At 61.4% G+C, this 56,768-nt stretch carries 51 protein-coding genes and 2 pseudogenes (1 of these 53 running past the window's edge); 35 read left to right on the top strand and 18 right to left on the bottom strand.

Features of this window, described 5'->3' with window-relative positions; genetic code table 11:
- The 11 genes and pseudogenes from ASF45_RS35080 to ASF45_RS07870 all read left to right on the top strand — a co-directional run.
- Positions 1–133 (top strand): annotated as a pseudogene (locus ASF45_RS35080) (IS3 family transposase); the annotation flags it as partial.
- A 355-nt stretch (positions 134–488) separates the two neighbouring features.
- Positions 489–2,363: an ATP-binding protein gene (locus ASF45_RS34295; protein ID WP_162243970.1), complete on the top strand. Its 1,875-nt coding sequence runs from the start codon at positions 489–491 to the stop codon at positions 2,361–2,363.
- Positions 2,356–3,708 carry a sigma-54 dependent transcriptional regulator gene (locus ASF45_RS07835; RefSeq protein ID WP_056659946.1) on the top strand — a complete coding sequence of 451 codons (1,353 nt, stop codon included), beginning with the start codon at positions 2,356–2,358 and terminating at the stop codon, positions 3,706–3,708. The genes ASF45_RS34295 and ASF45_RS07835 overlap by 8 nt, the downstream gene beginning before the upstream one ends.
- 296 nt (positions 3,709–4,004) lie before the next feature.
- Positions 4,005–4,976, top strand: coding sequence for a tripartite tricarboxylate transporter substrate binding protein (locus ASF45_RS34300; RefSeq protein ID WP_082550876.1), 972 nt, complete (start codon positions 4,005–4,007; stop codon positions 4,974–4,976).
- 704 nt (positions 4,977–5,680) lie between these two features.
- Positions 5,681–7,252 (top strand): methyl-accepting chemotaxis protein, encoded by a 1,572-nt coding sequence (locus ASF45_RS07840; RefSeq protein WP_056659634.1) that lies wholly within the window; start codon positions 5,681–5,683, stop codon positions 7,250–7,252.
- Positions 7,253–7,645 (top strand): ATP-binding cassette domain-containing protein, encoded by a 393-nt coding sequence (locus ASF45_RS07845; protein ID WP_056659636.1) that lies wholly within the window; start codon positions 7,253–7,255, stop codon positions 7,643–7,645.
- A gap of 699 nt (positions 7,646–8,344) precedes the next feature.
- Positions 8,345–9,460, top strand: a complete 1,116-nt coding sequence (locus ASF45_RS07850; RefSeq protein WP_056659638.1) for a thiolase family protein — start codon at positions 8,345–8,347, stop codon at positions 9,458–9,460.
- 4 nt (positions 9,461–9,464) lie between these two features.
- Positions 9,465–9,899: a Zn-ribbon domain-containing OB-fold protein gene (locus tag ASF45_RS07855; RefSeq protein WP_056659640.1), complete on the top strand. Its 435-nt coding sequence runs from the start codon at positions 9,465–9,467 to the stop codon at positions 9,897–9,899.
- Positions 9,896–10,660: an enoyl-CoA hydratase/isomerase family protein gene (locus ASF45_RS07860; RefSeq protein WP_082550877.1), complete on the top strand. Its 765-nt coding sequence runs from the start codon at positions 9,896–9,898 to the stop codon at positions 10,658–10,660. The genes ASF45_RS07855 and ASF45_RS07860 overlap by 4 nt, the downstream gene beginning before the upstream one ends.
- The gene (locus ASF45_RS07865; protein WP_082550878.1) at positions 10,657–11,763 is read left to right on the top strand and encodes a CoA transferase; all 1,107 of its coding nucleotides are present in this window, start codon (positions 10,657–10,659) and stop codon (positions 11,761–11,763) included. Before ASF45_RS07860 ends, ASF45_RS07865 begins: the two co-directional genes overlap by 4 nt.
- Entirely contained in the window at positions 11,760–12,896 is a 1,137-nt protein-coding gene (locus tag ASF45_RS07870; protein ID WP_056659646.1) for a CaiB/BaiF CoA-transferase family protein, read from the top strand. Before ASF45_RS07865 ends, ASF45_RS07870 begins: the two co-directional genes overlap by 4 nt.
- An 11-nt stretch (positions 12,897–12,907) precedes the next feature.
- On the opposite strand, the gene ASF45_RS07875 is transcribed toward ASF45_RS07870, so the two are convergent.
- A complete protein-coding gene (locus ASF45_RS07875) occupies positions 12,908–13,846 on the bottom strand; it encodes a LysR family transcriptional regulator (protein ID WP_056659648.1) in 939 nt (312 codons plus the stop codon).
- Positions 13,847–13,955: 109 nt separating this feature from the next.
- On the opposite strand from ASF45_RS07875, the gene ASF45_RS07880 reads away from it, so the two are divergent.
- From ASF45_RS07880 to ASF45_RS07935, 13 genes are all read left to right on the top strand, one after another.
- A complete protein-coding gene (locus tag ASF45_RS07880; protein ID WP_082550879.1) occupies positions 13,956–14,942 on the top strand; it encodes a tripartite tricarboxylate transporter substrate binding protein in 987 nt (328 codons plus the stop codon).
- A gap of 10 nt (positions 14,943–14,952) precedes the next feature.
- The gene (locus ASF45_RS07885; protein WP_056659652.1) at positions 14,953–16,158 is read left to right on the top strand and encodes a PrpF domain-containing protein; all 1,206 of its coding nucleotides are present in this window, start codon (positions 14,953–14,955) and stop codon (positions 16,156–16,158) included.
- 150 nt (positions 16,159–16,308) lie between these two features.
- The gene (locus ASF45_RS07890) at positions 16,309–16,632 is read left to right on the top strand and encodes a 2Fe-2S iron-sulfur cluster-binding protein (protein ID WP_056659654.1); all 324 of its coding nucleotides are present in this window, start codon (positions 16,309–16,311) and stop codon (positions 16,630–16,632) included.
- Complete coding sequence (locus tag ASF45_RS07895; RefSeq protein ID WP_063887604.1) at positions 16,629–17,936, top strand: NAD(P)/FAD-dependent oxidoreductase; 1,308 nt, start codon at positions 16,629–16,631, stop codon at positions 17,934–17,936. Before ASF45_RS07890 ends, ASF45_RS07895 begins: the two co-directional genes overlap by 4 nt.
- Positions 17,933–19,450 (top strand): aldehyde dehydrogenase, encoded by a 1,518-nt coding sequence (locus tag ASF45_RS07900; RefSeq protein ID WP_056659657.1) that lies wholly within the window; start codon positions 17,933–17,935, stop codon positions 19,448–19,450. Before ASF45_RS07895 ends, ASF45_RS07900 begins: the two co-directional genes overlap by 4 nt.
- Positions 19,451–19,480: 30 nt before the next feature.
- The gene (locus ASF45_RS07905) at positions 19,481–20,680 is read left to right on the top strand and encodes a cytochrome P450 (RefSeq protein WP_056659659.1); all 1,200 of its coding nucleotides are present in this window, start codon (positions 19,481–19,483) and stop codon (positions 20,678–20,680) included.
- A gap of 3 nt (positions 20,681–20,683) precedes the next feature.
- Positions 20,684–21,529: an SDR family NAD(P)-dependent oxidoreductase gene (locus ASF45_RS07910; protein ID WP_082550881.1), complete on the top strand. Its 846-nt coding sequence runs from the start codon at positions 20,684–20,686 to the stop codon at positions 21,527–21,529.
- A gap of 14 nt (positions 21,530–21,543) precedes the next feature.
- Positions 21,544–21,861, top strand: coding sequence for a hypothetical protein (locus ASF45_RS07915; protein WP_056659663.1), 318 nt, complete (start codon positions 21,544–21,546; stop codon positions 21,859–21,861).
- A gap of 17 nt (positions 21,862–21,878) precedes the next feature.
- On the top strand, positions 21,879–23,081 hold the full coding sequence (locus tag ASF45_RS07920) for an ABC transporter substrate-binding protein (protein WP_056659665.1): 1,203 nt from the start codon (positions 21,879–21,881) through the stop codon (positions 23,079–23,081).
- Between the two features lie 460 nt (positions 23,082–23,541).
- Positions 23,542–25,323: a methyl-accepting chemotaxis protein gene (locus tag ASF45_RS36905; RefSeq protein ID WP_056659667.1), complete on the top strand. Its 1,782-nt coding sequence runs from the start codon at positions 23,542–23,544 to the stop codon at positions 25,321–25,323.
- A 1,487-nt stretch (positions 25,324–26,810) separates the two neighbouring features.
- A complete protein-coding gene (locus ASF45_RS34050) occupies positions 26,811–27,794 on the top strand; it encodes a tripartite tricarboxylate transporter substrate binding protein (RefSeq protein WP_063887605.1) in 984 nt (327 codons plus the stop codon).
- The gene (locus ASF45_RS34305) at positions 27,791–28,963 is read left to right on the top strand and encodes a CaiB/BaiF CoA-transferase family protein (protein WP_082550882.1); all 1,173 of its coding nucleotides are present in this window, start codon (positions 27,791–27,793) and stop codon (positions 28,961–28,963) included. The genes ASF45_RS34050 and ASF45_RS34305 overlap by 4 nt, the downstream gene beginning before the upstream one ends.
- Before the next feature lie 471 nt (positions 28,964–29,434).
- A complete protein-coding gene (locus ASF45_RS07935; protein ID WP_056659671.1) occupies positions 29,435–30,403 on the top strand; it encodes a helix-turn-helix domain-containing protein in 969 nt (322 codons plus the stop codon).
- Positions 30,404–30,438: 35 nt separating this feature from the next.
- Here ASF45_RS07935 and gloA read toward each other — a convergent pair whose 3' ends face one another.
- The 4 genes from gloA to ASF45_RS36340 form a co-directional block, all read right to left on the bottom strand.
- A complete protein-coding gene (gene gloA / locus ASF45_RS07940) occupies positions 30,439–30,981 on the bottom strand; it encodes a lactoylglutathione lyase (protein ID WP_056659673.1) in 543 nt (180 codons plus the stop codon).
- Positions 30,982–31,343: 362 nt separating this feature from the next.
- On the bottom strand, positions 31,344–31,718 hold the full coding sequence (locus tag ASF45_RS07945) for a hypothetical protein (protein ID WP_056659675.1): 375 nt from the start codon (positions 31,716–31,718) through the stop codon (positions 31,344–31,346).
- Positions 31,719–32,094: 376 nt separating this feature from the next.
- Positions 32,095–32,904, bottom strand: a complete 810-nt coding sequence (locus ASF45_RS07950) for an SDR family NAD(P)-dependent oxidoreductase (RefSeq protein ID WP_056659677.1) — start codon at positions 32,902–32,904, stop codon at positions 32,095–32,097.
- A gap of 61 nt (positions 32,905–32,965) precedes the next feature.
- Positions 32,966–33,409, bottom strand: a complete 444-nt coding sequence (locus tag ASF45_RS36340) for an SDR family oxidoreductase (protein ID WP_235580850.1) — start codon at positions 33,407–33,409, stop codon at positions 32,966–32,968.
- Between ASF45_RS36340 and ASF45_RS36345 the strand changes: the two genes are divergently transcribed.
- Positions 33,393–33,665, top strand: coding sequence for a hypothetical protein (locus ASF45_RS36345; protein WP_235580851.1), 273 nt, complete (start codon positions 33,393–33,395; stop codon positions 33,663–33,665). The genes ASF45_RS36340 and ASF45_RS36345 overlap by 17 nt on opposite strands.
- A 146-nt stretch (positions 33,666–33,811) precedes the next feature.
- Here ASF45_RS36345 and ASF45_RS07960 read toward each other — a convergent pair whose 3' ends face one another.
- Together ASF45_RS07960 and ASF45_RS07965 are read right to left on the bottom strand one after the other, a co-directional pair.
- Positions 33,812–34,141, bottom strand: coding sequence for a nuclear transport factor 2 family protein (locus tag ASF45_RS07960; RefSeq protein ID WP_235580852.1), 330 nt, complete (start codon positions 34,139–34,141; stop codon positions 33,812–33,814).
- Positions 34,142–34,235: 94 nt separating this feature from the next.
- Entirely contained in the window at positions 34,236–34,670 is a 435-nt protein-coding gene (locus ASF45_RS07965; RefSeq protein ID WP_056659681.1) for a hypothetical protein, read from the bottom strand.
- Positions 34,671–35,005: 335 nt separating this feature from the next.
- Between ASF45_RS07965 and ASF45_RS35085 the strand changes: the two genes are divergently transcribed.
- Positions 35,006–35,257 (top strand): hypothetical protein, encoded by a 252-nt coding sequence (locus tag ASF45_RS35085; protein ID WP_156472892.1) that lies wholly within the window; start codon positions 35,006–35,008, stop codon positions 35,255–35,257.
- 725 nt (positions 35,258–35,982) lie between these two features.
- Here ASF45_RS35085 and ASF45_RS36815 read toward each other — a convergent pair.
- Positions 35,983–36,312, bottom strand: coding sequence for a cation:proton antiporter (locus tag ASF45_RS36815; RefSeq protein ID WP_369802108.1), 330 nt, complete (start codon positions 36,310–36,312; stop codon positions 35,983–35,985).
- Positions 36,228–36,905, bottom strand: a complete 678-nt coding sequence (locus ASF45_RS35090; protein WP_255357773.1) for a cation:proton antiporter — start codon at positions 36,903–36,905, stop codon at positions 36,228–36,230. Before ASF45_RS35090 ends, ASF45_RS36815 begins: the two co-directional genes overlap by 85 nt.
- Positions 36,906–37,147: 242 nt before the next feature.
- On the opposite strand from ASF45_RS35090, the gene ASF45_RS07980 reads away from it, so the two are divergent.
- The 5 genes from ASF45_RS07980 to ASF45_RS08000 all read left to right on the top strand — a co-directional run bounded on the left by ASF45_RS07980 (position 37,148) and on the right by ASF45_RS08000 (position 40,412).
- The gene (locus ASF45_RS07980) at positions 37,148–37,351 is read left to right on the top strand and encodes a hypothetical protein (RefSeq protein ID WP_056659688.1); all 204 of its coding nucleotides are present in this window, start codon (positions 37,148–37,150) and stop codon (positions 37,349–37,351) included.
- 274 nt (positions 37,352–37,625) lie between these two features.
- On the top strand, positions 37,626–37,988 hold the full coding sequence (locus ASF45_RS35095; RefSeq protein ID WP_156472893.1) for a hypothetical protein: 363 nt from the start codon (positions 37,626–37,628) through the stop codon (positions 37,986–37,988).
- Between the two features lie 179 nt (positions 37,989–38,167).
- A complete protein-coding gene (locus ASF45_RS07990) occupies positions 38,168–38,959 on the top strand; it encodes a HupE/UreJ family protein (protein WP_056659692.1) in 792 nt (263 codons plus the stop codon).
- Between the two features lie 46 nt (positions 38,960–39,005).
- Positions 39,006–39,356: a DUF6488 family protein gene (locus ASF45_RS07995; RefSeq protein WP_056659693.1), complete on the top strand. Its 351-nt coding sequence runs from the start codon at positions 39,006–39,008 to the stop codon at positions 39,354–39,356.
- Positions 39,357–39,359: 3 nt separating this feature from the next.
- Positions 39,360–40,412: a DMT family transporter gene (locus ASF45_RS08000; protein ID WP_056659696.1), complete on the top strand. Its 1,053-nt coding sequence runs from the start codon at positions 39,360–39,362 to the stop codon at positions 40,410–40,412.
- On the opposite strand, the pseudogene ASF45_RS34310 reads toward ASF45_RS08000, so the two are convergent.
- The 4 genes and pseudogenes from ASF45_RS34310 to ASF45_RS08010 form a co-directional block, all read right to left on the bottom strand.
- A pseudogene (locus tag ASF45_RS34310) lies at positions 40,360–40,779 on the bottom strand (transposase); the annotation flags it as partial. The gene ASF45_RS08000 and the pseudogene ASF45_RS34310 overlap by 53 nt on opposite strands.
- Before the next feature lie 95 nt (positions 40,780–40,874).
- Entirely contained in the window at positions 40,875–42,110 is a 1,236-nt protein-coding gene (locus ASF45_RS34315; RefSeq protein ID WP_082550883.1) for a CaiB/BaiF CoA-transferase family protein, read from the bottom strand.
- A 147-nt stretch (positions 42,111–42,257) separates the two neighbouring features.
- Entirely contained in the window at positions 42,258–43,235 is a 978-nt protein-coding gene (locus ASF45_RS08005) for a tripartite tricarboxylate transporter substrate binding protein (protein WP_063887606.1), read from the bottom strand.
- 29 nt (positions 43,236–43,264) lie between these two features.
- Positions 43,265–44,806, bottom strand: a complete 1,542-nt coding sequence (locus ASF45_RS08010; protein ID WP_056659700.1) for a carotenoid oxygenase family protein — start codon at positions 44,804–44,806, stop codon at positions 43,265–43,267.
- A gap of 378 nt (positions 44,807–45,184) precedes the next feature.
- Here ASF45_RS08010 and ASF45_RS08015 point away from each other — a divergent pair, with 378 nt between their 5' ends.
- Positions 45,185–45,937: a FadR/GntR family transcriptional regulator gene (locus tag ASF45_RS08015; RefSeq protein WP_056659702.1), complete on the top strand. Its 753-nt coding sequence runs from the start codon at positions 45,185–45,187 to the stop codon at positions 45,935–45,937.
- A 62-nt stretch (positions 45,938–45,999) separates the two neighbouring features.
- Here ASF45_RS08015 and ASF45_RS08020 read toward each other — a convergent pair whose 3' ends face one another.
- The 3 genes from ASF45_RS08020 to ASF45_RS34325 all read right to left on the bottom strand — a co-directional run bounded on the left by ASF45_RS08020 (position 46,000) and on the right by ASF45_RS34325 (position 49,312).
- A complete protein-coding gene (locus tag ASF45_RS08020) occupies positions 46,000–47,193 on the bottom strand; it encodes an acyl-CoA dehydrogenase family protein (protein ID WP_235580859.1) in 1,194 nt (397 codons plus the stop codon).
- 60 nt (positions 47,194–47,253) lie between these two features.
- Positions 47,254–47,688, bottom strand: a complete 435-nt coding sequence (locus tag ASF45_RS34320; protein WP_082550884.1) for a hotdog fold thioesterase — start codon at positions 47,686–47,688, stop codon at positions 47,254–47,256.
- 142 nt (positions 47,689–47,830) lie between these two features.
- Positions 47,831–49,312 carry an NAD-dependent succinate-semialdehyde dehydrogenase gene (locus ASF45_RS34325; protein WP_082550885.1) on the bottom strand — a complete coding sequence of 494 codons (1,482 nt, stop codon included), beginning with the start codon at positions 49,310–49,312 and terminating at the stop codon, positions 47,831–47,833.
- A 1,035-nt stretch (positions 49,313–50,347) separates the two neighbouring features.
- Between ASF45_RS34325 and ASF45_RS08025 the strand changes: the two genes are divergently transcribed.
- The 3 genes from ASF45_RS08025 to ASF45_RS08035 are packed head-to-tail and all read left to right on the top strand — an operon-like array spanning position 50,348 to position 54,136.
- Positions 50,348–51,349 carry a tripartite tricarboxylate transporter substrate binding protein gene (locus ASF45_RS08025; RefSeq protein WP_056659705.1) on the top strand — a complete coding sequence of 334 codons (1,002 nt, stop codon included), beginning with the start codon at positions 50,348–50,350 and terminating at the stop codon, positions 51,347–51,349.
- Positions 51,346–52,902 carry a long-chain fatty acid--CoA ligase gene (locus tag ASF45_RS08030; protein WP_235580853.1) on the top strand — a complete coding sequence of 519 codons (1,557 nt, stop codon included), beginning with the start codon at positions 51,346–51,348 and terminating at the stop codon, positions 52,900–52,902. The genes ASF45_RS08025 and ASF45_RS08030 overlap by 4 nt, the downstream gene beginning before the upstream one ends.
- A gap of 40 nt (positions 52,903–52,942) precedes the next feature.
- Positions 52,943–54,136 (top strand): lipid-transfer protein, encoded by a 1,194-nt coding sequence (locus tag ASF45_RS08035; protein ID WP_056659707.1) that lies wholly within the window; start codon positions 52,943–52,945, stop codon positions 54,134–54,136.
- A 1,075-nt stretch (positions 54,137–55,211) separates the two neighbouring features.
- Here ASF45_RS08035 and ASF45_RS08040 read toward each other — a convergent pair.
- On the bottom strand, positions 55,212–56,198 hold the full coding sequence (locus ASF45_RS08040; protein WP_056659708.1) for a tripartite tricarboxylate transporter substrate binding protein: 987 nt from the start codon (positions 56,196–56,198) through the stop codon (positions 55,212–55,214).
- 40 nt (positions 56,199–56,238) lie between these two features.
- Positions 56,239–56,768, bottom strand: partial view of a carbon monoxide dehydrogenase subunit G gene (locus ASF45_RS08045; protein WP_082550886.1) — the 3' portion only. Its footprint extends 154 nt past the window's final position; the window shows 530 of its 684 coding nt (coding positions 155–684); the start codon falls outside the window, past its right edge — the gene reads right to left on this strand; its stop codon occupies positions 56,239–56,241.

Genomic DNA, 56,768 nt, shown 5'->3' on the forward strand with positions numbered 1-56,768 from the left:
GGTGCTCGCGCAACTGCCAGCGGCCTTCGCGCACTTCAACGAAGTGCATCCGCACTCGTCGCTGAAAATGCGTTCGCCTCGGGAGTTCAGGCGGCAGCAAGCCGCAGGGTCTGCCCGGGCGCTTTATCGTGAATGGGGCGGGGCCGGGAATACGGGGGCAACATCAGTTGATCAATCCAATTCCGTTCGTTTGACACCCGCACTTAGCTTCATCGGCTGCCACAGCAAGGTACGGATGGCAGTTAACTCACCGACACTGAGCGCGCAAGCTGAAGCTAGGGAACACGACCGGAAGTTGGTGCTAGATGCCTCCGGTGCCGACTTCGCTGACTTGCTCAGCTAAGCACGGGTACACGTCTGCTTGTCGCACAATCACATTCGTAACGGTCACCTCGACGGGAGCCAGATTCTTCCATGGCCAAACTGCTACTAAGTCAAAGTTCAAGCCTCCGGGCGGCCGTCGCCGTCGGCCATCAACGACCCCGATCATGCTAGATCGGATCATATTTGCCGTGAGGAAGCTGGGACAAGCCATCCCGTGGGGCTACGCATTCAGGACGGTGCTGCCGTTCTTGTTATTCGTAGCCCTTGCCACCTCGGCAGCAGCGAAGTTCATGGGACAGCGAGCAATTGTAGAGATGGAATCGGTGGGTGAACAACGCATGGCGCTCTACGCGAGCAGTTTGCGCAACGCGGTTCGCCGTCACGACTATCTGCCCGTGATCCTTGCACGGCACCCTGACGTCATCGGATTGCTCGATAAGCCATCGGATCGGTCATTGCAAGACCGCGTCAATCGCCTTCTGGAGTGGATAAACCGCGAGGCAGGTTCTGCCGATCTGTACGTGCTTGACGCGTCTGGCACGACGATAGCGGCCAGCAACTGGCAGGATCGTGGGAGTTTTGTCGGGAACTCCTATGCGTTTCGTCCCTACTTTGATGACGCCTTAACCACCGGGGTCGGAAGATTCTACGGCGTGGGCGTTACTACCGGTATGGCCGGCTACTTCTTAGCGAGCAAAGCATTAAATCATGTCACTCGTCCCGGCGTCGTTGTTGCAAAACTTGACTTCACACGATTGGAAGCGGATTGGATTTTTGCTGCCGAAGGAGTCATGCTTACCGACGCCTTTGGCGTTGTATTTCTTTCGAGTCATGCGCAGTGGAAGTACCGTGCCATCAGGTCTCTGGCACCTGAAGTCCGCGAGCGGATGAACTCACACCGTCAGTACGGCGACTCTTCCATCGAACCTTTCGGGCCTGCTGACCTAGCTTCGGCGGACTCGGCGCGGCGGATTAGGATATTCAGCCAAGGCCGAGAGAAACCCATGATTCACCAGAGCCTTTCGATGCCAGAGTTCGGCTGGACGTTGCATTACTTGTCCGACTTTGCTCGTGTACGTCGTCACGAGTCGGCCGGGGCCATGGCTGCACTGGTGGCCGCACTGATGTGTGCGATCAGTGTGCTGGCCCTGCAACAGCGGCGACGGGCCTCCAGACTTCAAAAAGAGATTCATGCGAGTCTCGAAAAACTCGTCGCAGAGCGCACCGTCGAGTTGAACTCCTCCAACGTTCGGCTGGTGGAGGAAAGCGCCGAGCGACGTCGCGCCGCTTTGGAGCTAGAGCACAAGCAAGACGAATTGGTTCAGGCGGGTAAGCTCGCGGCTGTGGGCCAACTCTCAGCGGCCATCGCGCACGAGATCAATCAACCATTGGCCGCTCTGCAGACCTATGTGGCAAGCGCACGCGTGCTGCTAGATCGGGGGAAACTGGACGATGTGCGATCAAGTTTCGAACGCGTCGGTGAATTGGTCTCGCGTATTTCGGCCACCACGCATCACCTGAAGGTTTTTGCGCGCCGCAGCAATTTCAGCAGCGACCCGGTATCGTTGCAGGACGCCGTTTACCGCGTGCTTCGCCTCGTTGAAACCCGTATTCGCCGTGAACGTATCACTGTGCTCAACGACGTAAATGGAAGCGCAACAGTAGCTGCAGAAGCCATTCGACTCGAGCAAGTGGTCCTGAACTTGGTTGGCAATGCATTCGACGCGATGGCCGGGTGTCCGCGTCGGGAGTTGCTGATTCGCACCGAACGGCGCGGACAGTTTTGGGCCCTGCATGTCAACGACTCTGGCACAGGGATTGATCCCCGATTTACTCCCCAACTGTTCACACCTTTCGCGACGACCAAACCTGTCGGCAAAGGTCTCGGCTTGGGTCTGTCGCTGTCGCGGTCGATCATCACGGCGTTCGGTGGCACCATCGAGGTTGAGAGCAATCGCGAAAGCGGCACTACTTTCACAATTACCCTGCCCGCTTTGAATTTTAGCGCTGCGGAAAGTGACGGAGATCGTGATGTCTGAGCGCTCTGCCGTCTCGGTGCTCGTCGTAGACGACGACCCAGCTGTCCGCGAGTCATTGTCGCAATGGTTGCAACTTGCCAACTTTGATGTCGCCACGTTCGAGCATGCGACATCGGCCCTTTCACAGATCGATCATCGCTTCAGAGGTGTGCTGGTGTGCGATGTGAAAATGCCGGACATGGATGGAATGGACGTCCTTCGATTTGCGCTAGCACAGGATCCCGACCTCCCTGTGATCCTTATCACAGGCCACGGAGACATCTCCATGGCGGTTGATGCCATGCAGTGTGGCGCATATGATTTTGTCGAGAAGCCCTTCGATCCTGAACGCCTAGTGGACGCCATTACGCGGGCGTGCGAGAAACGGCGGCTTACCTTGGAGAACCGGCGGCTACAAGCACAGTATGAATCGCGAGGCATAGAGGGTTTGATTCTAGGCACCTCGCCGGCCGTTCAACGTCTTCGCGATTCGATCCTTGAGCTCGCTGGCACAAGCGTTAATGTGATCGTATACGGCGAAACTGGTTCTGGGAAGGAATTGGTGGCTCGATGCCTACATGACGTTTCCCCGCGGCGCGAGGCACGGCTCGTCGCGCTGAATTGCGCAGCAATACCCGAGACGATGTTCGAAAGCGAGCTGTTCGGCTACGAACTGGGTGCTTTCACGGGGGCGACGAAGCGCCGTTTGGGGCGGCTCGAGCACGCACATCGTGGCACGCTGTTTCTCGATGAGGTCGAGGCAATGCCACTGCACCTGCAGGCAAAGCTACTACGCGTTCTTGAAGATCGCTCGGTAGAAAGGCTCGGCAGCAACAGTGCATCGCCGGCCGACGTGCGCAGTGTGGCAGCCAGCAAAGTAGACCTCCAAACAGCAAGCAAGGAGGGAAGATTTCGGGCTGATCTCTACTACCGCCTAGGCGTCTCAGAGTTGAAAATTCCGCCGCTACGCGAACGAGGGGATGACGTGTTGTTGCTGTTTGAACACTTCGCGTCCAATGCAGCACGTGCCCATGAGCGCATTGTCCGGCCGCTAGATGGGGCGACCGAGCGGGCGCTTGCGGCTCACATGTGGCCAGGCAACGTAAGAGAACTGCGTAACGCGGCGGAGCGCTACGCGCTCGGAATATGCACATTGCCGGTGATGCAAAGTGTCCCAGTCGCAATCGAGGCGCAGTCCTTGGCAGATCAAGTCGAATCGTTCGAGCGGCGCTTGATCGAACAGGCACTAGAGAAAAGTGGCGGCAGCATTGCCGCGACCATGGCCCTGCTGCAGCTTCCGCGTCGGACACTGAATGAAAAGATGTCAAGGTACGGCATTGAGAGAGCCCGCTACCTGGATGTGTGAAGCTCTTGTTCGGCAGATCATCGCCTAGGAAGTCTCCGTCGTCGGCGGAGATCCGCTCATCGCTTTTCCTTTTCCCAACGGTCCCTAGGAAAATCAACCACTTACGGCCTGGGGCGGGCTGGTCCCGTTCTTGCGGAGGAGGAAGAAGACATTGCTTGATGGCCGGCAGAGAGGACCAGTCGCACATGACCGCCTCATCGCACCATCGGACTTTCGTCAAGACGAGCGCGCAGCCGTTGAACCCTGCGCGCGTTGAAGTTCACTAGCGGAAGACTCCGCAACACTAGGTCACGGCCATGAGACAAGTACTTTGCGCCACAGCACTCGTTGCTGCCTGTATGTTTGCCAGCGCGCCGGCGTTGGCTCAAGCTTGGCCAACTAAGCCGATCACAATCGTTGTACCCTGGCCCGCTGGTGGCCCATCTGACACGGTCGCTCGACCGATGGCGAAGGGGCTGAGCGATGCGGTAGGAAAGCCGACGATCGTGGACAACCGTGGAGGAGCGGGTGGGAACATTGGTTCGGCTCTTGTAGCCGCCGGGCCAGCTGACGGCCACACGTTGCTGATCACGTCTAGCGCGCCGATCGTGATCAACCCGTACATCTACAAGAAGATGCCCTTCGATCCGCAGAAGGATCTTGTCCCGGTGACCAACCTGCTGCGCGTCCCACTCGTGCTGGTTGTACACCCTTCTGTTATGGCTAGCAATTTGAAGGAGTTGGTCGCGCTTGTTCGATCCAAAAATGGCGATTTCCAGTATGCATCATCTGGTAATGGCACGCCCCAACATCTGACTGGACAACTGTTCAAAACAGCTGCCAAACTCGACTTGGTGCATATTCCTTACAAGGGTTCAGCGGGTGCTATTTCCGACGTAATAGCTGGGCATGCGCCAATGATGTTCGACAGCACTGTTGCCATACTGCCTCACATCCGATCCGGAAAAGTCAGAGCAATTGCGGTCACGGGCGCCAAGCGCTCACCGCAATTGCCAGATATTCCGACAGTGGCTGAAGCAGGCATGCCGGAGTTGGAAACGTATGCATGGTATGGGATGTTCGCGCCGGCAAAGACGCCCAATGATGTCGTGACCAGAATCAATGTTGAAGCTCTTAAGGTAATGAAGGGAGAGGAATACCAGCGGGTGTTGAAAGAGGCCGGCGCTGAGTTTGTCGGTGACACCCCCGAGAATTTTGCTAGCTTTGTAAAGGCGGAGCAAAGTAAGTGGAGCAGGGCAGCCAAAGCGTCTGGCGCGTCAATCGACTAGGTGCGGCCGTACAAGTTAACGCGTATGGGTGCATAGGGCAGTGCAGTGTTCGGCATTGAGCTGTAACGATTAAAACTCCGGATTGCGCCAACGCTCGACCGCGAGCGTCAGCGTGGTCGACGCGGCTGCGCTTGCGAATGTCGGGCACACCGACACAGTCCGGGCTTTGTTTTGCAAGGCGCCTCTGTGGTGGCGCGCATCAGGATTCTTTGCGGCCCCATTCGGCTCGATGATGTTGAGCAGGTCATCTCTTTACCCATCGAAGTGCAGGCGATGCATGATCCGTTTTGAATCTACCCTTCAAAAGCGAGGCGGCCAGCACTTCGGACACCCGCAAAGCGACGGACGATGCGTGCGCAGACGTTGACGGGGCAACAGGGAAGCCAGTTGAGCGGCGCAAAGGCGCGCCAACGACTGAGTGCAATGCTCCCCGACTACGCGCGTTTTTGCATCTTCCGCCGCATGGTGCCTGCAGCAGTAACGGGCCCTCCATGAGGGCTTATCCGGAGCTCAGCCGCAGAACGCAGGAGCACCATGGCGCTGATGGACGTCGCCACAGCGAAGCTCTGTGAGCCGATCACCCGATTCGGGGTTCCGCTTGTCCGAAGCCCGTTGCCGCACAGCGACAAATCGGCTCAATCGTTGGGGACTGCGAGCCGAACGCAGTACATATGTTCACTCTTTAAACACAGAAGGTTGTGCTTATGAACCGTGCATCACTCGGAATTGCGCAACGCCTTTATCTTGTCGCTGCTGTACTTTGCCTTGCGCTCATCGGCGTGGTGGTCTTCGCGAAGGTGGAACTTGACGGGATGTCCGGCTCTGCACGCAGCATGGAGCACATCCGCGTGCCGCAGATGCAGCGCATCGCCCAGACCGAGTTGAATGTCACCAGGGTATCACTGCAACTGCGGCATGCCATCCTCGCCCGAAGTGCGCAGGAGCAATCCGCCTCGATCGCAGACATCAGCGGCAAGCGCCAGGCCATGGACGAGGCCCTGGCGCAGTACGCTCGTAGCACGTCTGCAGAAGGACTGGCGCGGTTCTCCGTCATCGCGCCACTGGTGACGAAGTTTTGGCAAGTCGGCGAGCGCAACCTCGTCCTGATTCGAAACGACCAGAAAGCCGAGGCATTCGCTTACCTCGTGGACGAGGTGATCCCGGTGCGCAATCAGCTGCTGTCAGCGCTCGCGGACTCGGTGCGATTCCAAGAAGACGCCCTTCGCGCCGACTTGGCCACTGTCGGAGAGAACGCCCTCAGCACCTTCCGGGTTTTGGTCGCACTGGTGGTGACCACCATCGTTGGCCTCGCGCTGTTTGCCTGGTATATCTCACGCACGCTGCAGCGCCGAGTGAGCTTGTCGCGCGCGGTTGCAGAAAGCGTGCGCGACGGTGAGTTGGGGCTGCAGGTCCTTGACGTCGAGAGCGATGAGTTTTCGCCCCTCCTGGCGGCACTGCAGGACATGCAGCTTTCGCTCAGCCGCGTGGTGTCGGACGTGCGCAGCAGCGCAGAAAGCGTAGCAAGCGCCAGTGTGCAGATCTCGCAAGGCAATTCTGATCTCAGCCACCGGACCGAGCAGCAGGCCAGCACGCTGCAAACGACCGCCGCATCGATGGATGAATTGAGCGCTGCCGTGCGGCAGAACGCCGACAGTGCCGTGCAGGCCAACCAGCTCGCCCAGGGTGCTAGCGCCGTCGCGTCCCGGGGCGGCGACGTGGTGGGCCAGGTCGTCCAGACAATGAAGGGCATCAATGACAGCTCGCGCAAGATCGTCGACATCATCGGCGTTATCGATGGCATCGCTTTCCAGACCAACATCCTCGCGCTGAACGCGGCAGTTGAAGCGGCTCGAGCGGGGGAGCAAGGGCGTGGTTTTGCCGTGGTGGCCAGCGAAGTGCGCAACCTGGCGGGACGATCTGCCGAGGCGGCCAAGGAAATAAAGGCGCTCATCTCAGCGAGCGTGGAGCGCGTTGAGCAGGGCACTCTGCTTGTAGACCAAGCCGGCACGACCATGGCGCAGATCGTCGATGCGATCCAACGGGTCACGGACATCATCGGCGAGATCAGCTCGGCCAGCAGCGAGCAAAGCAACGGCGTCAGCCAAGTCGGCCAAGCCGTCACGGTGATGGACAACGCTACGCAACAGAACGCCGCTCTGGTTGAAGAGAGCGCTGCAGCTGCTGCAAGCCTGAGTACGCAGGCCCAGAACCTCGTTCAAGCAATGGCAGTGTTTCGGTTGACCGGTTCGCAGCCGAGGCGTTTGAGCGCCGTTTGAGTGTTGGTCGGAACGCGCCGGCGGGCGCGCGCCAGCGAGCAGCGCAACCTGGCGCGCGTGCTGGAGCTGTTCCCGCGCCTGCGCGAGCGCCTGCCGCAGAGCGTGCGCACCATGAGCGGCGGTGAGCAGCAGATGGTGGCCATCGGCCGCGCGCTGATGTCCAGCCCCGAGGTGCTGCTGCTGGACGAGCCTTCGCTGGGCCTGTCGCCGCTGATGGTGTCCGAGCTGTTCAAGTCGCTCGAACGCGTGCGCGACGCCCGGGTGGCCGTGCTGCTGGTGGAGCAGAACGCCAGGCGCAGCCTGCAGCTCTCGTCGCGCGGTTACATGCTGGAGCAGGGCCGCGTGGTCGGCACCGACAGCGCGGCCGTGCAGCGGGCCTACCTGGGGGCGTAGTCTGCTGCCTGGAAATGCAAACGGCCAGCGTCCGGCGTTGGTAGAAGGTGAGCGGCCAGCGACCACACACTGACAGCCGTTTGCCGATGCGATCGGCGACAGTGTGGTTGGTTCCGCGTCGGAGTACAAAACACGCTGACGGCGTCACATCCCAGGCTCATGTGTGTCGGGTCTGGCCAAGGGGCAGGTTTGGTCAAGGCATCTCGACGCCGTAGGATTGGTCAGACGAGCCGCTAGATTCCAGCCGGTCCGCGGTGCGGAGGATGATTGCACAGGCAGCCGGTGCAGCCGGTCGAACAGGTCCTTGAGCATCGTAGGGGTCAAGCTCCTGGCGCCGGGCGGGGTGCAGGGGCTTGCCTTGGCATCAGCCCGATAAGCGGCGCTAGCTGCCAGCGAACAGCCGGTTGTGCGGTCGCAAACACACTTCACGTCGACCGGGCTTCTGGAGGATGGCGGCCTTGCAGTGGTGCTTACGAGTAGCAACCTAAGTTTGCCCATGCACAGGACGAGTCGCTTTCTGCCGTTCGAACTGCCTCCTCATCCAGCGTGCGCTTGCCTACTGAGTGTGACGAATCAAGGTTGCGGAGCCCCTATTCCGTCCTGTTATGCCGCTCCTCAAACCTTTCTATTGGACTGCGAAAAGGCCTTAAGCCACGATTCTCCTGTACGCCATCCGGCGTCCAACCTGAGAGGAGTCAAATGTCAGACTGGTCGCTTCGCGATAGAGCCTGTGTCGTCGGTGTCGGAACGACGGCCTATGGATCCTTCCCCGAATCGGATGCTTATGGGCTGGGCGCGGATGCGCTCCAGCGTGCCGTCGATGACGCCGGCTTGAAGCCGGAACAGATCGACGGGCTGATCGTCAGCCGCATCCCATCGTTCGAGCGCTTCGCCGAAGTAGCAGGACTCAATCCGCGCTTCACCATGCAGACGCCTGTGCATGGCCGCTTTGCCTCGATCTCGCTAGAGTTGGCAGCCAACGCGCTCGCGTGCGGCGAGGCCAAGTACGTAGCTCTGGTGTATGGCAACAACGGACGCTCGCAACGCATGAACTATGGCGGCGGCGACGCTTCCTGGTCGCCCTGGGGCATGACCTCTCCGGGCGCGCTGCACGCAATGATGTGGCGCCATCACATGAACCGCTACGGCTCACGATCCGAAGACCTGGCCCATGTGGCGGTCGCGTTCCGCAAGCACGCCATGCTGAACCCGGACGCCGTCATGCGCGAGCCGCTGACCGTTGAGCAGCACCAATCAGGTCGCTTCATCGCGGATCCGCTGCGACTGAATGACTACTGCCTTATCAATGACGGCGGCGTGGCCTGGATCATGACAACGCCCGAGCGGGCGCGCGATCTGCGGCGTAGGCCAGTGTTCGTAAGCGGCTATGCCCGTCGCGACACCTACGACAACAGCTCCACCTTTCATCCAGACCTGTGGCACCCTGCCTTGCAGGAGGTTTCCCGCGAGGTGCATGCCAGGGCGGGGATCTCGAGGGACGAACTGAACGGTCTGATGATCTACGACAACTTCACGCCCACCGTGTTGTTCGCGCTCGAGGGCATGGGTTTCTGCGAGCGCGGCGAGGCAGGTGCATTTGTGCGCGACGGCATGCTTGAACTCGGGCGCGGCCGCTGGCCCACCAACACCAGCGGCGGCCACCTGTCGGAGTCGTACATGCAGGGCTGGGCATTGATCGCCGAAGCCGTACGCCAATTGCGCGGCAGCGCTGGCGAGCGTCAGATTCCGGACTGCAAGGCCTTGCAGTACATCTGCGCGACCAATTGCGCCACTTCCATCATCTTCAGGAATTGAGTCCATGAGCGAAACATCGACTCCCTACTCCAAGCCGCTTCCCGTCGTCGACGTCTGGAACAGGCCCTTTTGGAATGCGTGCCGCGACCATCGGCTGCTGATGCAGCGCGACAAGGCGAAGGGTGAATTTTGGTTTCCGCCTTCGCCCGTGGTGCCGCGCACCCTCTCCAGGGAATGGGAATGGGTGGAGCTCTCCGGCTTTGGAACCGTCACGTCATGGGTGGTTTTCCATCAAAAATACTACGCTGGCTTCGCTGACGACCTGCCGTACAACGTGGCGATGGTCCGTCTGGACGAAGGGCCGTTCATCTTCACCAACCTGGTCGGCATGGAAAACGATGACATCCGCATCGGCCAACGCGTTCGCGTGACGTTTCGCGACGCCAACGAGCAGGTTTCGATCCCGGTGTTCGAGCCTGTGCGGGAGGACGCTCGATGAACACTTCGCAGGAACCTGTCCTGCTGGAAGACCGTGGCGACTACGGACTCCTACGGCTGAACCGCCCGGCCCAGCGCAATGCCATGAACGGCGCGGCCCGTAGGGGTCTGCTCCAATGCCTCGAAAAGGCGCGCGGCGCGTACAAGGTCCTGGTCATCACAGGGCGGGACGGCAATTTCTGCAGCGGAGTGGACCTGAAGGAAGTCGCATCCGCCACACCACGCGAACGGGAGGTCGCTCCGCGGGAGTGGGTGGAGGTGTTGCTGGCGATCCGCCGGCACCCTGCTGTTTTCATTGCAGCCGTCGGAGGCTATGCGCTAGGCGGCGGGGTGTCGCTGATCAACGTGTGCGACCTCGCCATCGCGGCGGACGAAGCGCCGATTGGGATGCCTGAACTCGGCTTTGGCATGTATCCCGCGATGGCCGGGCCATCCACACAGATGATGCTGGCGCCGAAGCGCGCAGCCTGGATGGTGCTCACTGCCGATCGCATCGACGGCCGCACGGCTGCTCAGTGGGGGCTTGTGAACCAGAGCGTACCGTTGGCTGAACTTGAGGACTCTGCGGACGCTCTGGCGCGACGGATTGCCCGGCATGACGCCATTGCTCTTTCAGAGAGCAAGCGTGCGCTCGAGATGATCCCAAAGCGAATCGCCGAGATGGAACCGGCTTTCGAGTTTGCGATGGCTCTCAACGTCGGGATTCGGGCTCGCACGACCGTTCAGGCCGAAGGGATCGCAGCTTTCAAAGGCAAAGCATGATGAAGCCGCTCCAGGGCCGTGTTGTGCTTGAGGCCGTTTCGCCGCGCAGCAGTTGGGGGGTGCGGCTCGCTGCGGCTTTCGCGGGTCGAATCGCTGCAGATCTCGGAGCGCAGGTCATCTGCTTGCAAGCAACCGGTGAGGCCGCGCCGCCGGACACAAACGCTGCTGACCAAGAGATGTCGGCGCTTCACTCGTTTCTTTGTGCAGGAAAAAAAATTGCGACGGGCGTCTCGGTCGACGCGACCTCGACGCTCGCGCGTGAAACCGCTGGCGGCGCGAACGCTTTGCTCGGGGATGCTTGGCTGCGCAGCGCCGCGGCAGATGCGCTCGGCCAGAGGCTGGCTGCCGACGCCCCGCGCGCTGTCGTCCAAGTAGACATGCTGCCCCGCCAGCATGCACATGAGCCGGCGGTGAGCGAGTTCACCGTCGAAGCCGAGAGCGGCTTGCTGGATCTGGTTGGCGATGCAGGGCGCGAGCCCCTGCGTCTTGCCGGTCACCAAGTGGCGTATTCCGCCGGGCTGGCGGCCTACACCGGCATGGTGGCGGCGTTCTGCCGGCGGGGACACCCGGTGCCGGTCGTTCGGGTCAGCCTTCTGGAAGCAGCCCTATGGCTGAACTGGAAGAACCTGGCAACCGTCTTGATTGGTCAGACGGCTGCCACGCGCTCCGGCCAAGCGATGAGTTGGCCGGTTGTGCGATGTGCAGACGGCTGGGTGGCGGTGGTTTACCAGCCTCATGAGTGGGAGACCTTGCGCGACACACTGGGCGATCCGCGCCTGCAACACCCTCGGTTCGATACCCCTGCAGGCCGCGCTTCGCACGGGTCCGAACTCGCAGCGCTGTTCGACGCCTCACTAGCCACATTGACACGAAAAGAGGTGAACGCTCTTGCCGCGCGACACCGATTGCCGCTGGGAGTCGTGCAAAGCGCTGGGGAACTGGCGGACGATCCGCACTATCGCATGCGTCGGTTCGTGGGCTCCGTCGCGTCGGATGCAGGTAGCGTGTCCCTGCCACGCCTTCCGGTTCTCTGGAACGGCGAGCTGTTCGCGCCGGGGAGAGTTCCGGCGCGCAGCGCACAGGAAGAGGAGACTACGGCATGACCGGTCCTCTATCAGGTTGCAGGGTCCTGGACCTGGGCATCATCACCGCAGGCGCGGCGACCTCAGCCATGCTTGCCGACCTCGGTGCGGAAGTGATCAAGGTGGAATCACCGGGCTACCACGATCCGTTCCGTCGCTGGAGCGGGCCAGGCGGCGGCGACGATTCACCATTCTTCCGTTTCACCAATCGCAACAAGGCGGGAATCGGCATCGACATCAAGCGGCCCGAGGGCAGGGCGGTATTCATGCGCCTGGTTGCCGGTTCGGACGTGGTCGTAGAAAACTTCCGACGGGGCGTGCTGGCCACGCTAGGCATCGACTACCCGCAACTGCGCGCGGTGCGGCCGTCCATCATCCTGGCCTCGCTGTCCAGCCATGGCGAGTTCGGTCCCGACGCCAACCGCGTATCGTTCGGCACGACGCTCGAAGCAATGTCGGGTCTTGCGGCAGAAACAGGGTACCCGGGCGGAAAGCCGACGGTGAGCGGTCGCGACTTGAACTATCCCGACCAAGTCGTTGCGATCTTCGCAACCGGCATGGTCGTTACGGCCTGGCACGCAGCCCAGCACGGCGCAGGAGTGCATCTGGACTTGTCCCAGCGGGAGCTGACGAGCTTCCTGCTCGGTGAGCGCTTCGTGCAGGGCGCTTCTGGCCAGCCCCGGGGTAACGCGGATCCGCTCTACGCGCTTCAGAACTGCTATGTTTCCAGTGACCAGGCATGGGTTGCGGTCAGCGTGGAGCAGCGGCAGCTTCCTTTACTGGCCGGACTAGTAGCCGAATCGGAGGTCGGGCGAGTCGAGGAGGGCTTAGCGCGGTGGATGGTCACTCGCACGGCCGCTGAGGCCGTCAAAGCACTGGCTGCGCTGTGCATTGCCGCTGCGCGCGTGCGGGACGGGAGCGCGGCCGCCCAGGGGCGGGGCATCTCCTGGTGTGATGCCATCGGGAACCTGCCTGATGGCTCTCTTGCCAAGGGCTTTCCGTTCCAGTTCGAGGATGAGCCGATGCAACTGACGCGGCCCGCGCCTTCGATCGGACAGGACACCGCGCGAGTCTTGCAGGAGCTCGGCGGTTACACGCAGCAGGAGATCGCGGCTCTACGCAAGGACGGCGTGATCGAATGCGCAAGCGCCTGATCCTGGCGGAGTCAGCCTTCACCTATCCAGGTGGCACCCACCCAGCGGCCATCTTGGATCAGGGTGTGGGCGAGCGTGTTCAGCTGATTAGCAACCGCGCGAACAGCCAAGGAATTGCGGCGCATCATCGACACCGCGATTCCAGTGCGACGCTGCAACTCCTCGCTGGCAAGCGGCGTCAACTTCAGTTGCCCGCTCGCCGCCTCCGCGGCAACGATGTTGATGGGGAGCACTGCGTAGCCGAGGTTCAAGTGCAACATCTCCTTCTGCACCCGTGTGTCGTTCGTTTCGGCGACGACGTTGAGCTTGACGCCTTGGGCCTCGCTCGCGTGGTCGAGGATCAGGCGCAGCCCACGGTAGAAGGTCGGCAGGATCAAGGGCAGGCTCACCAGGCGTTGCAGCCCAATGGGCGCGCGCCCATGGTCATGCAAAGCAGGGCCACCAACCAGGCACAGCTGCTCCGCAAAGAGCGGTTGCATGTCCAACTGGCTCGACTGCTTGTAGTTGGTCAACATGGCGAGGCCGACGTCGCCCGATTCCAGCCACTCGCGCAGCCGGTCCGAATAGCCCGTGAATATGCGCAACAACAGGTCCGGGTGGCTGGCCCGCAGGGCGGCTACCAGCGGGGCAGCGATCATCTCGCTGTGGCTCGTAAGGAGTCCCAACTCCACCGTGCCGCGGAGCGCACCCGGACTGGCCGCGAGGATGTCCGTGCGTGCGCCATCGATCTCCCGCAGAGCGCGCCGCGCCCGGTCGATCAGGCGCGCACCGGCATCAGTGACGTCCATGCCGCGCGGAGTGCGCTCGAACAGCGTGGTGCCCAGTTCGTCCTCGAGCATGCGCAGCTGACGCGACAGCGCGGGCTGGACCAGATGCAACGTTTCGGAGGCGCGGGTGATGCTTCCGGTGTCGGCGATGGCCAGGAATGCGCGCAGCTGCTTGATGTCCACCTCGAGCCTCCTTGCGAAACTTGGTCGCGCTAGGCATGGATTCTAAGCAGCAAGTATCCGGTGAGCCTATCCAAATTGCGGCGCTTCACAACAGCGTCGAGTACTTGAAATGGAGACAAAGACCATGTGGAATCGACGCAAAATCCTCGTTGCTATGGGCGCCGCTGTGTTGGCGCGTGTCGCGCGAGCACAGTCCTACCCCGTCCGCCCGATCAAACTTGTGGTGCCCACGTCCGCGGGTGGCATCGCGGACTTCATCGGCCGGAGCGCGGGCGAGATCATGGCTCGGAGCCTTGGCCAGCCTTTCGTGCTGGAGAACCGCCCAGGCGGAGGCTCGACGCTCGCGGCCAATCTGGTTGCGCACGCACCGCCCGATGGGTACACGGTGCTCATGAGCACCGAGTTCAACATGGCCACGGCGGCCTTGCTGCGCAAGGACCTCAGCTACGACCCACGCAAGGATCTCGCACCCGTCGGCGTACTGGCCCGGTTCCCACTCGGCTTGATCGTCAACGCTAAGTTGCCGGTGCGAACGGTGCGTGAACTCGTGGCCTATCTGAAAGCTCGGCCTGGCGTCGTGAACTACGCGTCGGCCGGCGCGGGAACCGCCTATCACCTAGCTGCTGAGATGTTCATGGCTCAGAACGATGCGCAGATGGTCCACGTCCCGTATGCCGGAGGTTCGCCTATGGCAACCTCGCTCGTGAGACGCGACACCGAGGTCGCGTTCGCCGCGCTCAGTACTTACCTGCCGCACATCCGCTCTGGCGACCTGCGGGTACTCGCGGTCGCCAACGACAAGCGCATTGCTGCTCTGCCCGACGTACCTACGTTTGCGGAAGCAGGGTTCGCCGCCTTCGACGCGGAGATGCACGTTGGACTGGCAGTGCCCAGCGGCGTGCCGCCGGACGTCATCCAAAAACTCCACACCGCCCTCGCCAAAGTGTGGGCGGATGACGCCCTTCGCGCGCGTATGGCTGCCACCGGTGTGGAGATCGCGTCGCAACACACGTCGCAAGACTATACCGAACGGCTAGATCGCGAGGGGCGCCGCTGGCAGGGGCTGATCGTCACGAACAAGCTGCGCATGGAATGAGAGGGGCGTGATGGAACAGCTCGCAACCGCATATGCCTACTACCGGGGCGGCACCAGCAAGGCAGTCCTCGTGAAGCGCTCAGATCTGCCGCCGATACGAAGCGACTCGGACCTAAACGCTTGGGTGCTCGCTGTAATGGGGTCTCCCGATCGTCGCCAAATTGACGGCGTCGGCGGCGCGGACCCGCTTACGAGCAAGTTCGCGATCGTGGGTCCGCCCACACGACCCGACGCGGACGTCGACTACACGTTCTTGCAAGTCGTACCCGATAGGGCCACTGTCACGCAAGACATCAACTGCGGCAACATCGCCGCGGCCATCGGGCCGTTCGCCATCGACGAGGGGATTGTCGCCCCCCGTGCACCGATAACCTCGGTGCGTATCCATGCCACCAACATGGGCCAGATCATCCACGCGGACGTGGAGGTCGACGAGACCGGCAAAGCACGCGTCCTGGGCTCGCAGCGCATCGACGGTGTACCTGGAACCGGTGCGCCCGTGCGTTTGGATTTCAGGGAGCTTGTGGGAGGTGCAACAGGGCGGCTGCTTCCGACGGGGCGAATCCGAGATCGACTGGTCGTGGATGGGAAAGAGATCCAGGTCTCGATCGTCGATCTCGCGAACCTCGTCTGCTATGTCCGCGCCGAGGCTCTGGGCATGGCGGGCACCGAAGACCCGCTCGCGATGCAGGCAAACCGTGAACTGATGCAGCTGTGCGAGCGAGTGCGGCTGGAAGCTGCACTACTCGCCGGCGTGGCGAAGAACATCGAGTCGGCCACCCGACAACCGCCTTCGGCGCCCTGGCTTGCCCTCGTCAGCGCCCCGCTTCCTTGGCGCGATCATGCAACGCGCGAACAACACGAGGCGCATGAGTGCGACATCGGCGCACGTCTCTACGCGAGAGGGGGCAATGTGCACAAGGCCTATCCTGGCACGGGAAGCGCCTGCCTGGGCGTTGCGGCCATGCTGGAAGGAAGCGTGGCACACGAGCTTGTCAGCGCGGATGCGCACGCGAGTGGCACGGTCCGGATCGGGCATCCCTGTGGGGTGATCGACATCGCTGCCATGATCGAAAACCAGGATGGAGCCGATCCCCTGGTGCGCCGTGCGGCGTTCATCCGAACGGCCCGCAGGATCGCAGACGGACAGGTCTACACAGCGATGGACCGGCTGCCCTGGTTGCCCGAACCGATGCTGCGCGATGAGCCTGCGTAGGGGTCATGCCGAACCAGTATCTGAGGCCTCGCATCTTTCTATTGGACGCTGTTGATGTGGGGCCTCAGCATCACGGTCATTCAATGTTGAACCGGCAGGAGACATATCCATGAACCACCAGGAACCCGCCAAGTACGCAGGATCGTCCGTATGGTTGCGATGACCTTCGTGCAAGCCTCGGGCGACCGCAAGACCGTGCAAGGCCTCGAAGGCGAATCGGTCATGCAGGTCGCACGCCGCCATGGCTTACCCGGCATCGTCGCAGACTGCGGTGGCGAGCTCTCGTGCGCCACCTGCCATGTGATGGTGGACGAGCAATGGCTAGCAACGATGCCCGTTCTCTCGCCCGACGAGGAGGAGATGCTTGAGTGCACGGCGGAGACGCCCTCGGCATCCAGTCGGCTCGCATGTCAGTTGCGCCTCACGCCGGCACACGATGGGCTCGTTGTCCACGTCCCTCGCTCGCAGAAATGAGTGCCTTGCAAGTTCCAGAGCACGGTGCCGTCGTGGTGATAGGCGCTGGCCATGCCGGCACCGAAGTCGCAACCGAACTGCGCGCCTGCGGATACGACGGCATGCTTACGCTCGTTCACGAAGAGAAGGGCTTGCCCTATGCGAGACCGCCGCTCTCGAAGGCCTTTCTTCTCGGCGCAACAACGGAAGTCGACTTGGCAATTCGCCCAGGCAATGTGTATCTCGAGCAGCGCATCGAAGTCCTCGCGGGCACGGTGGACGCCCTAGACTGCGGGAGGAGGAAAGTCCGACTGCGAGGCGGGCGTGAACTCTCGTACGACGCGGTTGTCCTCGCGACTGGTGGGCAGCCGCGGCGTCTTGCCGGCAGCGACATCGAGCGTGCACCGAACGTTCACTACCTCAAGACTCTGGCTGATGCGACAGCTCTCAAGAAGAACCTACGGACCAGCTCCAAGCTGGTGATCGTGGGCGGTGGCTACATCGGCCTAGAGGCCGCTGCGGCTGCGCGCCAGCTGGGGCTTCAGGTCACGGTGCTCGAAGCGCAGTCGCGCTTGCTCGCCCGCGTTACCTCCGAGCCGGTGTCGGACTTCTACCTCCGCCTGCATGAATCGCATGGCATCGAAATCCGACTGGCGGTTCAGATTGCATCGTTCGAGTTCGGAGCAGGCGGGCATGTGACGGCCGCCACGCTTGCCGATGGGGGGCGCGTCGCGTGCGACGTCCTTCTGGTGGGAATCGGACAGCAGCCGCGGACGGAGCTGGCCGAGAGGGCTGGTCTCGCCGTGGCAGAAGGCGTCCTCGTGGACGTTGCATGCCGCACCAGTGATGACCGCGTCCTGGCCATCGGGGACTGTGCACGGCAGCCGTATGGCGCGGACCAAGCGATGCGCCGAATCGAGTCAGTAGACAACGCCTTGCAGCAGGCACGTATCGCAGCAGCTGCGCTTACCGGAAAGCCACTACCGGTCCGTGCGGCGCCTTGGTTTTGGTCGAATCAGTTCGATGCGCGGCTGCAAAGCGTGGGCTTGTACACGCCGGATTGCGAACGAGTGGTGCGCGGCGACCCACAGACTGACAGCAGTTTCAGCGTGTGGTACCTCAAGGCCGGCACCCTGATTGCTGCCGACGTCGTGTCGAGCCCGCGGGATTTTGCTGCCGCTCGTAGGCTCGTCGGCGGTGCCGTTAGTGTCCCTGCGTGGAAGCTGGCCGACACTTCTGTGCCACTGAACCACTTAGTGACCAGCGCTACTTGTGCGAAATCGAAAGTCCTACCCAGTTCCAAGTCCACTCCGGTATCCGTATGAGCAAAAATTCCCAGGCCTCCACTCGATTCGACCCCAGCACGGATCGCGATTACCGAATGCTGATTGACGGCGAGTGGGTGTCTGCGCAAAGTGGCGAGACCTTCCGCTGTGTCGATCCCTACGAAAACCGAGAATGGGGCTGCGTCCCCTCGGCGCAAGCCGTGGACGTGGAACGGGCCGTGGGCGCGGCCCGTCGGGCGTTCGATACTGGGGGCTGGCCGATGACACCGCCAGGGCAACGGGCCGCGTTGCTGCGTCGCCTGGGTGACCTCATTGAACAGAACGCCGACGAGCTCGCAAGGATTCAGATCCAAGAAAACGGCAAGCTGCTCGGAGAGATGAGTCGTGGAACTTTCGCGCTGGGAGCCCATGCCCGCTATGTTGCCGGGCTGGTGGAGAACCTGCGCGGCGAGACCGTCGATACCGGCTTTCCGAACATGAGCACCAGCACCGTGCGAGAGCCGCTGGGCGTCGTTGCGGCTATCACGCCTTGGAATACGCCCTTGGGTCTGCTCGCCTGGAAGCTGTTCCCGGCATTGGGTGCCGGTTGCACATTGGTCATCAAGCCGTCCGAAGTCACGCCTACCTCGACTTTGCGTCTGGCAGAGCTCTGCATGCAGGCAGGTTTTCCAGCGGGAGTAGTGAACGTGGTCACCGGCTATGGTCGGACGGCCGGAGCCGCACTCGTGGCACACCCTGGCGTGGACAAGATTGCTTTCACGGGTTCGACCCAGGGCGGTCGTTCGATGCTGAGGGCTGCTGCGGATCGCATCGGACGCGTAACGCTAGAGCTTGGCGGGAAGTCGCCGAACATCGTATTTGCCGATGCCGACATCGACAACGCTGTGCACGGCGCTATGGCGGGGATCTTTGCGGCAACCGGCCAGACGTGCATGGGCGGCTCGCGGCTACTGGTGGAAGACGGCATCTACGAAGAGTTCACCCGCCGTCTCGCCACCGCTGCCGAGTCCCTGCGGCTCGGCGACCCCCTCGATCCGACGACCGAGGTCGGCCCCCTGGCTTGCAGTGCGCAACTGAACAAGGTGCTTGAGTACATCGGTATCGGCAAGTCCGAGGGCGCGCGGCTGCTGGCTGGTGGCGTACGCGACGAAGGCCCAACCACCCGGCGCGGGTTCTTCGTTCGTCCCACCGTGTTCTCCGACGTTGACAACAGCTCGTGCCTGGCACAGGAGGAGGTGTTTGGGCCCGTTGTGGCGGTGATGCGCTTCAAAGACGAGGCAGAAGCGCTGGCTCTTGCCAATGACGTGGACTTCGGGCTTGCGGCTGCAGTGTGGACGCGCGATTCGGCTCGGGCTCATCGGATGGCGCGCCGGCTGCGTGCCGGAACGGTGTGGGTCAACACGTACCGCATGGTCCACCACACGATGCCCTTCGGCGGCTTCAAGCAAAGCGGCCTGGGCCGCGAGCTGGGCTCCCATGCCCTTGACGAGTACACCGAGACCAAGTCGATCTGGGTCGACCTTGGCAATCGCCAGACCTTCGGCCGCCGTTGAGGCGCCTTCCACCGCAAAAAGGAGACAAGTATGAGCGCACTGGCCGCAACAGAGATCCCGGACCTGGCCAGCCAGGACACCTTCGTTGGCGGCGTTCCGCACGAAGCTTTCGACATGCTTCGGGGCATGCCCGGCCTCTATTGGCAGCCCGCCGAGCGTGGCACTCTCCGTGGCGGCTTCTGGGCCGTTACGAGGGCCAAAGACATCGCCGCGATCGAGAGCGATCCGGCAACCTTCACGTCCAATTACGGGCCCTACTTTCCGCTGCCGGGGAAGAATCCTGAGAACATTCTGTGGAACGATCCGCCCAAGCACGGCGAGCTGCGCAGGGGCGTGGCGAAGACCTTTGGGCCCCGGGTGGTTGCCAACTTCGACGGGTGGGTCAGGCCGATCGTGGCGGAGGCGCTGGACGCCTACATAGCCAAGGGCGGCGGTGACTTCGTATCGGAAGTGGCGGCGATGATTCCCTCCCGCGTCATGGCCAGGGTCATCGGCGTTCCGCGCGATGAGGAACTGCGAGTGGTGAAGTGGACGTTCGACATCTTTGCCGCAATGCAGGTGCCCGACGGCGGAAAGACATTCTGGACGGTGAACAACCCGATCCGCGACTACATGTGGGCATTGCGCGCCGCCAAGTTGCGCACACCGGCAGATGACATGGCCACGGCGCTCGCGCAATCGCACGAACGCGGAGAGTTGAGCGAGGGGGAGTACCGCTCGTTCACGAGCGTGCTCCTGCTGGCCGGTTTCGAGACCACGCATACCGCGATGGCGCAGGCGATGCGGATGATTTCGGAAGATGAGGCGATTGAGCGGATGGTCAATGATGCGGTAGCGTCCGGCACGACCGAAGCACTGATCGATGAGTTTCTGCGCTACATCACGCCGGCCATGAACATGGTGCGGGTTGCTACGCGGGACCTGGAGTTCGCCGGGACGAACATCCGCGAGGGCGACGTGATGCAGCTGTACTTCGTATCGGCGAATCGGGACTCTGAGGTTTTCGAGGAGCCGCACCGCTTCAACCCGGGGCGTCCGAAGAACAACCATGTAGCTTTTGGCGGCGGTTGCCATGCCTGCCTGGGCGCACCTCTCGCGAAGCTGGAACTGCGCATCCTGTTTGAGGAGATGCACCGGCGCGGCGTTCTCCTGCGGCCCGACGGCGAGCCTAAGCGTGGCCGCAACACCATGATCAACCAGTTGCTTTCGCTGCCGTTGGCGGTGGCCTGAGCCATGAAGAAACTGGACAACACGGTCGTCGTCGTTACCGGTGGAGCCACCGGAATCGGTCGTGCACTTGCGCTCGAAGCGGCGGCCCGTGGCGCAGCAGTGTTCATTGGCGATGTGCAGGATGCCCAAGCCACGGTGGATGCGATTGCCGCCGCGGGCGGCCAAGCCGAATGGCGACCTTGCGACATGACGCAGTATCCCGACGTCGCCGCCCTGGCAGCGCATGCCGTGGAGAGATTTGGCGGCATCAACGTGCTATGCAACAACGCCGGCCGGGGCGTCCCAGGGCCGATGCATGAGACGGACCCATCTGTGGCCCGCCAAGTGCTGGACGTCAATGTGCTCGGGCTGTTTCATGGCATCCATGCCTTCACGCCATACCTTCGAGCGACTGCCGCGAACGGCCGGCCCGCGTTCATCCTGAACACCGGGTCCGAACATTCGTTGGGCGTGCCGCCACATGTCGGGCCGATGAGCGTTTACACGGCCAGCAAGTTCGCAGCATTGGGGCTGACGGAAGCAGCGGCAAGGGACCTCGCTCCGCTCGGCATCAAGGTGTCGATCCTGACTCCGGGGTGGGTCCGCACTGAGCGCGTGGCAGCTTTGATCGGTACGTCAGCCGCGGCCGCAGCCCGCATAGAACCCTATGCGCAGGACTCGGCGGAGGTCGCTGCAAAGGCATTCGACGGCCTCTCTGCCGGGCACCTGATCATTGCGACGAATCCCGCCAGCCGTGAGTTCGCGATGACCCATGCCCGCCAGCTGATGGCAGAAGTCCAGCGCTTGCCGCAGCAGGCGCCAGAAGAAGCGGGTTTAGCGGCGAGTGGACGGTGCCCTTTCATGCGCTGAAATCTCGACATGCCATGACCACGCAGTTGGACAAGACCTGGCCGATCACGGGAGCCAGCGGGGGCTTTGGGTTTGCGGTGGCAGAACAGCTCCTGACCCCTGGTGATGGCGTAGCCGTCGGCTTACAGGCCCACCGCGGCGCTCCCCAGAAGGTGGCGAGAGCTATGACTGCCTGCGCAGACCTGCCACAAGCGCCGCGTCGTCTGGCCCTTGATGGTGCCTGCGCAGCCCGGCATTGGGCGCCGACGGCGCGCCTCGCGGCGGTCGAGGCGCAACAGGCGATCGGCTTGTCCACAGGCCTTGGCTGTTCGCCGGACCGCAGCCTGACCTAACTCATCGAGGACCCAAAATGACACTAGCTCAATACGCTGCCTTGGCCGCGGTCATGGCCCTGGCCGCCCATACGACCGCTTTCGCTCAGAAGAAATACGACCCTGGGGCGTCGGACAGCGAGATCAAGATCGGCAACACCGCACCTTATTCGGGAGCGCTATCAAGCGCCAGTTCTGGCCCGAAAGCGATGAAGGCGTACTTCGACAAGGTCAACGACGAAGGAGGCATCAACGGCCGAAAAATCGTCTTTGTGTCACGGGACGATGGTTACAGCCCGCCCAGGACGGTGGAGCAAACACGCCGGTTGGTGGAGCAGGAGCAGGCGCTCATGATCGTCGCGTCAATCGGCAGTCCAACCAGCGCTGCGGTGCAGAAGTACATGAACGCGAAGAAGCTCCCGCAGCTGTTTGTTGCGTCGGGCACGCGCAAGTGGGGGGATCCGAAGGCCTTCCCCTACTCTATGGGCTTCACGCCCAGCTACTACAGCGAGGCCCGCATCTTTGCGCAGTACCTTCTGGACAACAAACCGCAGGCAAAGATCGCTGTGTTCCACCAGAACGATGACGTTGGGAAAGAGTTCTTGGCTGGTTTGAAGGAGGGGCTCGGTACCAAGGCCAAGTCCATGATTGTGGGCCTTGCGAGCTACGAATTCACCGACCCGACCGTCGACAGCCAGATCATCGCCTTGAAGGCGTCGGGAGCCGACACGTTGCTCAACGTCTCGTTCGGAAAATCCGCCTCGCAGGCCATTCGCAAGACCGCGGAGTTGGGATGGAAACCGACCCACTACCTGATCAACGCGTCGAGTTCGATTGGCGGCGTCCTGCAGCCGGCCGGCCTGGATAGCGCCGTTGGCCTCATCAGCGCAAACTTCTTTCGAGATGCTTCCGATCCGCAATGGCAGAGGGGCAAGGAATACGATGATTTCGTGGCATGGGCGCGCAAGTACAACCCCCACGCAGATCTTAAGGACTGGCTGGTGGTCTGGGGCTACACGGTTGCACAGGCCACGGTGCAGGTGATCCGACAAGCCGGGGACAACCTCACACACGACAACATCATGCGGCAGGCCGCCAACCTCGATGTGGCGCTGCCCATGCTGCTGCCCGGCATCAGCGTAACGACGAGCGCTGACGACTACCTTCCGCTGGAACGCATGAAGATGATGCGCTTCAACGGAACCTACTGGGAGCTGTTCGGAAAGGTCTATGGGCGCTGACACAGCCGCGATGGCCTTGAACCGCCGCGTGCCTGTTGCAGATCTATGCGGCGACCGTTCTTCGCTGCGCAACGTGGAAACCCCGCAGGCACAGCCACATCGACCAGCATCGCATGGCGTGCGGCCCCTGCAGCGGCCAGCACTGTATCCCAAAGATCCGGGCAAGATCATCGGTGGAATGTACAAGGCCGAAAAATCCATCGGCGTAGCGCGTGGGAGACCAAGGAACGTGGAGCCGGCGACGCTGCAGTGGGTGGCAAGGTTCAACCACCAGCGCTTGCTCGAATTCATTGGATGCCGAGCGCGAGGCCAACTACCATCGAATTCTTGAGCGGCATGCCACGTCGGCCGGACCCAAGACGCCGGCGTTCCGTTAGACCCCGGGGCGGTTCAGCTTGATGGTCGCGCTGCGCCGACGTTCATCCAGTGGCAACAACGTTCACACAACAGAGGCAACACAGTGAATCTAGTCACCTCTCCCCTCAAAGTCTCGACTCGCCTGGCGCTGAGCTTTGGCGCGATCACCGTCATCGGGATTGCGATCGCCGTGTACGGAGCTGTCTCGCTCAAAGCTCTCAGCGGCGATGTCAATGAACTGGCCCACAACCGCATGGTCAAGATGGGAAAGCTAGCCGAGCTCAAAGACAGCTACAGCGCCATCGCCCAATCGAGCCGCAACGTCATCATCAGCGACGATGCAGCTTTTCGCTCAGACGAAAGGAAGAAGATCGTCGATTTACGCGTTCAGAACTCGGCAATCCTCGGTGAACTGGAGAAGTCGATCAGCCAACCCGAGGACCGCGAGCGGCTGAAGATCATCACTGACAACAGAAGCGCCTACAACGACGGTGTCGATCGTGCGATCGAGCTCGCCGTAAAAGGCGACAAGGTCGCCGGCGGTGCACAGCTCTTCGGCCAGACCCGGATCTTGCAGACCATGATCTTCAAGGCAGCTGACGATCTGAGCGACGTGCAGGGTGTGCGAGCCAACTCCCTTGCGGTCAAGGCAGAGCGGATTGCTGGCTTCTCCATGCTGCTGATGACGGGTCTCGCTCTACTGATGGGGGCCATTGGTGCGGTAGTGGCATGGCTGCTGTCGCGCAGCCTACACCGGGCGCTGGGTGCGGAACCCGCCGAGCTGTCCAGCGCGGCAGGCCGTGTGGCCGACGGTGACCTGAGCCAACCCCTGGCCGTGCGCGACGGCGACGGCACGAGCGTGATGGCCGCCATGGCACGTATGCAGGCGTCGCTCAACGAAGTGGTTGGTACCGTGCGCGGAAGTTCGGAGAACGTGGCCACCGCCAGCGCTCAGATCGCCCAGGGCAACCAAGATCTGAGTCAACGTACCGAGGAGCAAGCCAGCGCCCTGGAGCAGACCGCAGCCACCATGGACGAACTCGGTTCAACGGTACGCAACACCGCCGACAACGCACAGCAGGCGAACCAGCTCGCGCGCAGTGCATCCAGCGTCGCGACGCGGGGTGGCGAGGTCGTCGGGCAGGTGGTGGACACCATGAAGGCGATCAACGAGAGCTCGACCAAGGTCGCCGACATCACCGGCGTGATCGACAGCATCGCCTTTCAGACCAACATCCTGGCGCTGAACGCCGCCGTCGAAGCGGCGCGCGCTGGCGAACAAGGGCGCGGTTTCGCCGTTGTGGCCAGCGAGGTGCGCAGCCTCGCGCAGCGCAGTGCCGAGGCGGCCAAGGAGATCAAGATCTTGATCGGCGGAAGTGTCAAACACGTGGAGCGAGGCACCTCACTGGTGGCTGAGGCGGGGCAGACGATGGACGAGATCGTAGGTGCGATCCAGCGCGTCTCGGACATCGTGGGCGAGATCAGCGAGGCGACCAAGGAACAGAGCACCGGCGTCAGCCAAGTGGGGGAGGCGGTGTCCCAGATGGACAAGGTCACGCAGCAGAATGCCGCGCTCGTGGAAGAGAGCGCTGCCGCGGCGGCAAGTCTCAAGGGTCAAGCCGAGCAGTTGGTACAGGCTGTTGCTGTGTTTAGATTGGATCGCGGGAATGCTGGGCCCACGTTCGATCATGGCACAGCGGCATCTGCCCTGACACGAGCGCGCGCGCCTAACGCCGAACACCGCGGTCCAGATCGGCAGGTGAGCGTGGCCGGCCCGCTTCTCAAGAGCAGGACCGCTGCGACGCCGCTCGCCATCAAGGCTGCAGCCACGGCCGGCAAGCCAACCACCGCCAAGTCCGGTGCGGACGACTGGCAGTCGTTCTGATGGCGGCGCTTGCGCCGTCTGCCACCCATTGAATCCACAGAAAAGTTTGAACACCATCATTGACGCGCCCCAAAGTGGCTACATCATTCGCTGGCCGTCACTAGGCGCGGCCACTAGGTCGAACCTGCCGGCGATACCGACAGAGCCGCTACCCTTCCCCTGGGCTGAGTACCACGGTATCGACATACAGCGGACCAAGAAGTCCGGTGCTACGGAACTCATGCACGCATCCGCTCCGCCGCTGCCTCGGCAAGCTGCATGCGGACAAGAGACACGATTCCGCGCGATGCCGCGCACCTCCAGCGCGGTGGGCATCAAGGACGGCACAACTTGCAAGGGCATCGAGTACAAATGCCGACATTGGCCTCATTCGGGTCATCAATGACACGGCTAGCTAGCATCGCCGCGTTGGTGTGGTCGTGTCAGGTCGGTTGCAGACGCACCACCTTGATACCCCGTGAGGTCAGCACGCCAGGGGCCGCGCGCGGCCCGCTCTATGGGGCCAGCGCCAGCGCGTCGTTGGCGAGCATCTCGCGCATGGGGTGGTTTGACATCAGCATCACAACGCGGCGGGTGTCGCGCATGGCGGCGCAGGTTGACCATCAGCGTGTAAGCCAGAGCAGCAACCTCAGCTAGTTGGACCAGAACCGCTAGCAGCTGGTGCGCCGACCGATCACGTTCAGCTGGGCTTCCTAAGTGCGTTCTTCGCCTCGCTGTGGGTGCAGTAGCGTTGCTCGTAGAACCGCCAGAGCAGTCGCTCTCGGCGATGCTGCGTACTGCACGGGGTTGCACACCGCTATGTCGGCAGCACCGGCGCGGCCACAGCCCGTTCGGCTCTTCCTGGGAAGTGCCGCCTTGACATAGGCCACCAGGCCGTGGCGACCGTTTGGGCAAGAATCGTGGGTCTGAGTCAGTGCACACCGATTCACGCACAGCCTGAACTTCGAATCGGTTTTGGCTTATGCATGGCGTTGCGGCGCGGCTCTCATGCCAGTCCTCTGGTGGGCCGCCGTCTGCCGAGCCGCCGGCGCGACGCATGCTGAGGGGCAGCCTTAGGCTGGACCAGCGCGGCTTCGCGCTGAATGTTTGAGGTCAGGCCGCGCCGCGCAGGCGCGGATGTCGTCGCGTGGAACAGCTTGGTCGCGCATCGTGCTCAGCTGCAGATCAACGTCCTCCATGAAAAATCGTCCTCGGTACCGCCCGATCGCCGACGACAGACGCGTCCGCATTGAAGTGCAGTTCAATGGCTTGCGCTAGTACAAATATTTTCTAAAGCTCGAGCGCCCAATGTGCACTCGCCGTGACTTTTTACTGCCCTCCCTGAGAAAATTTCGTTGGTGGAGCCTTCCTTGTTCCATAAAAATCTGTCACAAATGGATTGTCTTTGTGCCCGGGAGTCGCCGTAACGCTGAATCCTGGTCCATAGGGACCGATGAAAATTCGGTTGCTCCAGCGAAAAACCACAGCCAAAAAATTTTGGAGACGCTATGAGAATACTCAGGGACATCGCGGGGGCGACACTTGTCGTCGGCGCACTCAGCATATCGCTTGCCAATGCACAACCGGCTCACGAATATCCAAACAGACCAATCAAATTGATCGCCCCTGCGCCGCCTGGCGGTGCTTACGACTATGTCGCACGCACCGTCGCGGATGGACTGCAGAAGGCTTGGGGACAGCCGGTGGTCGTAGAGAATCGCGCCGGCGCCGGCGGTGTCATCGGCGTGGAAGCGGCGGCCAGATCTCCAGGCGACGGCTATACCCTTCTAATCGGATCAACGGGGCCATTCTCCGTCAGCCAGAGGTTAATCAAGAATCTCCGGTACGACCCTGTCAAGGATTTCTCTCCCATTGGACGGATCGCCATCATGCCGAGCTATCTTGTTGTCAATGAGAACGTGCCGGCCAAGACGACCGAAGAGTTTGTTGCCTACGCAAAGGCACATCCAGGCAAGCTTTCCTACGCTTCCACGGGCAACGGATTTTCACAGTTCACTAACGTCGAACTTCTGAAAAGCATGGCCGGCCTCCACATTGTTCCGGTGTCGTATCGTGGGAGCGGCCCCGCGCTCACCGACCTTCTCGGCAGACAGGTGGACATGATGATCGAACTCGGGCCTCAGGCAATCCCGTACATCAAGGCAGGAAAGCTGCGAGTCCTCGCGTCTACTACCAAAAAACGGACGGACGCAATGCCCGATGTGCCGACGTTGGACGAAAGCGGAGTTCCGGGTTTCGAAGCCTCCACGTGGTTCGCCTTGTATGCGCCAGCGGGGACGCCGCCGCACATAGTTGCCAAACTGCACTCTGAGATGTCCAGGATTTTCAGCACATCGGAACTGAAGGCCAGGATGGCCACTGTAGGGGCAGAAGTCGCCATCACCAGTGCCCAAGAGCTCGTCACCTTCCAGGCGTCCGAAACAAAAAAGTGGACCGCGGTGATCGACAAGGCAGGCATCCAGCCTGAATGAAGGCCATGGCACGAGAAATGGACAAGAAGGGGCCCCTTGTCGGTGTTCGAATTGTGGAGTTTGCAGGGATGGGGCCGGCTCCCTTCTGTGCCATGTGGCTTTCCGACATGGGGGCGGATGTCATTCGGATCGACCGGGCAGGGGAGCGCCCTCGGGGCGCATCAGGGGAGTTCGACGTGCTTCAACGTGGCCGCCGCTCCATCGCGCTCGACTTGAAAGATGAAGATGGAAGAGCTATTGCGCGGAGAATCGCAACCAACGCGCAAATGCTCATCGAGGGTTTTCGGCCAGGCGTGATGGAACGGCTCGGCCTGGGGCCTGAAAAAATGCTGTGCGAGAATCCGAATCTGATCTACGGCCGAATCACCGGGTGGGGGCAGTACGGTCCATTGTCGCAGGCGGCGGGTCATGATTTGAACTATCTGGCGCTCTCGGGCGCATTGTTTGGAATCGGCGCGGATGGGTCGCCGCCGGCTCCTCCTTTGAATCTAGTTGCCGATTTCGGTGGTGGTGGCATGCTGCTTGCCCTAGGCATGTTGAGCGCTTACATCGAATCGTTGAGAACCGGGCGTGGCCAAATCGTGGATGCGGCGATGTCCGATGGATCGGCGTTGCTCATGAGCATGCTGTATGGCTACAAAGCAATGGGGCGCTGGAACGGTCAGAACCGTGGCTGCAATTTTCTCGATGGCAGCGCACATTTCTATACGACATATGAATGCGCCGACAGAAAATTCATTGCAGTCGGGGCAATTGAAAAGCCCTTCTATGTGCGCTTTCTAGAGGGATTGGGCTTCGATCCTGCTGCATTTTCCGATCAATGGGCGCATACCAAATGGTCCGAATACAAGCAGATGATTGCCCTGCGCGTTCTCTCTAGGTCGAGAGACGCCTGGGCGGACCATTTCGCTTCGGTGGACGCATGCGTCACCCCGGTACTCGACATGGAAGAGGCGCCTCTTCATCCGCATAATGTGGCGAGAGGGACTTTCGTCACCTCCGGCAGCGTCTGTCAACCGGGGCGCGCCCCACGCTACAGCGCAACGCCCGCCGAGCCGCTCGGGGCGATCCCGCGGCCCGGTGAACATGCTCTGGAAATACTGACCGAACTGGGAATCTCCCAGGCAGAGTTGGATCGTCTGCGCTCCAAGGGGGTCGCGCCGCATTAGCAGGCCGTTGGACCACCGGAGACGAGCGCCCGCATTGACTCGTCGGTTTCGCGTTGTCGGCAGGGCACTGAGACTGCATGTGCTTGCGTACCACCTTAGAGGCGTAGCCGCCATTCTCGGCATCTCAGGCGTGATGAAGGCCGTGAGTCGAATGAAGGCGAAAAGCCTTCTCTGCCTGCTTCGATTCTTACTGTCTCGACATTTCGAGACTCAACGACGAGTCAAGATGCCAAGTCTGAAGGACGACTTGACGTCGCGAGTGAAGCTTTCTCACACAGCCACGGATCCGTCGGTCGCGGGCGACTGCTGTTGTGTCGGTCGGCGGCGTAGCCGTAGAGATCTGTTTCGATGCGTCCCGGAATCGGGTATACCCCAGCAGTGTAAGAGTTCTGACGACCTAGCATTCCACGTGCCGCGGTGAGTTCGACGGGTTTGTTCTAAGACATCCAGCCGCGCTCCAGGGGCAACAGAATGATTCCGAAGCAGACCCTCGAATGGACTACGGCGGGCGTGTCACCCGCAGACAAAACCGACCTATGGGAGTCGGTCCTCAGTTCCAGCTATCGGGAGTGGCAGGTGCCCAGGCGCCTGCACGCCACCTTCTTCGCCCACGTCAAGCAGCATGCCTTCGCCGGCTCCGGCCTGGTGGAAACCATCTGCGATCCGTGCTCTGGCCGCCGCACCAAGGCACTGACACGCAAGGACGAAGAACTGTACGTGGGCGTGCAGCTTACGACCGCGGGCCGCGAGCGCTTCAAGATGGGCGACAGCGGCATTGAGGCCAAGGCCGGCGACCTGGTGGTCTGGACGACCGATGCAGAAGTGGAATTTGAGGTCTTGGAGCGGCTACACAAGATCACGCTGATGATTCCCTGGACCCTGCTGCGCGAACGTCTTCCAGAGCGCAGATTCATGCCTCTGGGCGGCAAGATTGAAAGCCGCGCCGGCATCGGTTCGCTGCTGGCCGTGCACCTGCTGGGCTTGTCGAACCAAATCGACGCCCTGAGCACGCAGCAGCTCGGTTCCGTCAGCCGCACGACCCTGGAGTTTCTCGGCATCGCCCTCGCTGAGCAGCAGCCAGTCGCCACCTTCGATGCCAGCACAGCGATGCTGCGCCGCGCGCAAAACTACATCTTGCAGAACCTACATGACGAGGGATTGACGCCCGCGAGCGTCGCAGCGGCCAACCGCATCTCGCTGCGCTACCTACATTTGCTATTCCAGCGCAACGATGCGACCGTTGGTGCGTGGATTCAGGAGCGCCGCCTCGCCAAGTGCAAGGAAGGACTGACCGACCCAGCCTGCAGCCGCCAGCGCGTCGCGGACATCGCCTATCGCTGGGGCTTTACGTCCACCAGCCATTTCAGCCGCGTTTTCAAGGAACGCTACGGCATGTCGCCCGGCGACGCCCGCGCGGCAGGCGCTGTCACCCAAATTTAAGGGGTGGTCGGGTCTGTGCCCGGCGCTGGTCAGGACTAAGCGACGACGCCCAGGCCCTTCAGACGGGCAGGTTCCACGATTTCGATCCAGTACCCGTCTGGGTCCTTGATGAAGGCGACGTCCCTTATCTTTCCCTGGTCAGGCCGCTTGACGTACGGCACTTCGTGATGATCGAACCAAGCCACGGCTGCATCGAGGTCCGGCACCGAAATGCAGATGTGACCGAAACCCTGCGGCTGGGCGTTGCCATCGTGGTACTTGAACTCCGCATCGCTTTCGGTGCCCCAGTTGTGCGTCAGTTCCAGCACGCCGCGCTGGGAGAAGGTCCAGGCCGTGCGCTCGTGCGCAGACACGGGCACATCGCTGTTATCGGTTAGGTGTGCAAGGAAGTAGAGAGAGAACTTCACTTCAGGGAAGTCCAGCTCGCGTATCACCTGCATGCCCAGGACCTTGGTGTAAAACCCGAGCGATACCTCCGGGTCTTTGACACGCAGCATAGTGTGATTGAAGGTGAAGCCACGCGTCTCGGTTGCGCGTTCGGCGCTCACGTCGGGGTGGTTTTCGGTGGTGAATGGCATAGACAGTGGACCTTTGAACAGATGCACAACGGGGCGTGGCCAGCCTGTGCGTCGCACCGCGTGCAGGGACTACAGGACGGACCAACCGCCCCTGATCTGTAGTGAGATGGAACTGACGTGCCGGCTTTCGTCGGAGGCCAGATAGACGGCCCCATGGCGATGTCGTACGGTGTTCCCAGGGACCCCAAAGGGATGAGCGCTGTGAACAGCAGCCACAGGTTGTCGGCCGAGTAGGTGCCTGAATTCCAGAACGGGGACATAGGCGAGGTGGTGAACGTCCAGATGCCCAGGAGGCTCGACAACGCGGTGCAGGGCAGGACCCCCAAGGCCAGGATGCACATCTGCGTGAGCGACTTGCCCGGCTACTTCATCCCACGTGTCAGGTAGGGGAACAGCGCGGTGGACAGACCCAGCTTCACGAGCGGGACCCACCAAGCCGGAATCCAGCGGATCTCCGACGAATTGATGACGTAGGTCAGTCCGGCAATGAGGACCAGCAGCACGCCGAATTGGCGGTGCGGCGGCACCTCGCCGAAGATCCAGTTCTGGCCGGTGAAGTTGAAGAATGCAATGAAGAAATAGATGGTCCCGATGATCGGGAACAACCAGCTGGGACCCAGGCCGGTCCAGAAAACGGCCTTGGCCGTTAGCCAGCCCAAGGCCCATCCGGAGGCGATGACCCTGACCCCGCGTGCCATGCCCGGCCGCATGCCGGAGAACGGCCAGAAGTCGCTCACGGCTGTGAGGATTGATCCCCCACGGCACGAACAGTTGCCATGCCACGCTGTTGAGCCAGAAAACTTCGGTCTGAGGCCCGACCCAGGGGCCGATGGGCGCGGCGCGCACGATGGAGTTAACGACGATGGCCGAGAGGATGGTCAGGCCGTAGACCAAGATGAGGTTGCGAACGACCGTTGGGATGGCTGTGGGCGCGACGGGCGCCCAGCTTGCGATTTCCATGATGGTATCTTCGTTGGAAGAGTTTTTTCCACGCGCGAGCGTTGCGGCACGCAGCCGCTTAGATGGTCTCTGTTGCTTGACCTGCAACGGATGTGTGTACCGCGCTCGGTGGCCGACCAAGCGGCAACGCCGTCCGGGCTCCCATCGCAGGGGCTACACCGAGAAGCGGCAGAGGGTTTCGCCGCCGTCGATGCGGATCAGGTCGCCGTGGATGTAGCTCGACTCGTCCGAGGCCAGGAAAATGGCCAGGTTGGCGATGTCGTCCACCTCACCCCAGCGCTTTAGTGGGATCATGTCGGTAAAGGTCTTGTCGAAGTCCTTGTCATCGAACAGCGCGCGGGTCAGTGAGGTCTTTGCGTAGGTCGGGCAGATGCCGTTCACGCGGATGTTGTCCTGGCCATACTCGATGGCCAGGCAGCGCGTCATGTTTGCCGCAGCACCTTTGGAGATGTTGTAGACGGACTGCTTAGGGTGACCCTGCAAGCCGGCGGTGGACACGATGTTCACGATGTTGCCGCCGCGGCCTTGTTGCAGGAACACCTTGATGGCTTCTTGGCAACCGAACCACGAGCCCTTGACGTTCACGTCCCAGCAGGCATCGAGGTCTTCGACACCGAACTCGTGGGCCAGCTTGCCAGCGCGATAGATGCCCGCGTTGTTGACCATCACGTTCAAGCCGCCGAAGACCTTGACAGCCTCCGCCACCAGGTAGCCCACCTGGTCCTGCTTGGTCACATCGCAACTGACGTAGTGCGCCTGGCCCCCGGCCTCTTTGATCGCAGCGACTGTGGTCAGATGCGGCTTGTCCTCGAAACCGCCCTTGTTCGGCTGCTCGTGCACGTCGCTGACAACGACCATGGCGCCCTGTGCTGCATAGGCCAGGGCGATGCCCCGGCCAAAGCCGGAGCTTGCGCCGGTGATGATGGCGACTTTGCCTGCGAGGCGTCCTGATTGATTGAGCATGAGATGTCTCCTGGTGTTGAAACTATGGGCTGCCAGGCCCTGAAGGGTCAGTGCAGTTGCATCAGCGGGCGGTGAATGCGCCGTCTACCGTCAACATTGAGCCCGTCATCCACTCGGCGTCATCGGACGCGAGGAACAATGGGGCTTTAGCTACGTCCTCGGTCTTGCCCGCTCGCGGCCAGAGCGGGCGATCGTGCAGCAGCTTGTTGGTGTCTTCTTTCTGAAGTAAGGAGCGCAACATCTTGGTGGCCAAGAAGCCTGGGCAGATGACGTTGACGTTGATGCGGTCTAGCGCATGGTCTATTGCAGGCTCGCGGTTCAGGTTTACCACTTCTCCCTTGGACGCGCAGCACGCTGGCTCCAGGGCTATGCCAACCAAGCCACCTATGCTCGCGACTCGACTGCGCACCCTTTCGCCGCGGGGCGTGACGATCGGCTTTTGCTTCAGGAACCGCGCGATCGCGTATTTGCAACCCAGCCAGACGCCCTTGGCATTCACCTTCATGGTCAGGTCGTACTGCTCTTCGGTCGCTTCGATGATTTTTGTGCAGGCCGCTGAACAAGCCTGCGCTTCTGACCACGATGTCCAAGCGACCGAACAGCATGGCCGCACGCTGGATCACGTTCTGCACATCGAAGGCACTGCTCGCATCGGGCGGGGCGAACGAGGCCTTTCCGCCGCGCTTGAGGATCGCGTCATCGGTATTGGTGTCGAGATCCGCTTCGTAGCCGCCCTGCAGGGTTTCCTTCTTGAGCTCTAAGCACACAACGGAGGCACCAGCATTGGCGAAGGACAGCGCGATGACGCGGCTGTTGTCAGAACTGGAGCCGTTGACTACCGCAACCCGCCCTTCAAGTCTCTCGGACATGGGCTGCCTCCTTTTTCCCGCTTTAGTCGTTGGCGGCGCTATGCGCTGAACGGCGTGAACGTCTGGACCGCAATCCGGTCGCGTCGCACGTGCAACGTGTCAGTGGCGAGCTTGACCCAGGGCTTGGCTTCCCAGACTAAATAGGCAACTTCGCCGTGGACGGCTGTCTTTGTGATCTTGAAGGCATCCCAAAACTTCGGATCGACGCCTTCGATGAAAGCCTTGAAGAAGGCGCGAATCTGTGTAGAGCCCGTGAACGTTTTGTCCGGTGTGACCAGGATTGAGGTGTCGTCGTAGTCGCGCAATAGCTCGTCCAGACCTAGCGCGAACGCGCCCAGGTGGTGGTCCAGCGTGCGCTTCGTGCTCACGTCAGGGCTTTCAATTGCAGAAGGCATTTGGCGCTCCAATGGGACTGGGAAGTTGATGGAGCCGGCCGTTGAAGCTGGCCGGCCTTGGAGCGCGTCAGAGGTAAGCGCGCTGCGCTTCGTCCCAGGTGACGACGACGATGGGCGTGCCGTCATCTTTGATGAACGACAGCGGGCCCAGGAAGGTCATGTAAAACTCGCTGTCCACCGGAAAGTAGGTCTTGTCGTGCCGGGCGTTGGCAGACTCGTAGCCGTAGGCAGGGGCCATCACGGTGTCGCCGCCATGCTCGATCCCACCGCGCACGTCCATGCGGCCTTTGGTCAGCAGATACTCGCCGGGGCCGATGTGGAAATGGGTGTTGAACGACGAGCCGGCAGGGCAATCGAAGATGGCGGCCCACGAGCCCATTTCCGGCGATGCGTGCAGAAACTTCCAGCGAATGCCACCCTTGGACAATGCATCGGGGAACGCCTTCCAAGGGATGTCGTCGATTTGGATTGCCTCTTCTTCGATCTTGTCTTTGATCTTCATCGTTGCCTCCGGTGTCGCCCGACTGGCAGGCATGGTTGGTGGGGACTGAACGATAGAGTTAAGACGGCCGTTGGCACTTCCCTTGGTGCGCAACTCAGACAGCGCTTCGGCGCAACGCGAGCACTGGCCCGCGGCGCCATCTGACAAGTCCTAGCGCAAACCCCCGTGAAAGCGGCTATCACCGGGTCCAGGGACCGGTCCGCGCACCAGGGAACCGAGGCAACGTGGGACTACCGCAGTACGGCAGTGCACTGCGAGGCAAGGCTCCGTGCACCGGGAGGCAAGAACCTCTGTGCAGGTTGAATCCACCCTGCAAGTTCATCACAGATCCCACCATGAACTACACGCCCATTTTCCGCCTACAACGATCGGACATGTGGATCGTTAGCGCCGGATGCTCGGGCATCGCAGTGGGTGCCGGTGCTTGCCTTCTGTCATGCGGCGGCCTAAAGCGGGCCGCCATCTTGCTGACGAATCACCAGTCAGACGATGTGGGAGCGATTGACGATCTGTTGCAATCAGATGTAGTGGCGCGCAACATCGAGGATTTTGACCTGCTCATAGCGCATCGAGCATGCACCCCATGACGGTGGCGATCAGGTCGCTGTCGGAAGGATGGGTGTCACGGCCAAGGTGTTCGACCCTCCAGGACACAGCAGTGCTACATCGCCTACATCCAGCCCTGCGCAACGGATGAAGCCGTTGCGCACCTGGTGTGCGGTGGCACTTGGTCAGCAGGCGGCTGTGGGCGTCTCTCAAGGGACAGCCTGAGCAAAATGCAGCAGTCATTGGATCGGCTAGGTGCACTGGACACGACGACCAAGGGGATTGCGCCCAGGAGTACATGTTGAGCAACGTGGCATTCGCAAGGGGCTTGCGAGCCACTTAGTGCCGCCAAGGCGGCTTGCCGCGACCCCGCTCTACGACTGCGAGAAAGGGCAGGCCGACACTGCCTACTACGATTGGCCACGAGCGCGCTGCCAACCATTTGCTTCAGCACTCCGGCCCAGCCATTGCCGGGAGCATAGAGTGGAAGTTTGGCAAGTTCTCTTCCAGTCTACCGACTACGTTCACCCATCTCAGGCGATAAAAAGGATGAGTTCTCAAGATCTCGGTGCGCGCTTGGCCAGGGCAGACTGAATCGGACTGATCCGCATCGGGTCCGGTTCAGTGTTCCAACAGCGCTGCCTACCATGTAAGTCAGCTTTCCGCTGAGTAGACGCTGAAGGGAGCCCTCTCTTAGGTCGCGTCGTGTTTATGAGTTTGAGGCGCGCGTGAGTCCTGTGGAGCGGCGCCTGGCAGCGCTCGACGTTTAGGCCTGGTTCGCTGATCGATCTTGCGGCTTGGGCTTTGTGGCGCCGCTAGTTGCGCTACCGGACGTCTCGGCGCGATGCACACCCATGGCCCAGTTGAATGCCGGCGAGCCTAGCAGCGTCGAGGCGATGGCCATCAGAACCAGCATGGCGAAGAGCCCGTGAAGGATGACGCCGGCTTGCAGGCCGATGTTGATGATGATCAGCTCCATCAGGCCACGCGCGTTCATCAGCGCCCCCATGATCAGTGCATCGCGCGGCGACTCGCCGGCCAGCCGGGCGGCGGCCCAGCACGCCGGACCTTTGCCGCCGAACGAGGCCGCCAGGATGCAAGCGCGGCGACGCCCATGGCTGGGTCGAACAGTATGTCTAGGCGCGTGTTGAGCCCCGAACAGGTGAAGAACATCGGCAGCAGGAACACCACGACAAACGGCTGCGGCTCCTCGCGCAGTTTTTGCACAAAGACGCCGCGCGGCATGCAGGCGCCGAGCAGGAAGCCACCGAATACGTTGTGGATGCTGATGGCGTCCATGGCGAACGCGCTGAGTTTGAACAACGCCAGAACGACGGCCAGCGAGGCATTGCCCACAGCCACGCCGGTCTGCTGGCCGCTACCCAGCCGCGCAGCAGCCGCGTGCCCACCACACGCCATGAACGGTGCGCAAGCGGCTCGGCCGCGGATGGCAAGCCAAGTCCCGCCCCACAAACCGCCGAAGCTGGCCAGCACCACGGCCAGATTGCACCAAGGGAGCGCGTTGTCCACCGCGCCCGCGGTCAAGCCAGCGTGCCAAGCGAAGTGGCGGCCATGCCGCCCTCTTGGATGATGCGCGCAAGCAATCCGGAAGGCCGTGATCGCGATCGCGGCGCCCGGGGACAGCGATGCTTCCAGCGGTTGCACACGCGAGGCGAACAGGCCGGGCACGTCTTGGAGGAAGTCCTCGCTGCGCGGACACCCTATTTCTCCAGTCAAGTCACCGGTTGCATGTGGCGAACCCGGCAACACCACCGGTCGGTCAAGCTCCGATCAACACCATCCGACAGGGCTCAGGCGCGTTGAGGTGATGGTGAAGGCGCTGGGAGTTCTCGGAGTCTGCGAAGCTGACGACACGAAAGTCGTGACAAGACTCACAGCCAAGTTGGGTCCTGGTGGCTACCCTTAGAGCCATGAAGCAAATCAGGATTTCTGGCACTGGCGACGTGGTTCGGATCGAGGGCCAGCGCTTCGTGTGCGAATGGATGGAGGCCTCGTTGATGAACCGTTGGCTATTGAAGATCAGACTTGCCGAGGCCCTGGCAGCGCACGGTGAGGGCAGCCACTGGGTGGAAATGCGCGACAAGGTCCTGGTCCACGAGCCTGAGACGGCCTGAGCGCCAGCTGGAGCGAGCCAGGATCGCTCCACTGCCCGGTAGCCCGCAGGCATCGAATTTTAAGCTGGGCACTTCCGCAGGCGGCTGCGCAGCACGGCGTAGATGTCGCTGGCTGACGTGCTGTTGCCCTTCGTGCTGGCTTTTGCCCTGGTGCCGGCGCGGACCGGGAAGCGCGGCGTAGCCGTCCGGCGAACTCGCCTTGACTTGGAACCGCAAGCATGCGGTCGTGTGGTCACGCGTCCGCAGCGATTCGTGCCACCTCTACAATTCTTGCGTGACCGCCAAACGCCGAGCCCTCGTCCTGCTGATTGCCATGGTCTGGCAGGCACTTGCGTGGCTCACCCCGGCCCATCGTGACCACCAAGCCGAGGTCATCGCGCACATGGTCGTGCACGCGCAGGAGGTGGACCACCACCACCACGCCGACCAGACACTGCACGTCGAGGACGACAGCGGCGAACCACCTCACCAGCATGCCAACCAGGCGGCGCAGCTGCCTGGGTTGGCCCCGGCGATGAGCCTTGCGGCAGGCGACCCCATCCCATCGGTCCTGGTGCCAAGCGCAGGCGTCGGACATGCGCCTGTCTATCTCGAAGGCCCCCTGCGGCCTCCGCAGCGCAGCGCACAACAGGCCTGAAAGGCCTTCGCCACGGCCGCCCTAGGCCATGGCCGCGCTGGTGTCCCACCAGCACCCCTACCTGTTCGCTCGGCCCACCCTTGAAGGAGGCGCCGCGCTCGGAACATCGTTCCGCGACCAAGCCTGCCGTCGCACCGCGACGGGCTGGGCTGTCTCAACACACAGAGGGCACCTGCTCCATGACCCGAACCATTTCCAACCGCTTGGTGGCATTGCTGCTGCTGGGCTTCATTCCGCTCGTGGGCCTCGCGCATGGCATCTCCGAGGAGGACCGACAGCGCATGCTCGATGGCGGCTACCTGCAGTACGTCGGCCTGGGCGCGAGCCACATGCTCACCGGCTACGACCACCTGCTGTTCCTGTTCGGCGTGGTGTTCTTCCTGACCACGTTCAAGGACGTGGCCAAGTTCGTGACCGTCTTCACCGTCGGCCACTGCATCACGCTGGTGTTCGCGACCTACTTCAAAATCACCTGGAACTACTACCTCGTCGACGCCATCATCGCCGCGAGCGTCATCTACAAGGGCTTCGACAACAACGGCGGCTTCCAACGCGTGTTCGACATGAAGTCGCCGAACCTGCTGGGCGCCGTGTTCATCTTCGGGTTGTTGCATGGGTTTGGCCTGTCCACCCGGCTTCAGCAGTTGCCGCTGGGCGACGACCCCGCGGCGATGCTCGGACGCATCCTGAGCTTCAGCGTGGGCGTGGAGCTGGGCCAGATAGCTGCGCTTGCCGCCATGGTGGCGCTGCTGGCTGCCTGGCGGCACCGGCCCTCGTTCAAGCGCTTCAGTTACGCGTCCAACCTGGCGCTGGTCTATGCCGGCGTCTACCTGCTGTTCACGCAGCTGCATGGCTACCAGCACGACACGGCTCCGGACAGCTTCCGTTTCCCGGTCGAAGAGCACCGCCACGTGCACGACGACATGAACATCGAGAACACCCAGGATGACAGCCGCAACACGCTCAACTGAACCCGTTTCCTTCTCCTCTCCTATCTCTTCCTTCAAGGACCGCACCATGAACAAGTCTCTCGTCGCCACCATCGTCCTGTCTGCCGCTGCCTGCGTGCCTGCCGCCTACGCCAACGAGGGCGGCGCGTGCCACTTCCATGGCTCCAAGCCCGCCGCCGAGTCGGTCGTGACCGGCTGCGCCGAACAGCGCAAGCAGACGCTGGTCAAAGGTGGCAAGCTCGATGCATCGTGGACTGCCATCAAACCCGAGAAGGTCGAGACCATCGACGGCAAGAAGGGCAAGGAGTGGAAGTTGACCTTCAAGAACCCGGCAGTGGCCGATGCCAGCAAGCAGACGCTGTACATGTTCTACAGCCTGCCGGGCAACTTCATTGCCGCCAACTTCACCGGGCAGTAAGCCATGCAGCGCGAACTGGCCTCACCCGCGCTGCGCGGCGGACTGCTCGCGCTGCTCGCTGCCGCCCTGTTCGGCCTGAGCACGCCGCTGGTGCAGGGCTTCGGGGCCGGCATCGGGCCGTTCACCACGGCTGCGCTGCTCTATGGCGGCGCCGCTGCGGTGGCGGCCTTGCTGCGCCGGCCCGCCACGCGCGAGGCGCAGCTGCGCCGTGGCGACCTGCCGCGCCTGCTGGCGATGGCCGGCATGGGGGCGGTCGTGGGGCCGGTCGCGCTGGCTTGGGGTCTGCAGCGCACCAGCGGTTCCAGCGCCTCGCTGATGCTGACGCTGGAGGCCGTGTTCACGGCCATCCTGGCCTGGCGCTGGTACGGCGAGACGCTGGACCGGCGCGTCATCGCGGCCGTCGCACTGTTGCTGCTGGGCGGCGTGGTGTTGGTGCTGGAGCAAGGCCTGGCCGGCCAGGTTCAGTTGCTCGGACTACTGGCCGTGACGGTGGCCACCATCGCCTGGGGCGTGGACAACACGCTGTCGCGCGGTGTGGCCGACCGTGACCCGGGCCAGGTCGTCGTGGTCAAGGCCACGCTGGGCACCGTGGCAACCGTTCTGATGGCCTGGCTGTGGGGCGAGCCGGTCCCAGGCCTGGCAACCATGCTGGCATTGTTGGCCGTGGGTGCGACCGGCTACGGCCTGAGCCTGCGCTTTTACCTACTTGCGCAGCGCGAGTTCGGCGCCGCACGCACGGGTTCGGTGTTCGCCTTCGCGCCCTTCATCGGCGCCCTGGGCGCTTTTGCATTGGGCGACCGGTCGGGGTCCTGGTTGATGGGCCTGGGTGGGGTGTTCATGATGTGCGGCGTGGTGCTGCACCTGGCCGAGAGGCACGAGCACTCCCATACGCACGAGACCCTCGAGCACGAGCACGCGCACACCCATGACGACGACCATCACCTGCACGGCCATGACGTGATGCCTGCTGGCCCACACAGCCACCGGCATCGCCATACGTCAGTCAAACATGCTCATCCACACGTGCCCGACGCACATCACCAGCATCCGCATTGACCCAGCGATGCGGCAAGAGTTCTCCGATACGGCTTGCCGGCTGAGTGGGCAGGCGCTCCAGCACGTCGCGTAGATAGGCATAAGGGTCGTGCCCGTTGAGCCGCGCCGAGTGCACCAAGCTCATCACGGCCGCGGCGCGTCGACCAGCACGCAAGCTGCCGGCGAACAACCAGTTGGCTCGTCCAAGGGCCACTGGTCTGATTTGGTTTTCGACGCGGTTGTTGTCTGGCGGCAGCCGACCGTCCTCCAGGTAGCGCGTCAGTGCGTTCCAGCAGCCGAGGCTGTACTGGATGGCTCGGGCCGTGGCGGAGCCACTGGGCACCAGCGCGCGCTGCTGCAGCAACCACGCATGCAGCAGGTCGGCCACCGTCCCTATGAATGCTCAATGGCGCTGGCCTCCAAGCCACGGAGAACTAGCAGGCGCGAGTAGCCAAAAAGCGGCGCCGGCGCGATCCTGCCAATTCAGCTTGATAGAGCTTTTGGATTTGTAATCACTCCTTGGAAGGCCAATGCGTCAATAGCAGGGGCGCTCATTCCCAACCAATTCGCGAGAACTTCAGCAGTGTGAGCACCCAATTCCGGCGCCGGATCGAACTCGCGAGTTGGCGTGTTTGACATCCGTGGGACGATGGCTGGGAGCTTCAATTGGCCGAGCCGGGGATGTTCCATGGTCGCAATGCTCTTGCGAGCGCTATAGTGCTCATTCTCAACGATCTCCTGCACTGACAGGATCAGGGAAAATGCAAGGCCGGCCTTCTCGAGCGAACCGATCAAGACGCCGACTGGCTGCTTCAAGATCCATTCCGCAACGATTGCATTGATGGCATCCATATTCTGGACGCGACAGGCGTGACTGATGAACCTCTCGTCTGAGGATAAAAGTGGCATGCCCATGAGGTCACAAAGGCGCTTGAACACAGTGTCGGCCGAGACCGTGATCGCAATGTATCGCCCATCTGAAGTCAAGAAATGATCGCCAGGAGCTGCGGCAAAATGCTTATTGCCCTGGCGCTCCCGCTTCGTTCCAGACTTTTCATAGGCGGTTACCATTACATCGGTAAAACGAAATACAGCCTCGTACAGCGCCAAATCGATATGCTGTCCCGTTCCTCCGGCGGCGTCGCGGCCGTAGAGGGCAAGCATGGTACCGAACGCGCCGAACAGTGCAGCTTGATAGTCTGCCATTGCAACCCCTGGCCTGACGGGGGGGCGGTCAGGGAATCCTGTGATGTTCAAAACGCCGGCAAAGGCTAAAGCGATCCTGTCGTAGGCGGCTCTGGATGCATAGGGCCCAGTCTGTCCGTAGCCGGAGATGCTCAGCAATATCAATTTGGGATTGACTGCTTTCAATGCTTCATAGCCGATTCCCCATTTCTCCATGGTGCCGGGACGGAAGTTCTCGATCAAGACGTCCGCTTTAGAGGCGAGTTCAAGCAGCAATTTCTGACCGGCCTGTACGCGCAGGTCGATCGTCACAGACTTCTTGTTTCTGCCTTCAATGTGCCAACTGAGACTTTCGCCTTCCGCAAACGGCCCCAGTTTCCGAAGGGTATCTCCTCCGGTGGGCTGTTCTATCTTGATCACGTCAGCACCGAAATCGCCTAACAGGGTAGCTGCCACTGGACCTGCGAGCATGGTCCCCAGATCAAGGACTCGGACACCCGCCAACGGGTACTTCTTTGCTGCATTGGAATTCATGGGTCTGTACCTAAAAAAGGTCACCAATTCGTCGGAGATCCGGCGAAAGATTCTGGAGTGGATATAAGGCGCTCGAAACGATCCGCCTGGCTGGCGTCGATGAACGAAATGGGTGGGCGGGGCCACCCTCTAGAAGACCGTCCGGCACTATGGGATGATGTGAATGCTCGCGCTGCGAATGACTTTTCCGTACACATCGCTGTCGTTCCGCATGACTGTCAAGAGTTCCTCAGGAGTGCTGCCGACGGGGGCGATTCCCATGTTCTCGATCTTGGCAGACACCTCAGGCATGGCAACGATGCGAGCCAGCTGTTTAGAGAGTTTCGCAACAATGGGTTGAGGAGTGCCGGCTGGTGCGAGAAGGCCAAGCCAGCCGTCCTGCTCGAACGAGCGAAAACCCAGCTCCCGGAAGGTTGGAAGCTCAGGCAGCCTTGCAACTCGTTGAGTGCCCGTCACCGCCAGAAAGCGAAGCTTTTCCGAGAACTGCCGAGCCGTGACACTATCCAAAAAACCTGCCGCCACCTGCTCACCGATTAAGTTCGTGGCAAGAGGGGCACTTCCTTGGAACGGAATCAGGGGTAGATCCAATCCCGCCTGTTGGTTGAGCATGATGCTCAACAAGTGGGACGGCGTGCCAACACCATAGTTCCCGATACTGAAGCGGCTCGGATTCTCCTTTGCTTGGCGAATGAAATCGTCGAAGGAAGTCGGCCCGCTTCTCGGCACAACGAGCATCAAAGGCAGGCGCGCAATCAGGGTGATCGGCGCAAGCTCTTTAAAGGGATCGACCGTCGTGCTCTTAACCAGCAGCGGTTGCAGCACGAGCCCAGATACCCCAAGAAGGATCGTGTATCCGTCAGCAGGTGCCCGTGCGACGGCGCGCGCACCCACCATGCCGCCCGCGCCGGTCCGATTTTCAACTACGACGGGTTGATGCATTGACTCCTGGAGCTTCTGACCGACCAATCGCGCCGCCTGATCGGCAACCCCGCCGGCAGGATAAGGCACTACCAAGGTGATGGGTTTGGCTGGATAGTTAGCCGAGCTAGCTTGAGCCAAGGAAGCGCTGCCAACCGCAGCAGCTGCGAGGGACAAGCCGAGCTTGGCTAGTAACGAAAGTCGCATCTTAAATCTCCATTGAAGCTGGCTGTCTCTTAGAGTTGCCGAATTTTTTCTTCGTCAAGCCATACGGCATGCACACCGAACGGGACACGCTGTGGAAGATGGAGGCGGCACACTTCGTCCATGGTCTTGGCATTCAGCACGAGAACGTCTGCCTTGTCCTTCTCCATCATCAGGTCCAAGATGTAGCCATCGTCCTCGTCTACGGCTCCCTTTCGAGGAACAAACAGCGGCTCACCGCCATACTGTTGGCCGTAGTCCACGTACTTGACTTCGCGCTCCTGCAAAATGTCGTACTTGAGGGTGCCTTTTCCCATATAGCCCTCTTTTTGCTCGTCAAGGAGATAGCAATAGCGCATCTTCCGTCCTCGGTATCCGATGTGGAAGGAACAGCGCTCGTAACCCCATTCGACGAGCACCCGGTCCTCCAAAACCGTACCGACTTCTGGATCGATGACCCAACGCGACAGTTGGGCGTGTGATTCTTCAGGGGTGTGAATAGGAACCGTCGCGGGATATTCGTGGAACCTAGGACCATACATCACGATGTTCGTGCCGCCGTCGGCCCTCTTTTCTTCCCACGCGTTGAGCAGATGCCAGATCGTGCCCGCCTTGCCCGTTGAGATCCAACGAATGGGGGTTTCGCTGTCGAACTTTCGCGGCAGGACGCCAAAACGCATGTTGTATGCGGCATCCCAGTAGTACATGCTACCGTTCTCTTGAAGCAGCCCATTCCTGTCCACCCGCATCGAAATATCGGGGAATATGATGTAGTTTTCGGTGATGCAGCACTCATGGATCCATGCCATTTGCTTTGGCGGCTGCTGGTAGGTGAGGGACCGAACGACTTCGTTGTTGGAAACCTGTACGATGGTGATGCTTCCGTCATAGCGGTTAGTCGCCACGCTATACATATCGCCGGTATCGGGGTCGATCGCGGGGTGGGCGGAGAACGGGCCAGTGAGCTTTCCTCCCCACGTGGTGGGCTCTCCGGTGCCATCGATGACGAGTTCGCCATTTTCCTTCCGCACATATAGCCGGAATGGGTACCCAGCTTCGTTGAACGTGTACAACTGGCCGCTGTGGAACTGAATGGCCGTACCGTTGCCAGTGCCGCTGAACTTTAGCTCCGGCAACAACCCTTCTTTGTATTGCTTCTGGAGCCACTCCATCTTGGCCAAAGTTGCCGGTCCCCCGGTCAACAGTTCGCCCATGCTGATGTAAATGTCTCTGCCCAGCGCACGTTCGACTTGGAAGCGCTTCGACCGGACATAGGAATTGGTGTAGCTGGCCTGTCCGTTTTTGATGTGTACCTGGTGAAGCATGCCAGGGCCATCGAACATTTGATACCGGATGGACATCGGATCGAACTGCGGGTTCGTTCCGTTACGAATGTAGATACCTTCCAGATCCGCCGGCAGGTTGCCCGTGACTGTGACTGGAGCGCGATTCATTTCGGTATGGATCGCACGGAAGCCCCAGTGCCTGTAGGCGCTCCGTTGGTTGTAGGCCTGCGCCTGGATCGCCGAATCGATGGTGGCGAGTTCCTGCTTCTGGGTGTCAGTGAGTTGCATGGTCCTGTGGTCCGGAAATGTGGATGAGGTACTACAGCAGAGCCAATCAAAAGGGCTCTACCTTGAGCATGGCGCGCTGTGCATCACACACCGAGTTCCTACTCGGCATCGATCTGCAAACCCTTGCCCGCGAATGCAATGGCGTGACGTTGGAACCGGCCGTGACAAGCCTGTCCGTCTTTTGGTCTAACCATTGCATATTAGTATGATATGGTGTGCCAAAGCGGCCATCAAGGTAGGCTTGCGTGAGTATTTCTATCGCTGGGCGAGTTTTTTTGTGGCTCATCGAGCGCGCTTTCGGTCCACTGGCCGACCAACTGGGAGACCAATGGCCTGCACCGGCAACTTGCTTGAAACGTTCGAGGACAGGGATACGTAATGCATCAACAAAGCGCGGCGACGCCTTCATTGTTTCAACCGATACCGGCGCAGCGCGCGTTCGAAGTCGTTTGCGAAAAGATTCGTGAGCTGATCGCAGATGGGAGGTTGAAGAGGGGGGATAAGCTGCCCCCCGAGCGAGAGTTGGCGCTGCAACTCGGAGTCAGCCGTCTTGCTATACGCGAGGCCTTCAGAAGCCTAGAAAATGCGGGACTCATTGCTTTGCGGAGAGGCCCGAAGGGTGGTGCCTACATCCAGGCTAGTTCGGAGGGCAAGATGACCGAACTGATGCAGGATATGCTGAGCCTAGGTTCGATCAAGCTGAGCGAATTGACTGAAGCGCGCATATTCATACTCGATTCAGTGGCGCGTTTAGCATGTGAGCGGGCAACCGCCGAAGACCTCAAGAAGATCGAGGACAGCGTCAAACTCAACGAGGTTGCCCTTCAATCGGGAGGGCGGGAAGTCCGCTTGCAACACGCAACCGAGTTCTACGAGCTGCTGGCCGCAGCTGCGAAGAACAAAGTCATGATGTTCGTTGTCCGATCCTTGTCAGATGTCATTCGGGTGATTCTGCGGCGTATCGAGATCTACCCGGCGCAGGATCTGGCGCAGTCGAGAAGACGATTTCTCAACGCGCTTCAGGCTCGGGACGGAGACAGGGCCGCCCAGGAAATGCACGCGCACCTGCGAAAGCTCCACGAGCACATCGTCAAGCATGCTGTGGAGCAAGAAAAATCACCTGATTTGTAGGCCCCTGCGGGAGAAGCGCAGCTTGGGCCGCACTCAGGGCAGCCCAGACCTTTGAGAATTTCTCAAAAGAGATCTCGCGCGATGATCTCCTTCATAATCTCGTTAGAGCCACCGTATATTGGCCCAACACGCACGTTTGCGTACATTCTGGCAATCGGATAATCCATGATGTATCCATTCCCTCCGTGCAGCTGAAGGCATTCATTGACAATCTCATTGCATTGTTGAGTGCTCCACCATTTGGCCATGGCCGCCTGTGGGCCGTCGAGCTCGTCGTTTAGGCACTTCACGAGGCAATGGTCCAAGAAAACACGAGCTATCGTTGCTTTTGTGGCGCATTCGGCTAGCTTGAACCGTGTATTCTGAAGTTCCGACAGATGTTGCCCGAAGACCTTGCGGTTCTTGACGTAGTCGACGGTCAGCATCAGGGCACGTTCCATCTGGGCGACCGCGTTCATCGCGATGTAGAGACGCTCCGCGGGCAGCTGCGCCATGAGCTGCAAGAATCCCTTGTTTTCCTCTGTCCCAAGTAGATTGCCTAAGGGAACCTTGACGTCGTCAAAGAAAAGTTCAGCTGTATCGGAGCCCTTGTTCCCCAATTTCTCCAGAACGCGTCCCTTGCGATAGCCCTGAAGACCATCGGTTTCCACCACAATGATCGATAAGCCTCGCGCACCCTTCGCTTCAGGATCGGTCCGAGCGACAAGAAACACGAGGTCGGCGTGAAAGCCATTCGTGATAAATGTCTTCGATCCATTGATCACGTAGTGCTCGCCTTGGCGCAGAGCCTGCGTCTTGATCGCCTGGAGATCGGATCCCGCATCCGGCTCGGACATGGCAATTGCGCCAACCAATTCCCCCAGGGCCATTTTTGGCAACCAGCGGCGCTTCTGTTCCTCGGTTCCATAGTGAAGGAGGTAATGGGCGACGATACCGCTGTGCACTGTATTGCTGAAGCTGCCAATCAAGGCGCGCGACTGCTCACTGAAAATCACGATGTCATGTGCGAGCGTGCCGCCGCCGCCGCCGTATTCCTCAGGGATGCTGGCACATAAGAATCCCATTGCCCCTGCTTCGTTCCAGGCACTGCGTTCCATCAGCATGTTATGCGTCCAATCCTGCTCTCGCGGAACAAATTTCTCCTCAAAGAACCGGCGGCTCGCTTCTTGGAGCATCTCAAGTTCCGGCGTCAACCAGGGCGACTTGTAATGTTGCATATTGGAAAGTGTCTCGTATATGTGAGCCGTTGCATCCATGCTCATGATGAAACTGGGAAGCGGCTGGGGGGATCGGGAAGGCTAGTAAGGCTAGTAAGGCTAGCCGGTCTTCGTTGCGCCGGCAATAACAGCCATGGTGAGTCGGGATACGCAGCAGAGTTTTCCGGAGTCGTCCGAAATATCTATATGCCAGACTTGCGTCGTCCGCCCGATATGAACTGGCACTGCACGTCCGGTCACCCAACCCTCACGGACTGCGCGCAAATGGTTGGCGTTGATGTCTAGGCCGACAACATGACTCCCTGCGGGGCAGCAATGAGCCGCGCCGATGGATCCGAGCGTTTCCGCCAGCACCACGGAGACGCCGCCATGCAGCAACCCCATCGGTTGGCATGTTTGCCTGTTCACTGGTAGTCGGGCGGTGATGAAATCATCGCCTACTTCCAGGAACTCGATGCCGAGATGTGTGATCGCAGTATTTGCCGAGCGTTGTGCTAGTGAAGCAATTGAAATGGGAGTTTTCCAGATCAGCATAGTCGAGGACTCGGAATTTGGTTGGTGGTGTATGTAGAGTGCGGTGGGTCGTCGCCCTGGCCGCCTCTCTGCGGTAGGTATATCATCGCTCACGGATTAAACTGACAGTCTCTGAACGCAGACTTTTCCGTGGCCTAGCCAATCAGATGCCTCCGAAGCTGATGTATTTGCTTTCTTGATATTCGGCGATCCCGTACTTTGATCCTTCGCGTCCGAAGCCAGATTCCTTGATGCCGCCAAACGGAGCAACCTCAGTAGACAAAGAGCCGTCATTGATTCCCACCATCCCAACTTCAAGCATTTCGGCCACTCGCCAGCAGCGCGCTATGTCACGGCTGTAAAAGTAGCTCGCCAGACCGTATGGTGTAGCGTTCGCAAGTGCAACGACTTCCTTCTCATCGCTGAAGCGTTGCAGTGCGGCGACCGGTCCGAATATCTCTTCTTCCTGCATCGCCGAAGAACTTGGGACGTCGCACAGCACGGTTGGCTGAAAGTACCATCCGCCTCGCGAATGCGCGGTTCCTCCGATCAACAGGCGAGCCCCGTGGGCCAATGCGTCCTCTACCAACCTGGTCACTTTGTGCAATGCGGCCTCGTTGATCAGCGGACCTTGTTGAGAACCCTCTGCCAGCGCATCTCCAACCACCAGTTCGCCAACTTTGTGCGTTAGGCGCTCAGTGAGAGTTTCGTAGAGGGCCTCGTGAACAAATATCCGATTGGCGCTTATACAGGTCTGTCCAGTATTTCGAAACTTGGCCGCCATGATGCCCTCAACTGCGGCATCGACGTCGGCATCCTCAAAAACTATGAAGGCGGCGTTGCCACCGAGTTCGAGCGACACCCTTTTCACGGTACTGGCACATTTCTGCATCAGCATCTTGCCAATTCGTGTCGAGCCGGTGAACGACAGCTTTCGCACCCGGGGATCGGTGGTCAAAACTTCCCCTACGCCGGCTGGCTGGGCAGTGGTGACGATGTTCAAAACCCCTGGAGGAAGCCCCGACCGCAGTGCAAGTTCTCCAAGTGCCAATGCCGAGAGCGGCGTGTCCTCCGCAGGCTTCAAGACGACGGTGCAACCTGCAGCCAGTGCCGGTCCTGCCTTACGGGTGATCATGGCGCTGGGAAAGTTCCAAGGGGTGATCAAGGCTGCGACGCCAATCGGCTGCTTTACTACCGCGATCCGCTTACTCGGCGATGGAGATGGAATCGTATCCCCATACGCACGCAAGGCTTCCTCCGCGAACCATCCGACGAAACTGGCACCATAAAGCACTTCATCAATGCTCTCGCGCAAAGGTTTCCCCTGTTCCGCAGCGAGTATCAGGCCGAGATCCGCACTGTTCGCGACGATGCTGTCGCGCCACTTCCGAAGGATGGTTGCACGATCTTTCGCAGGTTTGGATGCCCACGCCGGCCCGGCTGCAAATGCCGCCTGCACGGCCAACCGTGCGTCTTCTGCGTCGGAAGCGGCTACCACCGCAATTTCCCGTTGATTGGAGGGATTGACTACCGCATGTGTGTTCCCGGATTGAGCCGCTGTCCAAGCTCCGTCAATCAAGTTAAGTGATTGCAACAGCGAGGAATCCGTCAATCGGCTCCAAACTTCTGAGCTGGCATTGGGCATTGGGAAGTGTCCTGGGGCGAAGACCTGAGTTGGGGAATTTTGGGTACTGCACGTCCAGGCAAACAAGCGAGGTTTGCTGGTGCAGCATCTCTAAAACTCACGTATGCCAGCATGTAGGAGACCGTGGTGGCCGCGCGGTGCATCGCGCCGGCGCACGGCGTGCCATGCTTTCGCGGCGTGAGCCCCATACACGCGGCCACTGGAGCGGTAGATGCGGTCCGAACTGTTGGACGCAGCGGCAACCGCGTGCGAAGGGTCAAGGCGTCATTTCGAGAGGGACCTAGCCAGAGATGGCAACGGCGCTCCGTCACCTCGGTGCAGCCCTTGCCAGTTGCAGTGACTGGCAGTGAGCAGCTCGGCAGTGCCTTGGGCACACGTAGGAATGCGCTGCGCGCGATCGCCTATGCGCGCAGCCTGCGCTCGATGAAGGCGAACGTCCGCACGATGAAAAAAGAGGCTGGCGAGTGGGTTATTGAATCGCGGAGGCCAAACCATCGCTTCGCGGCGTTGCCTTGTATCGGACGCGCTGAACGATTTCCAATCCTGAAAAGAGTCCTGTCCGGCTGCGAATCTGTCGAGCGTCGCGCCCACGGCTTACTGAGCGCCGATTCAATGGCCCACCCACAATATTCGGCACCAAGGCGCCAGCATCTGTGGGGCCCTAGAACGCAAAAAACGCATCGGTGATGGTCATTTCGGCAGCACCTTGCTTGCTCTTCCGTTGCACTGAACGGCAATCCTGTGTTTCAGTCAATCGACTGAGAGGGTAGCCGCTGTGCTGTGAGCGCTATGGGGTGTGGTTTCCAGGGGTGACCTACGCGCGCTGGATGGCAAGTGTCCGCATGGCACCGCCGCGCTTCACGGGCAAGGACGTGGGATGGGAGTCGGACATCTGACCCAAGAAGGACTGACAGCGCAGATGTGTCAGTAAACCTCATGCCGTATGAGCATTCCTGTCTCGCTATCTCCATTCGTAAGACATACGCTGCAGTGCGCTGGATCTATGCGCCTTCTTAACGGTTCACAGGATCGACTATGCACCGCATCACAAGACATCAACGCTTCTCTAAACCGCTTGGCCGGAGATTGCTTCTCGCCCTTGCTTCGGTTGGCACGCTGCTGGCCGCCGTGCCGACATCTGCGGCCGATGCCTTTCCATTGCGTCCAATCACGCTCATCCTGCCGTTTCCCGCCGGCGGTGTTTCCGATGTGCAGCTGCGCGCGCTCGCTGCTTCGGCCTCCAAGGACCTGGGGCAGCCAATCGTCGTTGTGAACCGGCCGGGCAACGGCGGCACGCTCGCGCCTGCGGCGATGGCTCGCAGTGCGGCTCCCGATGGTTATACGATCGCACTGGCCGTGCCCACTCTGTTGCGCTATCCGCACCTCGGCCGGGTGAGCTACGACCCTTTGCAAGACTTCACCTACCTCATTGGCCTAAGCGGTTACTCGTTCGGAATCGTCGTGCGCGACGATGCTCCCTGGAAGTCTCTCAAAGACATGCTCGATGACGCCCGTGCTAGGCCCGGCGCCATCGCATATGCCGCGATCGGTCGCGGCAGCAGCGGACACGTTGCCATGGAGCGTCTCGCCCGGGCCGCTGGAGTACGCCTGAATTTCGTGCCGTTCAAGGGAACGGGTGAAGAGGCAAACGCGCTGCTGGGCGGTCACATTGCGATGTATTCCGACCCTGGCTGGGGGGCGATGCTCGAATCGGGCAAGGTCCGCGTCCTTGCAACGATGGGCGAAGCCCGTTTGAAGCGCTGGCCGCGGATCCCGACACTGAAAGAATCGGGATACGACATCGTCGTAACCTCGGCCATAGGCCTGATCGGTCCGCGCGGCATGGATCGCGCGGTCGCGGCACGCCTTCACGACGCATTCCGCAAAGCCATGGAGGATCCGGCCTACGTTCGTGTAATGGAGCAGAACGACCAGGTGCCTGAGTACTTGGACAGCGAGGCCTACACGCAATCCGCAGCGCGTGAGTTCGAGCGAGAAAAGGCAGCCATGCGAGAACTGGGGATCACGCTGGAATGACGGCCATCTACCTCACCCAAGTACTGCACAGGGCAGTGCAGCAGGTCCCGGACAAGCCTGCGACCATCTGCGCAGGCCGAAGCCGCTCGTTCCGCCAACTGGCGGAGCGCGCCAGCCGCGTCGCCGGCATGCTGCGGGGCTTGGACGTTCACGCCGGCGACCGTGTCGCGATCCTTGCGCGCAACTCCGACAGCTATGTCGAGCTGTTGCTCGGAATTTGGTGGGTAGGCGCTGTCGCGGTGCCACTGAACGCGCGCTGGAGTGTGGGCGAAGTGGCGTACTCGCTCGCAGACTGCGCCGCCGCCGTGCTAGTGGTGGATGACTTCCTCCTGCAGCTCGTCGACGAGATTCGTTCCATTGCAACGCATGTGCGCCACGTTGTGCACGTTGGCGACGCATCACCGGCTGCGGGAATCATTCCGTACGAGCCGCTGGTGAGTTCCAGCAGCGCAATCACCGACGATCGACGGGGCGATGATGAACTGGCAGCCATTCTTTACACCGGCGGTACCACCGGCTCGCCCAAGGGCGTGATGCTCTCGCACGCCAACCTCTGCGGCGGGGCCACGGCTCGTTTGGCGGAAATGTTCAGCCCGCGCGACACGGTGGTCTTGCTGGTGACGCCGCTCTTCCATGTATCGGGCCTGTTCCGGCTCGTGATGCAACTTGTGCTGGGGGCCAGCAATGTCATCGAGCCGGGGTTCCGCCCGGACGCCGTCATCGAGGCAATCGAGCGCCATGGCGTGACGGACATCGTGCTTGTGCCTAGCATGCTGCAAATGCTGCTGGAGGAACCTACGTTCGACGCGGGTCGGCTGAGCAGCCTGCAAAGGCTCTCCTACGGTGGGTCCCCGATGCCGCCTGCCTTGCTTGATCGAGCCATGCAGGCGCTGCCGCACGTTGGCTTTTGCAGTTCCTACGGCATGACCGAGAGCTCGGGGGTAGTGAGCGTGCTGGGGCCGTTCACCGTAGCCGACCGCGAAGCAATGGGCAAGCGGTCGCGCTCCGTGGGACGAGTCGGTCTTGGGGCAGAACTTCGCATCCTCGATGCAGAAGGCTGCGACGTGCCGCCGGGCACCGTCGGTGAAATCGTGCTGCGGGGTGCGGCCGTCATGAAGGGTTATTGGAACAAGCCCGCCGAAACTGCCGCCGCCTTGCGCGAGGGCTGGCTGCACACAGGTGATGCTGGCTGGCGCGACGAAGAGGGTCACATCTACGTGGCAGACCGGCTCAAGGACATGGTGATCACCGGCGGCGAGAACGTCTACTCTGCAGAAGTCGAAGCGGTGCTGATAGCGCACCCGGCCGTGTCTGCATGCGCCGTGATCGGCGTACCGAGCGCCCAATGGGGTGAAGCCGTTCATGCGGTCGTGGTTCTGAGGCCGGGCACCCATGCGGACAGCCAGTCCCTGCGCGACCACTGCCGCACGCGCTTGGCGGGCTACAAATGCCCGCAGACGGTCGACTTCGTCGACGGTTTGCCACTGTCGGCCGCTGGCAAGGTTCTGAAGCGTCGACTGCGGGACGAGCACGTGTCCCGCGCAACGGCGTAATGCCTTCCATTTCTATCCCCAGCTCTTCAAAGGTAGATCGATGAACCCCCAGCATCACGCCGTTTATGTCGTGGGCGTCGGCATGATTCAGTTCTCTAAGCCTGGCGCCAGCGAGCCCTACGACATTATGGGCGCGCGGGCCGTGAGACTCGCGCTCGACGACGCGAGGCTGAACTACGACCTCGTCGATCAAGCCTACGTCGGCTACGTCTATGGCGATTCCACCGCAGGCCAGGCAGCCCTATACCGCGTCGGGATGAGTGGCATCCCGGTTGTCAACGTCAACAACAACTGCGCCACCGGCTCCAGCGCGCTGTATCTGGCACGCCAGGCAGTGGAAAGCGGGGCAGTAGAGTGCGCTCTGGCTTTGGGTATGGACCAAATGGTTCCCGGCGCACTGAAAGGGGCATTCGAAGACCGCCCCTCACCTCTGCAGCGCTTTGCCGACACGATGGCCGAGCACCAGGGATACGAACCCCAAACTCCGCGGGCTGCGCAGTTCTTCGGCGGCGCCGGACGCGACTACATGGCGCAGTACGGGACTAAACCCGAGACCTTCGGACGCATTTCGGTCAAGGCCCGCCGGCACGCGGCGCACAACCCGCTGGCGGTGTTCAGACAGGAGCTCTCGCTTGAAGAGGTGATGGCCTCACCCAAAGTGTTCGAGCCCCTGACGCGCTACCAGTGCTGCCCACCTACCTGCGGTGCTGCGGCGGCCATCGTGTGTTCGTCCGACTTCGCGCGCAAGCACGGGATCGATACGCGCGTGGCGATTGCCGCCCAGGCTATGACCACAGACAGGCCTGACAGCTTCGCGGGCGACGACATGCGCAAGCTGGTGGGCTACGACATGACCGCAAGGGCCGTGGCTTCGGTGTACCAGCGCGCGGGCGTTGGTCCCGAGGACGTCGACGTCGTTGAGTTGCACGACTGCTTCACGGCCAACGAGCTCATCTCCTACGAGGCGCTCGGCCTGACCCCACCGGGAACGGCAGAGCAATTCGTGCTGGACGGAGACAACACATACGGCGGCCGCTATGTCGTCAATCCCTCGGGCGGCCTGCTTTCCAAGGGGCATCCGCTAGGAGCCACCGGCCTGGCGCAATGCGCAGAACTGGTGTGGCAGTTGCGCGGTCAGGCTGAAGGACGTCAGGTTGAGCACGCGCGGGTGGCGCTGCAGCACAACCTGGGGCTTGGCGGGGCCTGCGTCGTCACGCTGTACCAACGCGTGTAGGGGCCAAGTGATCCCGTCGACGATTGGTTGATCGGGGCGTGTTCCGGTCACGAAATCGGCGGACACCAAGCTTGCCGGGTACGGTCTTGCCCCTCCGCGACAAGCCAGCCGCATCTGGGACGAGGCCACTGCAAGCGCGGCCGACGGCATGCCGGTGCTTCACGACTTCCTGTTCGGCTTGAAGATGTATGGCCTAAGCCCCGTTGCGGACGTGATCGTGCTTTGGGTTGCCGCCATCCGCCGCGCGACCAGCAACGCTTGCGGTATTGGGCGATGGCCGGCGCCGGTGATGTGCCCGAGCTAGATGCATCGACCGGTGCAGTGCCGGTGCATGAATGGTTGGCAAAGCTGATACGTCAGCGGCGGCAACAGCTGCAGACCGGCGTACAAGGCTGTTCGTGCCATGCCAGGCTGAGGTCATTTCCAGCTCGCCCGCGACAAGCGCTGCCTGTTCGGCGTGCGACATTGCGCTCAGGTCGTGGCAAGTTCGCGCTCGACTGCTTGCCGTGCAGATGTCCAACAACACCGAATGTTTCTGCGCGCGGTTGGGCGCGCCAACCGACCGTTAGGCTCTCTACTGCCCCCACCCATTGCGCCTCTCTCCCGAACGCATTGAGCGCGCGTCCGCCGGCCCGGTTGGGGCGGCTGCGCCCTCTTCCAATCGATGGGCCCATTGCCCTTGTCTGCGGTCAAGCGTAAGTTGTCGAGTCTCGTTGCATTCATAGGCGCTAGCCATGAACTAGTGCAGCGCCGATTCGGCCTGCCCAGCGCCCGAGTAAATCGAGACTTGAATAGTTCGTGCGCTTTACCCGGCGACAGCGCGCAAGTTCCGCCGTGCCCGTCTGCAGCAGGTAGGCGAGGTCTCGGTGCTTCATCCGCCACGGAGCTTACCGGCGGATTGCGGAATGTCTTCTTCGATCACCCTAGCCATCGGGATGCGCATTGACGCTGGTGCCCTCTAGCGACATGTCTGCGACCTCTGCGCGGTTCAGTCTCCATGCCACCACTGTCGCTCGGACTCGGAAGACCCGCGGCCACTTTGTAAGACCTTGATCGACCGCAGGTTTGATCTGCTTCAATCGAGCCGTACGCCGCTTTTGCGAACAGCTTCGCCCCAAAGCGCGTGCTCGGTGCGGATGTAGCCGGCTGCCTCGGCCGGACTGGTGCTGAACCGCGGGATGACTCCGATTTGACGCATCCGAACATCGATCTCCGCCGTATGCATCGCCTTGCCCACGGCCTCGAACGTGCTCGTTACGAGTTGCCTGTCGGCACTGGCTGGGTAGACCAGCATCAGCCATGTGGATGCACTGAACCCAGGGAAGCCTTGTTCGTCGATGGTTGGCACGTCCGGCATCATGCTCAGCCGCTTGGACGTCCCAGTGCCCAGCGCCTTGAGTCGTGCGCCTTGCACGAACGGCTGAACCGCTGCGGCGGTTTCCAGGGCGACCGACACCTGTCCCGCAACCACGTCGGTTAAACCCGGGCCGCTGCCTTTGTAAGGAACGTGGAGGATGTCTACACCGGCGCGACGTTTGAACTCCTCCATCGCCAGGTGCGAGACGGTGCCGTTGCCTGATGACGCATGCGTAAGCTTGCCGGGATTGGCCTTTGCGTAGCGGATCATGTCCTGCAAGTTGTTGAAGTTGTAGGACGGATGGCTGACCAGAACGAATGGAAGGTCGCCCAAGAGCCCAACGGCTTCGAAGTCCTTGAGCGAATCGTAGGAAACCGACTTGTACAGGTGTGGATTGGTGGCCACGGCTGACATGTGCGTCAGCATCATCACGCTGCCATCCGCTGGAGACTTGGCCAAGATCCCCATCGCGAGGCTTCCTCCTTGACCGGGCTTGTTGTCGACGATGTAGTTGGCGCCCGTGATCCCTGGCAACTTGTCAGCCAGTAGGCGTGCCACGATGTCGGTGGCTTGGCCCGGTGGGAAGCCGACGATGATCTTGACGACCCGAGCTCCTTTGCCGAACTGCGCCAGGGCGACGGTGGTGGGACCGGTGGCCGCGGCGGCCAGGATCACGGATCGCCTTTTGATGCCTGCATGTTGCATGGCTGTCTCCTATGTGGTATTCGGCGTCGAATGCGCTCTGTCAGCGCACGAGAACGCCTCCGACGAGAGTGGCCGCCGATCCGATGGCAGCCGCAACGCCAAGCCACCAGCCGGGCACCATGGTCGGGGGGGGCGCTGCTGGCGAAGCTTCGGTAAAAACCGCGGCGGCCGAGGCGGGCGGAACGGTGACGGTGGCGCTACGGACAGCAGCTGTGACCGTGTCGGCATCTGGTCTGGCCTCAACCTCCGCCGCCTTTGCCGGCGGGGCGATGGGCGACGTCGATGGCTCGGCCAACTGCGCCTTGAACGCCTTGAAGAAGTCATCGGCCATCTTGCGGGCCACGCTGTCGATGAGCCGTGATCCAACTTGGGCGAGCTTGCCGCCGACCTGCGCCTGAGCGGTGTAGGAAAGCGCGGTCTGGCCGTCGGTCTCCGTCAGGCTCACAGACGAATTGCCTTTGCCGAAGCCGACCGCGCCGCCCTGTCCTTCGAAGACCATGGTGCAGGACGAGGGCGCTTGCACGTCGGCCATGCGCAGCACGCCGTTGAAGCGCGCGCGCAAGGGCCCGA

It is taken from the genome of Pseudorhodoferax sp. Leaf265, assembly GCF_001422365.1.
Lineage (GTDB): Bacteria > Pseudomonadota > Gammaproteobacteria > Burkholderiales > Burkholderiaceae_C > Pseudorhodoferax.

Bases quoted from the DNA above. Each gene is read 5' to 3' on its own strand.
- ASF45_RS35085 (WP_156472892.1), top strand. From the start codon at position 35,006: ATGAACTACACGCCCATTTTCCGCCTACAACGATCGGACATGTGGATC.
- ASF45_RS34305 (WP_082550882.1), top strand. From the start codon at position 27,791: ATGAAGGCCATGGCACGAGAAATGGACAAGAAGGGGCCCCTTGTCGGT.
- ASF45_RS08010 (WP_056659700.1), bottom strand. From the start codon at position 44,806: ATGCAACTCACTGACACCCAGAAGCAGGAACTCGCCACCATCGATTCG.
- ASF45_RS34320 (WP_082550884.1), bottom strand. From the start codon at position 47,688: ATGCTGATCTGGAAAACTCCCATTTCAATTGCTTCACTAGCACAACGC.
- ASF45_RS07900 (WP_056659657.1), top strand. From the start codon at position 17,933: ATGAGCAAAAATTCCCAGGCCTCCACTCGATTCGACCCCAGCACGGAT.
- ASF45_RS07860 (WP_082550877.1), top strand. From the start codon at position 9,896: ATGAACACTTCGCAGGAACCTGTCCTGCTGGAAGACCGTGGCGACTAC.
- ASF45_RS08030 (WP_235580853.1), top strand. From the start codon at position 51,346: ATGACGGCCATCTACCTCACCCAAGTACTGCACAGGGCAGTGCAGCAG.
- ASF45_RS07905 (WP_056659659.1), top strand. From the start codon at position 19,481: ATGAGCGCACTGGCCGCAACAGAGATCCCGGACCTGGCCAGCCAGGAC.
- ASF45_RS34315 (WP_082550883.1), bottom strand. From the start codon at position 42,110: ATGAATTCCAATGCAGCAAAGAAGTACCCGTTGGCGGGTGTCCGAGTC.
- ASF45_RS08025 (WP_056659705.1), top strand. From the start codon at position 50,348: ATGCACCGCATCACAAGACATCAACGCTTCTCTAAACCGCTTGGCCGG.
- ASF45_RS07880 (WP_082550879.1), top strand. From the start codon at position 13,956: ATGGAGACAAAGACCATGTGGAATCGACGCAAAATCCTCGTTGCTATG.
- ASF45_RS07990 (WP_056659692.1), top strand. From the start codon at position 38,168: ATGACCCGAACCATTTCCAACCGCTTGGTGGCATTGCTGCTGCTGGGC.
- ASF45_RS34300 (WP_082550876.1), top strand. From the start codon at position 4,005: ATGAGACAAGTACTTTGCGCCACAGCACTCGTTGCTGCCTGTATGTTT.
- ASF45_RS08000 (WP_056659696.1), top strand. From the start codon at position 39,360: ATGCAGCGCGAACTGGCCTCACCCGCGCTGCGCGGCGGACTGCTCGCG.
- ASF45_RS08020 (WP_235580859.1), bottom strand. From the start codon at position 47,193: ATGGATGCAACGGCTCACATATACGAGACACTTTCCAATATGCAACAT.
- ASF45_RS07870 (WP_056659646.1), top strand. From the start codon at position 11,760: ATGACCGGTCCTCTATCAGGTTGCAGGGTCCTGGACCTGGGCATCATC.
- ASF45_RS34295 (WP_162243970.1), top strand. From the start codon at position 489: ATGCTAGATCGGATCATATTTGCCGTGAGGAAGCTGGGACAAGCCATC.
- ASF45_RS07965 (WP_056659681.1), bottom strand. From the start codon at position 34,670: ATGAAGATCAAAGACAAGATCGAAGAAGAGGCAATCCAAATCGACGAC.
- ASF45_RS08005 (WP_063887606.1), bottom strand. From the start codon at position 43,235: ATGCGACTTTCGTTACTAGCCAAGCTCGGCTTGTCCCTCGCAGCTGCT.
- ASF45_RS07950 (WP_056659677.1), bottom strand. From the start codon at position 32,904: ATGCTCAATCAATCAGGACGCCTCGCAGGCAAAGTCGCCATCATCACC.
- ASF45_RS08040 (WP_056659708.1), bottom strand. From the start codon at position 56,198: ATGCAACATGCAGGCATCAAAAGGCGATCCGTGATCCTGGCCGCCGCG.
- ASF45_RS07895 (WP_063887604.1), top strand. From the start codon at position 16,629: ATGAGTGCCTTGCAAGTTCCAGAGCACGGTGCCGTCGTGGTGATAGGC.
- ASF45_RS07920 (WP_056659665.1), top strand. From the start codon at position 21,879: ATGACACTAGCTCAATACGCTGCCTTGGCCGCGGTCATGGCCCTGGCC.
- ASF45_RS07850 (WP_056659638.1), top strand. From the start codon at position 8,345: ATGTCAGACTGGTCGCTTCGCGATAGAGCCTGTGTCGTCGGTGTCGGA.
- ASF45_RS07840 (WP_056659634.1), top strand. From the start codon at position 5,681: ATGAACCGTGCATCACTCGGAATTGCGCAACGCCTTTATCTTGTCGCT.
- ASF45_RS07890 (WP_056659654.1), top strand. From the start codon at position 16,309: ATGGTTGCGATGACCTTCGTGCAAGCCTCGGGCGACCGCAAGACCGTG.
- gloA (WP_056659673.1), bottom strand. From the start codon at position 30,981: ATGCCATTCACCACCGAAAACCACCCCGACGTGAGCGCCGAACGCGCA.
- ASF45_RS07865 (WP_082550878.1), top strand. From the start codon at position 10,657: ATGATGAAGCCGCTCCAGGGCCGTGTTGTGCTTGAGGCCGTTTCGCCG.
- ASF45_RS07885 (WP_056659652.1), top strand. From the start codon at position 14,953: ATGGAACAGCTCGCAACCGCATATGCCTACTACCGGGGCGGCACCAGC.
- ASF45_RS34050 (WP_063887605.1), top strand. From the start codon at position 26,811: ATGAGAATACTCAGGGACATCGCGGGGGCGACACTTGTCGTCGGCGCA.
- ASF45_RS34325 (WP_082550885.1), bottom strand. From the start codon at position 49,312: ATGCCCAATGCCAGCTCAGAAGTTTGGAGCCGATTGACGGATTCCTCG.
- ASF45_RS07835 (WP_056659946.1), top strand. From the start codon at position 2,356: ATGTCTGAGCGCTCTGCCGTCTCGGTGCTCGTCGTAGACGACGACCCA.
- ASF45_RS08035 (WP_056659707.1), top strand. From the start codon at position 52,943: ATGAACCCCCAGCATCACGCCGTTTATGTCGTGGGCGTCGGCATGATT.
- ASF45_RS07915 (WP_056659663.1), top strand. From the start codon at position 21,544: ATGACCACGCAGTTGGACAAGACCTGGCCGATCACGGGAGCCAGCGGG.
- ASF45_RS07980 (WP_056659688.1), top strand. From the start codon at position 37,148: ATGAAGCAAATCAGGATTTCTGGCACTGGCGACGTGGTTCGGATCGAG.
- ASF45_RS08015 (WP_056659702.1), top strand. From the start codon at position 45,185: ATGCATCAACAAAGCGCGGCGACGCCTTCATTGTTTCAACCGATACCG.
- ASF45_RS07910 (WP_082550881.1), top strand. From the start codon at position 20,684: ATGAAGAAACTGGACAACACGGTCGTCGTCGTTACCGGTGGAGCCACC.
- ASF45_RS36340 (WP_235580850.1), bottom strand. From the start codon at position 33,409: ATGAAGGTGAATGCCAAGGGCGTCTGGCTGGGTTGCAAATACGCGATC.
- ASF45_RS07855 (WP_056659640.1), top strand. From the start codon at position 9,465: ATGAGCGAAACATCGACTCCCTACTCCAAGCCGCTTCCCGTCGTCGAC.
- ASF45_RS07935 (WP_056659671.1), top strand. From the start codon at position 29,435: ATGATTCCGAAGCAGACCCTCGAATGGACTACGGCGGGCGTGTCACCC.
- ASF45_RS07995 (WP_056659693.1), top strand. From the start codon at position 39,006: ATGAACAAGTCTCTCGTCGCCACCATCGTCCTGTCTGCCGCTGCCTGC.